The sequence below is a fragment of the Streptomyces sp. NPDC048751 genome, from assembly GCF_043198595.1.
Taxonomy (GTDB): Bacteria; Actinomycetota; Actinomycetes; order Streptomycetales; family Streptomycetaceae; genus Streptomyces.
The window spans coordinates 395,897-452,669 of record NZ_JBICUX010000001.1 but is presented as its reverse complement, the minus strand read 5'-3'; the positions used below and the strand labels follow the sequence as shown (position 1 = coordinate 452,669).

Here is a 56,773-nt window from a genome sequence, read left to right as displayed (position 1 = left end):
TCGGAGATCGAACCATGTCGCAGGCCGACAACGACCGCCACGAGATCCGGCGGCTCACCGAGAACTGGGCGCTGTGGCGCGACGCCGGAGACTGGGACCGCTTCGCCACCCTCTGGCATCCGCGCGACGGCTGGATGAACGCCACCTGGTTCCAGGGCAGCGCCACCGACTTCATCAAAGCCAGCCGCGAAGGCTTCGAGAACGGCGTCAGCATCCTCCACTTCCTCGGTGGCCACACCGCGGACATCGTCGGCGACCGGGCCATCGCCCAGACGAAGATGACCATCAACCAGCGCGCGAACGTCGACGGCGTCGACGTCGATGTCGTCTGCACCGGCCGCTTCTACGACTTCCTCTCCCGTTACGAGGGGCGCTGGACCCTCGTGCGCCGGCAGCCGATCTACGAGAAGGACCGGCTCGACGTCGTGGATCCCGCTGCCTCACTGACGTTGGATCCCGAGCTCCTCAACCGGTTCCCGACCGGCTACCGGCACTTGGCATACCTGCAGACCAAGGCGGGTTTCACGGTGAAGGACGGGCTTCCCGGTCTCACCGGCACAGCCGTCGAGCAGCTCTACGGCGAAGGCAAGCAATGGCTGGCGGAGGCCTGATGAAGTTCACCCACCAAACCCTTCCCCAGCGGGTGGTGTTCGCGGCAGGGGACTCGCCCGCCGCCGTGGCGGCGGAGGTCGAGGCACTCGGCGGTTCCAAGGTCATGCTGATCGCGTCGGACCGCGAGAAGGAGCTGGCCGACCCGATCGCCAAGGAGATCCCGGTCGTGCTGCGTCACGAGGAAGTCGTGATGCACGTACCGGTCGAGGTCGCGGCGCGAGCCCTCCGGGCGACGGCCGACGCGGGCGCGGACATCCTGGTCAGCGTCGGCGGCGGCTCGACCACGGGTCTGGCCAAGGCGGTGGCGTTGACCACCGGGCTGCCGATCGTCGCGGTACCCACCACCTACGCGGGCTCCGAGGCGACCAACGTGTGGGGTCTGACCGAGGGTGAGACCAAGACCACCGGCGTGGACGACAGGGTGCTGCCCGCGTCGGTCGTCTACGACGCCGCTCTGCTGACCACGCTGCCCGGCGAGATGACGGTGGCCAGCGGCCTGAACGCGATGGCGCACTGCGTGGACTCGATGTGGGGCCCGCGTGCCGACCCGATCGACCGGGCGCTGGCGCAGGAGGGCATCCGCGCGCTGGCGACCGGCCTGCCCGCGGTGGCCAACGACTCGACCAGCGTCGAGGGCATCGAGCAGACGCTGTACGGCGCCTACCTCGCCGCTGTCGCGTTCGCCTCGGCCGGCTCCGGGATGCATCACAAGATCTGCCATGTCCTCGGCGGCATGTTCAACCTCCCGCACGCACAGACCCACGCGGTCGTGCTGCCCTACGTGCTGGACTTCAACGCCCCGCACGCCCCCGAGGCGGAGGCACGTGTCGCCCAGGCCTTCGGCTCACGGACGGCGAGCGACGGCCTGGCCGCCCTGCGCGAGGTGCTGGACGCGCCGAGGGCGTTGCGCGACTACGGCATGCCTCAGGACGGCATCGCCAAGGCGCTGGGGCCGGTCATGAAGGCGATCCCGGCCAACAATCCCACCCCCGTCACCTATGCGAACCTGACCCTGCTGCTGGAGGCGGCGTGGGCCGGCGAACCGATCAACTGAAGGAAGAGGCCGTCATGGCTACCTACGTCAACCCCGGTTCGGCCCAGACCGGTACCCACGGCGCGATCTACCGCGAGGTGTCGCCGGAGCAGCAGGCGGTCGAGCAGCAGCTCGTCGACAACGTCGTGGCCTCCTTCGACCTCTGCGAGGACCCGCGGCTGCAGGAACTGATGACCTCCCTGGTCAGGCATGTGCACTCCTTCATCCGAGAGGTCCGGCTGACCGAGGAGGAGTGGGGGACGGCAATCGACTTCCTCACCAAGGCCGGGCACATCACCGACGAGGTCCGCCAGGAGTTCATCCTGCTGTCCGACACCCTCGGCGCGAGCATGCAGACCATCAACGTCAACAACCAGGCCTACAAGGGCGCCACCGAGGCGACCGTCTTCGGGCCGTTCTTCGTCGAGGACTCCCCCGCGATCGATCTCGGCGGTGACCTCGCCTTCGGTGCCCCCGGCGAGCCCTGCTGGGTCGAGGGCACCGTCACCGACACCGACGGCACCCCGCTCGCCGGCGCGCTGATCGAGGTCTGGGAGGCCGACGAGGACGGGCTGTACGACGTCCAGTACGAGGCCGGCAAACGCGCCGGCCGGGCGCACCTCTTCTCCGCTGCCGACGGCGGCTACCGCTTCTGGGGCCTCACCCCGACGCCGTACCCCATCCCGAACGACGGACCCGTCGGCAAGATGCTCGACGCGGTCGGCCGCTCACCCCTGCGCGCCGCCCACCTGCACTTCATGGTGTCCCACGAAGGCGGGCGCACGCTGGTGACCCACATCTTCCCCGAGGGCGACCCCATCGGCCGCAAGGACACCGTCTTCGGCGTGAAGGACTCACTGATCAAGCGGTTCGAGCGGCAGCCCGCCGGTACGCCGACGCCCGACGGCCGCGTCATCGACGGCACGTGGAGCCGGGTGCGCTTCGACATCGTCCTCGCCCCTACGGGCGTATGACACATCGTCCTCGCCCCTACGGGTGTCCGCCAGGGCCTGCCTTCCCGACCGGGAAGGCAGGCCCTGGCGCCTTCTCACACTGACGACCGGTGCTTCGCGTCGCCCGGGGCCAGCAGGCCGTCCACCACCAGTCTCGCCAGGGCCTCCGCCCTGGCGAGACGTTCCGTCTGTGACAGCTGCTCGGGGCGGCCCAGGCGCCGGGCGAATGGCTCCTGCACCAGTCCTGCCACGGGAGCGATGATGGCGAAGAACAGGACGTCCATCGGGACCCGTGCCATGCTCCCGGATGCCATCAGCCTCTCGATACTGGGCACAACGAGGGCCAGCGTCGGCTCGATGTAACGCTGGTAGAGATAGTCCAACCGCTCGGTGTCCCGTGCGAGTTCATCCGCCAGCAGCAAGGCCAGGTACGGTTCGCCGATGTTGACGCGGTAGAACTCCGTGACGAACTGCCGCACCACGTCCCCGTCATCGCTCCCGGGCTGGGCCGGCGCCATGCGCGTCAGCTGATCCCCGAGCGCGGCGTCCACCACCGCACGCCAGAAGGCCGCCTTGGACCCGTAGCGGTCGTTGATGAAGGTGTGGCTGACCCCGAGACGGCGCGCGAGCTCCCGCGCCGAGGCACGGTCGTAGCCCAACTCCGAGAACGCCTCCAGGCCCCGCAGCAGGACGTCCCGCTCCGCGGGTACCGCGGCGGAATCCGCGCCGGGGCGCCCCGGGCGTCTAGTGGTGCTGCCTCCCACGTGTCCTCCTAAAGCCGGCCGTACGGGCGTGCACGCCGGTCTGACCAGCGTAGCTGCCCGGATCGACCCATCTGAGCACGGTTGACATCTGCCCGGCAGCAGATAAACTGACACCTGTCGGATATCGCAGGGGGCCGTCTCTACGGCACGCCCCTGGCCCGTCACCCACACCATCGGGCGGTCGCCCACCGATCACCCCACCTCCTCGCACAACAGGCTTCCTCCAGCACCTGATCACATCCATCGACAGTACGAAACAGTTTCGTTCACTCAAGGGTTCTGTGCATCCGTGCGGAACCTCCGCCCTAGGAGCCACCATGCGTAAGACCACTGTCGGCGCGGCCGCCATCGCCTCCGCGCTCATCGCCTCACTCACCCTTGCCTCAGGAGGACCGGCCACTGCGACGACGGCGGCCGACCCGACCGCAGCGCACCGCACCGCCTCCACGAAGGGGCTGACCCAGACCGGCCTCCCGGTCCTCATCGACCCCGCCGCAGACCTCAGCTACCACCCCGGCCAGTCCAACGAGTCCTGGTACGTGACCGCGCACGTGACCGCCGGAGGCCACCGGTACGGGTTCCTGGCCCACTACCTGAACTCCAGCTTCGGCGAGGGAGGCGCCATCACCAGGGTGTCGATCGTCAACGAGGACACCGGCTGGTACACGAAGTCGGAGCTCCCCCTGCCTGCGGGGACGGGCCTTTCCGACAAGCAGGGCGTGGACATCCACACCGACAACCTCACCTGGACCGGCGACGCCAAGGCGATGAAGCTGCACGCCAAGGTCCCCGAGGGGACCATCGACGTCACGCTGCGCCCCCGCGGAAGCACCCTTTACAACATGGGAACGGGATACTTCCCCATGTTCGGCGACGCTAAGTACGGGAACTACGAGTACGCCCTGCCCACCGTGGACACGTCCGGGACCCTGACCCTGGGCGGCCACACGGAGAAGGTCCGCGGGCAGTCCTGGGTGGACCGCCAGTGGGGCCCCCTCCCCAACCTCACCGCGGGCGAGCGCTCCTGGTCCTGGATGAACCTCAACCTGTCCAACGGCGACAAGATCAGCGTCTGGAACCAGAAGTACGACGGCAAGAAGATCGACTTCGCGACCATCCTGAAGCCCGACGGCACCCAGACCGTTGCCGAGGCGACCCTCACACCCGACGAGTCCACCCTCTGGACCAGCCCGGCCACCGGCAAGAAGTACCCCACCCGCTGGAAGGTCACCATCCCCGGCGAGGACGCCAAGCTGAAGGTCACCGTCTACGCCGAGGACCAGGAACTGACGGTCCCCGCACCTGGCTACGAAGGCAGCGCCGCCGTCACCGGCACCTACGACAACCGCCCGGTCACCGGCAACACCTACATCGAACTCACCAACGGACAGTAGCCCGCCAGGGCCTCTCAACATCGGCGAACGCTGTGGACGACCCCGGTCGTCCACAGCGTTCGCATGTGCTTCGCGGGAAGGCGCATCGCGTCGCGACCACGAGGCCGGTGACGGGCACCGGCCCCGTGGTCAGGCCGGCAGCAACTCCGCGAAGTCGCGCAGAGGCCGCGCCCCGTCCCAGTCGACTGATTCCCGCCAAAGGGAAATGAAGATCCCACGTGATCCCGTTGTCCTGGACGCGCTCGACCATCCCCGGGGCGTCTTCATCGGTGCCCAGGAAGAAGACCCCGCCCCGTGGGGCACGATCGTGAAAACGCACCGGCGCTCCGCTCGCCTCGCGACGTTCGACCTCTTCAGATCGATGGCCCGTCGTCGAGAATCTGGACGAGTTGGACCATCATGTTGCCCCGAGAAGGCGAGGCCGATGGTGAACTCAGCCCTCCCCGGCTCACCCGGTAGGCAGAATCCTCGCCGGCGCCCCTCCAGTTCACGCACCGGGGCGCAACGCCGGGTTCGTCGGTCCACCAACGCACCCCGGCGGCGAGGTCCGGGACCGCGTACGCGACCTGGATGAGGGCGTCGGTCGGTTGACCGAAGGGAGCCTCCGTGGTGGTCGTCCTCGCTCGGGTCCAGTGACGCGGGTGGTGAAATCGACAGTGGCCGTCTCCGCTACGTCGGCGGGCGGGTGAAGCCGGTGGCGCCGCCGTCCACCGGAAGCGTCGCGCCGGTGATGTAACCGGCTTCGGACGAGGCAAGGAAGAGCACGGCGTCGGCGAGCTCGTCCGGTTCGCCTTGTCGGAGCATGGGAGTGCTGGCCCTGACCCGTGCCCGGAAGGCCTCGGCTCCGCTGGGCGGAAGGCCCGTCGTGCGGTCGGCGATGTCGGTGTTCGTGCCGCCCGGAATGACCATGTTGACCCTGATTCCCTCGCCGATGACTTCGGCGGCGAGAATGCGTGTCAGGTGCTCCAGCGCGGCTTTGCCGGCTCCGTAGGCGGCGATTCCCGCTCCGGCCCTTCGGCCGGCTGCCGAGCTGCAGAAGACGACGGCCCCGCCGGGTGCGAGCAGGGGCCTCAGACCCTGCACGAGGAAGAACGAGCCCTTGACGTTGGTTTCGAACACCGCGTCCCAGGTCGCTTCGTCCATGTCATCGAGGGGCTTGACGCCCTCCTGCCCGGCGTTGAGGAAGGCGGCATCGACGTGATCGACCCGCGCGGCGACCTCCGTGACCGCGGCTTTGATGCCGGCCGACGATGAAAGATCGGCTGCCACGGCGATCGTGCCGTCGCCGATCAGATCGCTCGCGGCCTTCAGCTGCTCCGGGTCCCGCGCGATGATGATCACGTGTGCGCCCTCACGTGCGAACGCCCGTGCGGCTGCCAGACCCAGCCCCCCGCTGCCGCCGGTGACGAGGCAGGTCTTCCCGAGGAAACGCTGACGCCGGTCCTCGACGGCCAGGTCGTGGCTTCCGGCGTCAGTCGTGTCCTTCATGGCCTGCCTTCGTGGGGGTCAGGGACGGCTCACGCGTCGATCTCGATGCCGCCGAACGGAGCTCCGCCGTTCAGGACACGCTCCTCCGGCGGAATGGGCGCGAGGCTCACGCGTACGTCGATGCACGTCGGCCGGCGTGTGGCGAGGGCGGCCTCGATCGCCGGGCGGAGCTGGTCGAGCTCTGTGACGTCGACTCCGTCCGCACCGAGAGCTCGTGCCACCCCGCTGTAGGAGCCGTTCTCCAGGCGGTTGTTGGTGACGCGGTCCTGTCCGTAGAAGAACTGCTGGGTGTGCAGTGTGGCGCCCCATGCCTGGTTGTTGAGGACGATCACGACGACCGGGAGTCCCGCCCGGACGAGGGAGTCGAACTCGGCGAGGCTGTAGCCGACAGCACCGTCACCGGTGACCAGGATCGTCGCCTTGTCCTGGGCGGCGTACTGCGCTCCCAGGGCCACGCCGAGGTTGCTCCCCATCGAGCTGAGGTAGCCGTGCCCGAGGTAGTGGGCCAGCGGCGCGAGCGCGATCGTCTCAGAGAGCCACAGCTCGGTCAGGGCGCCGTCGACGAGCACGGTGGCCTGGTCGGGGACGCTCTCGGCGATCGTGCGGACCGCGAGGTACGGGTGGATCGCGTCGTCCTCGTGCTCCTCGGTCTCGGCGGCGAGTGCCGAGCGCCGAGCGGCCGAGATGTCCCGCAGGGTGGCCAGCCAGTCACCGCGCCCGGAGGGCACGGGGCTGTCGCCCAGGCGCTCGTTCAGCAGGCCGAGCGTGCCGATCGGATCGGCCTGGATGCCGAGTTCCACATCCTGCAGACGGCCCAGTTCACGACCGTCGGGGTCGATCTGGAAGATCCGCGCGCTCTTCGGGAGCAGGCGGCCGGTGCCGAACTGTGTCGTCATCCCGAAGCGCAGCCCAAGCAAAAGGACCAGGTCGGGCCGCTCGTCCTCGGGGACGGTGGCCAGGGTCTGGACGAGACCGACGTGCTGCTCGGAGCCAACGATCGCGCCGAGCCCCTCCCAGTCGGAGAAGAGGGGCACTCCGGTACGGGCGGCGAACTCGTGCAACTGCGCCCGTGCGTCGGCGGTGACGAAGGACTTGCCGACCAGCGCGATCGGCCGCTGGGCGGCGCCGATCGCCTCGATGATCCGGTCGACACCGCCGGCGGGAGCGATGCCGGTGCCGTCGATCTCGACGCGGTAGTCCTCGAACTCGTCGATGTCGACCGTCTGACGCAGGACGTCCCAGGGGATATCGAGGAGCACTGGACCCTTGGGCTCCGACTGCGCGGTGCGGATCGCCTGGGCGACCAGGCGGGGGATCAGCTCGGTACGGGTGACGCGGTGCGCGAACTTGGTCACCGGGGCGGCCATGGCGACCTGGTTGAATCCGGCCTGCTGGTCGTTGACCTCGTCCGTCTCGAGGGGACCGGATCCTGCGATGTAGAGCACGGGGGTCCGGTCCAGATACGCGTTGGCGATCGAGGTCAGCACATTGGTGAAACCGCCCCCTGCCGTGACGACGGCGACACCCAGGTCCCCGGTGACCCGTGCATAGCCCTCGGCCGCGTGACCGGCGTTCATCTCGTGGCGCACGTCGACGACCCGCAGCTTGGCGTCCTTGGCCTCCTGGAGAACGGGGTCGATGTGTGCTCCGGGCAGGCCGAAGGCGACGTTGACTCCGGCTCGCTGCAAAGTTCGCACGACGAGCCCACTACCGGTTGCGGGTGCCATTCGATGATCCGCCCTTCGGGACGTACTTAGGTTTCGACAGAAGTCGCTGAGGACACAGCCCGCATCTCGGGCCGTCCGCGCCGCATTCTCGGATGTGGCCAGGGTGACGACAACGGCTGTGTTCGTTGGATGGCCAATGCCTTGTTCGGTTTCGAAGAAGACATGGGCCATTAGGGCTGCTCACAGAAGCGATGTCAGGTTTCCGGCGTCCTGAGCACGGCGGACTGGAGCCGGACGCCTCAGCCGAGCGCCGTGTACTGCTCGTCGATATGTCGTTCCAGGCAGTGGCAGCTCAGCCGGTCGCACAGTCCGCCTGGCGACCGGCCAGTACTGGGACACTGCCGCGAGGACGGTGTGATGCGGCGGCTTCAGCCCTTCCGCGGCGATCGCCTCGTTTCGACCAGACACCGGCCACGCGTCGCTACCCGTCCAGCCGGCCAGCACGTCCGCCAGGCCGAAATCGAGACGACGGCGGCCCGCCTTGTCGGCTGTCCTGCCGACCGCCACGCCCGTGCGGCACCGAGGACGCCGACACGGCTGACAGCCATGGCAGGGGCACCCGGTCATCAACCGGTCCGCGAGCTACGTCTCGCGCTCGACGATCCGGCATTGAACCTCGGCAAAGATTTCGCCCAAAACCTCCAGTTGCTGTGGGGTGAGGGCATCGATCACCAATTGGCGGACCAGGCGGACGTGACCGGGTGCCGCGCGGCCCATGACCTCCATGCCGAGCGGAGTGATGGTGGCGATCACTCCGCGGTCGTCAGTGGAGCTGGCTCTGCGACTGACCAGGCCCTCCTTCTCCAGCTGCACGATCTGGTAGGTCAGGCCGCTCTTGGTGAGCCCCAACGCTTCCGCGAGCGCCAGCATCCGCATCGACCCGTCGGGGATGTCGGCGAGGCGGGTCAAGATGCCGTACTGCACGTGGGATAGCCCGGCATCGGTGCGCAACTGCTGGTCGAGCACACGGTTGAGCAGGGTGCTGGCGGTGATGAACGTGCGCCACGCCTGATGCTCGCGCTGGTTCAGCCACTTGGATTCGTTCATAGGTCCAACTTACCACTTGTTCAAGTTGGAACTACCTGCTAACTTCCGCCTGTAGTTCAAGTTCGAACGTCTTGTTTCCAGCGCCGCGCCATTGTGGATTCGAAGCCGCGGCGAGTTCGAGACGGCGTTACTTCAAGGAGGAATCACATGATCGATCGTCGTGCTGTGCTCCGCGGCAGCGGAGCTGTCGCCGCGGGCGCCCTTGCCATCACCGCAGTGGAAAGCGGCAGCGACCCGGCGTTCGCATCGGTCCTGCCCGCACTGATGGGCAACCCGGCCGAGACCGGGGAGTCGCTGGGCTACCCCAAGCACCTGACCCGCGAGGAGCGGCGCAATCTGGAGACCTTCGACGAGCTGGACTTCGTCGTCTACTCCGGCCAGCAGTGGGACCGGGTCCGCGAAAGCCACTCGGAGAACGTCCGCGCGCACTGGCCCGACGGACACTACACCGACGGCCTGGCCAGGCACATCGAGGACATGAAGTTCAATTTCATCTTCGCCCCCGACTCCCGCACCAAACAGCATCCGATCCGAGTGGCCAAGGACAATTTCACCGCCGTGACCGGAGTCTCCACCGGCACGTTCACCCGGCCCATGCCCGACGGCAATGGCGGCTTCATCCCGCCCACCGGCAAGAAATACGCCATCAACATGGTCACCGTCGGCATCTGGAACAGGCGCGGTGTGATGGACGAGGAATTCATCATCTACGACCAGCTGACCTTCATGCGGCAAATCGGACTCGCCTGAATTCCTCGTTACGTAACCGCGTCGGCAGGCACCGATCGGTATCCCTCACGCGCCGGACCACCGCCGGTGTAGCCGCCATCGCCTCCGATGCCCCATACCGCGATCGGCTGTCCGGCCCCGGGAGGCACATGTGCCTCCCGGGGCTGGTTCACACCGAGGCCGAGACGGCGACCTCGGGGTCGTACTCGTAGATCCAGCCGTTCGCCCTGAGCGGGTCGGCCTGCGAGTACGCCAGGTCGCGGGCCTCCTGCTCAGGGCCATCCGGAAGGTGGTTGATGTGGGACCTTCCGTGCGACACCTCCTGCAGGCGAGCCGTGCGGCGTCGACGGAGCTCTTCGTAGCGCCCCAGCGCCGCCAACGGGTTGTCCGGGTCCTCCGCGAGACAGAGGGCCAGGACGGCGCCGTCCTCGATCGCCTGGGCAGCACCCTGGGCGAAGAACGGGAACATCGGGTGGGCCGCGTCGCCCAGCAGGGTCGCGTTGCCGCGGTTCCAGTGGTCGAGGGGCTCGCGGTCGAGCAACGCCCAGCGCCCCGGCGTGTCGGCCGACCGGATCAGCTCCACCAGACGCGGATCCCAGCCATCGAACTCATCAAGCAGTTCCTCGAGCGTCGCGGTGGCCGTCCACGACTCGACACTGCTCGCCCCGGCCGGTGCGAAGGCGACGAGGTTGACGTACTCCTCGCCGGAGACCGGGTAGTGCACGAGGTGGTGGTCGGGGCCGATCCAGAGGGTCTGGGCGCGCCGCCTGGCGAACTCTGGTGCCTTCTGCGCCGGTACGAGGGCACGAAAGGCGCAGATGCCCGACTCCCTGGCCTGAGTCGGCCCGACGATGGCGCCACGCACGCGTGAGTGGACGCCGTCGGCACCGATGAGGATGTCCGGGCGAACCGTTTCGCCGTCCTCGAACCGCAGCACCGCCTGGTCGCCTTCGAACTCGACCGAGACGCAGCGCCTGCCGAGATGGAGCGAGTGCTCGGGGACAGCCGACCTCAGGGCGGCCAGCAGGTCGGCGCGATGGGCGGCGTAGGTGTGCTCGCCGTACAGGCGTTTGCACCCGTCCTGAAGGTTCTCCGCGGAGAGGACGGCGCCGTTCTCCCAGCGCCGGAACTCCCAGCCGATCTCCATCTGCACCGCGCGCTCGATGAACCGGTCCAGCACGCCGAGACGCCGGAGCAGGCGGGCGGCGTTGGGGGCGATCACCAGGCCGGCACCGACCTCGGTCAGGGCGGCGGCCTGCTCGTAGACGTCACTGTGGAAGCCCTTGTCGCGGAGGAAGGCCGCGGCAGCGAGGCCTCCGATGCCGCCACCGAGGATCGCGATCCTGGGGCCTGCTTCCGTACTCATCATGCTCTTTCACTCCCGTGGGCCTCTGGCGAGGGGTAACTGGCTGCCTGCAAGAGTTCGGCAAAGTACGCACTGAAAGAACTGCTTCGTCCATCCAACGAACATAGAAGGTAGAGTGGTCGGGGCCGTACATGATGAAGGAGAGGCTCATGCCTCGCGCGAACGAGCCAGGACGCACCGTCAGCTCCCGACTCTGGGATCTGCTGTTCGCCTTTGACCCCGACAACACCGAGCTGACCCTCGCCGACCTGGTCAGGCGCACCGGCATGCCGCACGCCACCGCCAGGCGCCTCGCCCTCGAACTCGTGGAGGCAGGCGCTCTGGAGCGCACCAGCGACAATCGCTTCGCGATCGGTCTTGCGCTGTGGCGCCTCGGGACCCTCGCCCCACGCACCGAGACGCTGCGCAGCGCCGCCCAGCCGTTCGTGGAGGACCTGTACACGGCACTTCGCCAACATGTGCAGTTGGCTGTTCTCCAAGGCGACCAGGCCGTGATCATCGAGCGGCTCTCGGCGGTCAACGCAGTCGGTCTGACCTCGCAGGTCGGCGGCCTTCTGCCCTTGCACTGCTCAGGTGTGGGCAAGGTGCTTCTGAGCCACAGCAGTCCGGCCTTCATCGATGAGGTGCTGGCGGGCAGGCTGCGGCGCTTCACTCCAAAGACGATCGTGGACCCGGCCGAACTCCGTGACGAACTGGCGTCCTGTCGCTCGACCGGAATGGTGGTCGTCAAGGAAGAGCTGAGCGAAGGGGCCGAGTCGGTCGCGACGCGCATCGTCGACGGCCGCGGAAAGGTCGTCGCGGCTCTCTCCGTCGTGGTGGCCGCGGGCTCGATCAAGCTGCAAGCGGCCGTTCCGTCGCTGGTCGCGAGCGGACTGGGATTGTCAAGGAGTCTCGGCTGGAGGCCGGGCATCCCTATTCGCACCTCGTGACTTCTCGCACGGCGAGGAAAGCGGCACGTCATGCCGACGTCTGCCGCCGGGAGAGCTGCATGTGGCCGAGTCGCCAGCCTTCGTCGGTCGAGAATCACACCCTGATGGCCGCGGCCTTCACCGGGAACGGCGGCAGGTCGGGCAGGCGCCGGATGTGCATCTTCTGGAATCACGTCATGATGGCCCGTCCGCCTCGCTCCGGACAGGTCACCTCGCTGGTCTCCGCCTGGACCATGGCTTCCATGGACACCTTGTAGCCGAGGAAACGCTCCCGTTCATGGACACTCCCGACCGGGCCGCGAACGATCACGCAGTCGGGGAGCATTGGTTCACGCCTTTCCTCGTCGCCGTTCGTGATCGCGACGAGCCACGCGGTCTCCGCCTCGGCGACCGTGGCCGGTATGTGAATGTCGTTCCCGCTCGTCTCCGGGTATGTCGCGGTCACTGTTCGACTCCTGTCCGAGCGTGTGTGTTGATCCTTGTCTCCTGTACGCCGTGGCCCGCCGCAACAGCTCCTTGTGAGGTGTCGCGGCGGGCGCTCCAGCTGTCCTGACCGGCCCGTCCGTTCCCGCGCCGACGCGTTCGTCAGTGGTCAGCCGTCGAGGGTGTGCGGGTCGTCGTCGAGATGAACCTGGTCCACGCCGCCGTGCCCGCCCACGAGGGTGAGTGCGGCCGCCACCAGAGCGGCCACGCCACCGAGCACGAACGCCAGGGAGTAGCTGCTGCTGAGGGCGTGGAAAGCGACGTCCTTGAGTGGGTTGAAGGGGATGACGTGACCGTCCGGCGAAGTAATGCTGCCCGGCACCGAGTTGGCGCCGAGCGGGCCCGAGCCCACGGCGTGCACCGCCGCCTCCAACTGCGGCTTCTGATCCGCGGGAGCATGGGCCGGAGCGGCCTGGAAAGCCGCGTAGGCCTTGCTCAGGGTCGGATTGTCGGCCAGGTTGCGGGAGATCTCCTTGGCGGCCTGGCTCAGTGCGACAGCGCCCATGATCGCGGGGCCGAGCGCGAACCCGAGGTCCCGGAACGTGCTCGTGGCACCGCTTGCCATGCCGGCGAGGTGGTTGGGCAACGTGTTGACCGCGACCGCGCTGATGGCGGCGAAGGCCAATGCCGAGCCGACACCGGCGAGGATAAGCGGCCCGAAGATGGAGGACAGTGCCCGGTTGCTGGTCGGAATGGCGGCGAACCACAGCCCACTGGCGCCGATGAGGGTCAGGCCAGTGAAGAGCACCCACCGGGGGTTGTACCGCTCGAGCAGCTTGGAGGTGAGGGGCAGCTGCACGAGGCCGATGCCTCCGAAGAAGAGGTAGGCGACGGAGGCCTTCAGCGGGCTGATTCCCTGGATGATGGTGAGGCGGATACTGGTCGAGTACATGATCGCGAGGAAGCCGAACATCCCGATCACGGTGACCACCGAGTTCACGGCGAACGCCCGGTTCTTGAACACGCTCAGGAGAAGGAGCGGAGCGTCCGCGCGGTTCTCCACGAAGACGAACAACCCGAGAAGCACGGCCGCGGCGAGGAAAGCGATCACGATCTGCGGGCTCCCCCAGCCGCTCTCGGAGCCCTGGATCACGGCGTACAGCAGAGCGAACAGACCGAGCGCGGAAGTGATCTGCCCCGGCCAGTCGAGGGATCGGCCCTCGGGCGAGGAGGAGTTGCGGGCGACGGCCAGCGACAGGAGCGCGCTCACCGCGGCGATGACGAGGACACCGACGTAGGCCCAGCGCCAGTTCGCGTTCCCGGCCCAGCCGCTGTGGATCTTGGTGGAGAGGCCTGCCAGCAGCGGCCCGAGGAAGCCGCCGATCGACAGTGCGGCGGCCCAGATCGCCACGCCACGCGCGCGGGTGGCGGTGGTGTGCGTGCCGGCCGCCACCATGGCGAGGCTCGTCGGGAAGATGGCCGCGGCCCCGATGCCGCTGAGGAGTTGGGCAACAATCAGCAACGTCACCCGGGTGTCGCTCGTGTATCCCGAACCCGGCACCAGGACTGCGAGGGTCGAGCCGAGCGCGATGAGCGCGGCGCCCCCCACGAGCAGACGCTTACGGCCGAACAGGTCACCGAACACGCCGAAGCCCAGCTCCAGTGCCGCCACGGGAAGCATGAAGGCGTCGGTGATCCACGTCAGTTGGGCCGAGGAGGGCGCGAGATCCTGCTGGATCAGCCCGTTGATGAGTGATGGGACGGCGAGGGCCATCTGCGCGAGGCAGACGGCGAGAACCACCGCGACCAGGGTGCCCGAGGTCAGGGTGTATCTGCCACCCTCTCCCTCTGCCGCCTTGGGCGACTCGATCTGAACCATGGACGACTCCTTGGCGCAAAGCGCTGCTGTCGGAACCGGCGTCCGCTGCCGGAACCTTTATGGGTGCTTTTGTCGCGGTCATCCCGGCAACACCGCTGCCGTGCCGCCCCTGAGCCTTGCGGACTACCTCCGCGCCGCCCTTCCACCTGACCTGATTCAGGACGCTCGGCGCGGTGGCCGACCGTCGAGCAGCGTCAAGGTAGGAATGACCCCCGCCCAGCTCAACGGTCATGTCCATTAGACGAACAATCCGCCACTGATCCGCCGTCTCGAAGCGCACCATCCCTGGAGGACGGCCTTGTCGCGGCCGCCCGGAAGCACCGGAAGGAGCAGTGACCCATGGCTGGGAAGCTGACGGGCAGGACCGCCGTCGTGACCGGGGGCAGTACGGGCATCGGGCAGGAGATCGCCCGCAGGCTCGCGGCGGAGGGAGCGGACATCGCGGTCGCGGACATCGATCCGGCCGACGAGACGCGGGACCTCGTCGCGGAGACCGGTCGGCGATTCTTCAGCGACAAGGTCGACGTCTCGGACGAGGACGCGATCCACGGGTTCGCCGCCCGGGTCCGACGTGAGCTCGGCGCCGCCGACATCCTGGTGAACAACGCGGCGGTCGTTCTGCTGGCCGATTTCGACCACGTGACCTTCGACGAATGGCGTCGCACCTTCGCCGTCAACGTGGACGGACCCTTCCTGGCCTCCAGGGCGTTCCTGCCCGACCTGAAGGAGTCCGGGTCGGGACGGATCATCAACATCACGTCCTCGAGCTACTGGACTCCGCCGCCTCCGTTCGTCTCCTATGTCTCCGCCAAGGGCGCGCTGAACGGGTTCACCTCTGTCCTGGCCGCCAACCTCGCCGCTCACGACATCACCGTCAACGGCGTCGCGGCGAGCCTGGTCCGCACGGCCACGGCCGCGGAGAAGACGAGCGAGTTCTTCTTCGAGCAGACCGTGCAGATGCAGAACATCAAGCGTGTGCAGATGCCGGCCGACGTCTCGGGCGTCGTGGCGTTTCTCGCCTCCGACGACGCCGCGTTCATCACGGGGCAGATCGTCGTCGCGGACGGTGGAGGCACGCGCCGCTGAGGGGGCTCGTCGATGTGGGAGCTCTCTCAGCGGCCTCCTGGCTGAGTCCGGCGGCGAGATGGCCGTCGACCTGCGCTCCCTCACCGGAGCCGCGCGGTAGAGCTGGGGGATCACTCGATCGTGAGTTCTTCAGCGGTCGGCCCGGCCGCCGAAGGCGCCGACCGACGAGGCTCCGGAGCGCCGGCAGGACAGACAGCCGGACTTTCCTCCCTGATCTGGGGCAACGTATGGATGATCAGGTGGCTGCCAGGAGCCGGTCCGACCGTCACGGGAAATTAGTATTTTGACATAGGTTTCTTGTCATAGGTAACTTGGAGTCGTGACCGGAATCAGTGAGGCTCCTCCGAGCCAGGGCGTCGACCAGGTGGCCGCAGGCCTCGTGGCGTGCCTGCCCGCGCTGAACCGGTACGTCAAACAGAGCATCGACCGGCGACTGCCCTACCCCAAGCTCCCCGAGCGGCAGCTGGCCCTGCTCCAGTACGTCGCCGAGCACGACGGCGCGACCGTCCACAAGGCCGCCGACGCGCTGCGGATGATGCCGAACAACGTCAGCGCCCTGGTCACCCGCCTCACCGACGCGGGCCTGCTGGAACGGCACCAGGACGACACCGACAAGCGCGTAGCGCACCTGCGTGTCACCGCCGAGGCGCGTCACCGCATCCGCCAGGCCGAGGACGTCGCGGCGCGACAGCTCGCCGCCGCGCTGCGGACTCTCACCGACGGCGACCGCGACGCCCTCGGCTCGGCGCTCGGCGCCCTCGAGGCTCTCACCCGGCGCCTGCGCGACCACTCCGCCGCCTGACCGTTCGGTCCGGCTCCCGTACGCCTACTGCCCCTGCCGCTGCTGCGGCAGGGCTGGGTGTGCTGCCCCCTGCCGAGCCCTCACACAGCTCGCCCCACATGTCCACGCGCCCCAGCCGCGCGCCGCACGTCCCGAGGACAGCTCACACATGTCTGTCACCGCTGTTTCCACAGCGCCCCCTCCCGTGTCCGACCCCCACCCCCGCGGTCTTCGCGCCAACCCCTGGCTGACGCTGATCGCTGTCGGGCTCGGCCTGTTCATGGTCGGCCTCGACGGCTCCGTCGTCTCGATCGCCAACGCCGAGATCGCCCGCGACCTGAGCGCCACCACCGCCGAACTGCAGTGGGTCACCAACTCCTACCTGCTCGCCCTCGCCGCCGCCCTCATCCTCGGCGGCAAGCTCGGCGACCGCTTCGGGCGCCGCACCCTCTACCTCGTAGGTGTCGTCGGATTCACCCTCGCGTCCGTCGCGATCGGCCTCGCCGGCTCGGTCGAGGGTGTCATCGCCTTCCGGGCCCTGCAAGGCCTCTTCGGCGCGATGCTCATGCCCAACACCCTGGCGTTGCTGCGCGCGGTGTTCCCGCCGAAGAAGTTCGGCATGGCGGTCGGCATCTGGGCGATGATCTCGTCCGTCGCCACCGCGCTCGGCCCGATCGTCGGCGGACTGCTCGTCCAGCATGTCAACTGGGAGTCCGTCTTCTACATCAACGCCCCCATCGGGGTGATCGCCCTGGTCTTCGGTCTCGTGGTGCTGCCGCAGTCCAGGAACGAGGCGGCGGCGAGCGAGAAGTTCGACGTCCCCGGCGTCGTGCTGCTCGCGCTCGGACTGCTTGCCGTCGTCTTCGGCGTCGTCAAGGGCGAGACGTGGGGCTGGACTTCGGCCGACACGCTCGGCGCGATCGTCGGCGGTGTCGTCGTCCTGGTCCTCTTCGGCTGGTACGAGACCCGCGTCGCCCACCCCCTGCTCCCCATGCGGCTGTTCCGCAACCCAGCCCTGACCATCGGTACGGTCGTCACCGCGCTGAACTTCTTCGTCCTGCTCGGCGTGATCTTCTTCGTGATGCTGTACCTGCAGAACGTGCACGGCTTCACGCCCGTCGAGTCCGGTGTGCGCACCCTGCCGCTCAGCCTCGCCTCGATGCTGGCCTCGCCGCTCGGCGCGAAGCTCACCGAGAAGTTCGGCCCTCGCCTGACCATGCCGCTGGGGATGGTGCTCCAGGCCGGTGCCGCGTTCATGATGCTCGCGTGGAGCGCCGACTCCTCGTACGCCGCCATGTGGCCGCCGTTCGTCGCGCTCGGTCTCGGCGTCGGCATCGTGATGGCCGCGTCCTCCGACGCGATCGTCGGCAACGCCCCCGTCAAGGACGGCGGCATCGCGGGTGGCCTGCAGGCCACCTCGCTCCAGGTCGGGGGCGCGCTCGGCACCTCGGTGCTGGTCTCCCTCATCAGCAGCCGCGTCGGCTCCACGCTCACCGACTCCCTGACCGACGCCGGCGTGCCCCACTCGGCGGCCGCTCGCTTCGAGGAGGCGAAGGACGCGGTCGCGATGGGCGTCGCCCCGGTCTCCGACGCGATGCCGGCCCAGCTCCGGGCGGCGGTGGTGGAGGGCAGCCACACCGCGTTCATGAACGGCGTCCACACCGCCGTCCTGGTCACCGGCATCCTCGCCCTCGTGGGCGCCGCCCTGGCCGCATTCGGCCTCCGAGGCCGGGAGGAAGGGACCCACGAGCACGAGAGCGGGACCCACGAGCACACCGAGAACGACACGAAGGTACCGAGCCCGGTCGCCGTCCGGTCCTCCGCCGGTGTCCCGGTCAGCGGGCACGTCATCGGCGCCGAGTCGGCACCCGTGCCGCGGGCGGTCATCACCCTGATCTCGCTGGGCGGGCGGCAGGTGGGCCGCATGGCGGCCCACTCGGACGGTGCGTACGCGGTGGACGCGCCCGGCGCGGGGAGCTACGTGCTCATCGCCTCCGCCGAGGGCTACCAGCCGCAGGCGTCCACGGTCGTGGTCGGCGACGAACCGGTCTCGTACGACATCCTGCTCTCCGGCACCAGCGGCCTGGTAGGCACGGTCAGGTCGGCCGATGACAGGACGCCGGTCGCCGGAGCCATGGTGGTCGCGGCCGACGTGCGCGGCGATGTGCTCGCCGCCGGGCCGACCGATGCGGACGGCACCTTCGGCTTCGCCGAGCTGGTGCCCGGTCAGCTGACCCTCGCGGTGACCGCGGCCGGCTACCGGCCGATCGCGCTGCCCGTCGAGATCGCCGCGCAGGGCGTCACCGGGACCGAGCTCGAACTCTCCCCCGGCCTGCACGTGCGGGGCTTGGTCCAAGCCGCGGGCCGGCCGCTGAACGACGCGCGGGTCACGCTCATCGACACGGCCGGCAACGTGGTGGCCACCGCGACCACCGGCGAGGACGGCGGCTATGCCTTCACCGACCTCGACGGCGGCGAGTACACGGTCACGGCGGCCGGCTACCCGCCGAAGGCCACCCATCTGACCGTGCACGGCTCGGGGGTGGAAAGCCACGACATCGAGCTCTCCCACCCGGGCGACTGACACTCGCCGGGCCGGACACGCCCTTCCGTTCAGGCGTGTCCGGCCCGGCGGTGAACAACCCCGGACCCGGTGAAGCCGGGACCGGTGGCGATGGCCTGCCGCCACCCGTCCCGGCTTCACCACGAAAGTCCCTCCGGCTCGGACCCGGCCTCGGCGAGGTCGGGTACCTGAGCGTCCGGGACACTCTGGGAGACGGTTCGGTCCCTCAGGACCAGTACAGGCGAAGCGGCAGGGACTGCAGATGCCTGACGCTGAGGATGCGCTGGTAGTCGAGCCGCTCCGGTGGGACCGCCAACTCGAAGCGTCGCACCGTGCCCAGCAGCACCTCCAGGGCGACGCGCACCTCAAGGCGGGCGAGGGCGTGTCCCAGGCACGTGTGCGCTCCCCGGCCGAACGCGAAGTGCGAGTGCGGCGAGACACGATCGAGGTCCAGCTCGTCGGGCCGTTCTACCAGCTTCGGGTCACGGTTGCCGGCTCCGAAACCCACCAGGAGGCGGGCGCCGGCCGGAATCGGGCTGCCGCCGATCTCGGTGTCACGGGTCGCGGTCCGGAACAGCCCCTGAACGGGCGATTCCAGGCGCAGTGACTCCTCGACGAACGGCACCAGCAGCGACGGCTCCCGCCGCAACCGGTCGGCCAGCCGCTCATCCTCGGCCAGCAGCCTGGTGCTGCTGCTGATGGCATCGGCGGTCGTCACGTTGCCGGCGAACAGCAACTCGATGACGAACCGCATGGCGTCCTCCGCGCCGAGCCCGGAGGCTGCGATCGTGTGCAGGATGGTGGTCTCCTGCTCCACGCCGGCCGCGGCCTCCAACGCCGGCGCCAGGAGCGCACCGAACTCCTCACAGGCCCGCGCGAAGCCGACCGGGTCGGGCGCGTCTCCGAGGACGGAAAGCACCTTCTCCGACAGCCGCCGCATCGCAGCGGTGTCCGCTTCCTCGACGCCCAGCACCGTGGCGATGGCAGCGATGGGCAGCTTCACGGCGAAGTCGGCCACGAAGTCGACCTCGTCCCGCCCCCGCAGGCCCTCGATCAGCTCCACGCACATCGCCCGGATCTGCGGCTCAAAAGGAGCGACCCGGCCGGACGTGAACGCCCTGGCCGCCAACCGCCTGCGCCGGCTGTGTTCCGGCGCATCCGTGTCGACCAGATAGAACCCTGGCCCCGTCGGCTCACTCCCCGGCTCGGTCGGCGTGAGGCCGATGGCGTCGCGCGACGAGAACGTCTCGACGTCACGCAGCACCGTGTCGACGTCCTCGGCCCGAGTGACCATGAAGGCGCCCGCCTCCTCGACGAAGGTCACGCCTCGCTCTCGCAGTTCGGTGTACAGCGGGTAAGGGCAGTACGAGGCCTCGGGCTCGACCTGGATATTCCTGTCATGGCTGGACATGGCTCGCTCCCTGTCCGTTCAGCGGCTCACTGACCTGGGGAAGACCTGACCGGCCATGCTGCATGGACTCCGCTCGCGTCGACAGAGCGGCACCGTTGAATGAACAACGCCTGTGCCGCCCGACATCGACTTCCGGCCACCCAAGCCCACTTCGTCGCCCGTCATCCGACACATCAGCCACCGCGTGAGCGTCATCCACCGGGGCGACATCGTCGAGACCGGACCGGCGGGCGATGTCACCTCGGTCCCTCAACATCCGTACCCCCAGAAGCTGTTGCTCGCCACTCCGGTCGCGGACCCGGCCGAACAGCGTCGACGACGCGCGGCCCGGCAACACCTTTGACCCGCTCGCCGTACCGCCCAGCCGAGTCCGGTAAGCCCGGACAGGAGTCACGGAAGGGTGTCAGCGTACTCCAGGCGCGCTACCGCGCGCCGTCGGGTCCCGGGCCCAAGACCCGCTGGTGACCAGGTCCGAGGCTGCGCGGTCCCGGATGCGACCGCCTCGGAAAGGGTGCGCTACCGACCGGTCTCGGGAACCTGGCTGACGGGGACGACGATGGTTCCTTGCGGCGCCCCCTGACGGGTGTGGTCGTGGAATCCGCGGCCGGTCTTCTTGCCGAGCAGCCCGGCGTCGACCATGCGGAGCAGAAGCGGAGGCGGGGAGTGCAGGGGCTCCTTGAACTCCCCGCACATGGAGTCGGCGATGGCCTTGAGCGTGTCGAGGCCGATCAGGTCGGCCAGCCGCAGCGGCCCCATCGGGTGGGCGCAGCCGAGCACCATGCCGTTGTCGATGTCGTCGGCGGAGGCGAAGCCCGACTCGAGCATCCGGATCGCGGAGAGCAGGTACGGCACGAGGAGGGCGTTGACGACGAAGCCGGCCCGGTCCTGGGAGCCGATGACCTGTTTGCCGAGCATGCCGACGACGAAGTTCTCGGCTCGGCGCCGGGTCTGGCTGCTGGTCAGGAGCGAGGGAACCAGTTCGACGAGCTCCAGCACCGGCACCGGGTTGAAGAAGTGGATGCCGATGACCTGGTCCGGCCTGCTCGTGACCATCGCGAGCTTCATGATCGGGATGGAGGAGGTGTTGGTCGCCAGAATCGCGCTCGGGCGGGTCACCACCTTGTCGAGGGCGGTGAACACGTCGGTCTTCACCTGCTCGTCTTCCGCGACCGCCTCAATGACCGCGTCGCGATCTGCCATGTCCGCCAGATCCGTGGTGAACCGAATCCGGTGAAGTGCGGTGTCGCGGTCGGCCTCGGTGAGCCTGCCGCGGCGCACGCCCCGGTCGAGGGACGCGGTGACTCTCCGCTGTCCGGCGGCGGCCCTGCTGTGCCCGGTCTCGCGGACGACCACGTCCAGCCCCGCGCGGGCGCACACCTCCGCGATGCCGCTGCCCATCAGTCCCGCGCCGACGACGCCCACCCGGCGGACGTCGTCACGAGCATCGTCGAGCGAGGCGACGGAGGCTGCGGGGGATGCCGAACGAACCATGAGTTCTCGCTCCCTGACGGGACGGTACGGAATGGAACAGGAGCGCTGTGGAATCCGGTTCCGGACGCGGGAGGCCGCTCCCCGCGTCCGGAACCGGGGCGTGGGACCGTTCAGCGGTAGGCCGCGTGGCCGGTGAGCGCCTGGCCGACGACCAGCGTGTGCATCTCGCTCGTGCCTTCGTAGGTGAGGACGGACTCCAGGTTGTTGGCGTGGCGCAGCGGCGAGTACTCCAGCGAGACGCCGTTGGCGCCGAGGACGGTGCGGCACTCCCGGGCGATGGCGATCGCCTCCCGGACGTTGTTGAGCTTGCCGACGCTGATCTGTTCGGGCCGGATCCGGCCCTGGTCCTTCAGACGGCCGAGGTGGACGGCGAGCAGTGCCGCCGTGCCCAGTGACACGCTCATGTCGGCGAGCTTCTTCTGGGTGAGCTGGAAGGCGCTGATCGGCTTGTCGAACTGCACGCGCGAGTCGGCGTACTCGATCGCCGCCTGGAGCGAGTCACGGGCCGCGCCGACCGCGCCGAACAGGATGCCGAAGCGCGCCTCGTTCAGACAGGACAACGGTCCGCGCAGGCCCTCCGCGAGCGGCAGGCGCGCGGCGTCGGGCAGCCGTACGTTGTCGAAGTACAGCTCCGAGGTGATCGAGGCGCGCAGCGACATCTTCTGCTTTATGTCCTGGGTGGTGAAGCCAGGGGTGCCGCGCGGCACGAGGAAGCCGCGCACCCCTTCCTCGGTCTGCGCCCAGACGGTGGCCACGTCGGCGATGCCGCCGTTGGTGATCCACATCTTGGAACCGTTGAGAACCCAGTCGCCCCCGTCCCTGACGGCCTTGGTGCGCATCCCCGACGGGTTGCTGCCGAAGTCGGGCTCGGTCAGCCCGAAGCAGCCGATCGCCTCACCGGCGGCGAGCCGGGGCAGCCACTCCTGCTTCTGCTCCTCCGAGCCCCACTTCCAGATGGAGAACATCGACAGTGAACCCTGCACGGAGACGAAGCTGCGGAAGCCGGAGTCCGCCGCCTCCAACTCCAGGCAGGCCAGCCCGTACGAGACCGCGTTCGTCCCGGCACAGCCGTAGCCCTCCAGGTGCATGCCGAGCACACCCAACTTGCCCAGCTCCGGCGCGAGTTCGCGGGCGAAGTGGGCGTTCTCGAACCACTCGCCGATGTGCGGGCGCACCCGGTCGGCGAGGAACTTGGCGACCGTGGCCTGGATCTCCCGCTCTTCCTCAGTGAGGACGGAGGCGAGGTCGATCAGGTCGAGGGGGTCCTTCATCGGCTTGGCGCCGCTCATCGTGTGCTCCATGGGTGAGTAAGGGTCAGGAGTCCAGCCAGTCCGCGAGTTCGCCGGTGTGCTCGCCAAGCCGGGGCGGGCGGCGGGCACAGCGGGGCGGGGTACGGGACAGGGAAATCGGATTTGCGACGAGGTCCATGACAGATCCGTCGTTGTCGGGGATCGTGACCCGGGGCGCGAGGCCGAGGCGTTCGGCGAGGTCGAACGCCTGGGCGAGGTCGTTGACCGGGCCGCAGGGCACGCCCAGGGGCGTGAGGTGCTCGAACCATTCGGCCGCCGTTCGGGTGGCGAGCAACTCGCCCACTTTCTCGGCCAGTTCGTCGACATGGGCGACCCGGTCGGGGTTGGTGGCGAAGCGCGGGTCGACGGCGAGGTCCGGTGCGCCCAGGCCCTGGCACAGGGCGGTGAACTGGCGGTCGTTGCCGACGGCGATGACCAGCGGCCGGTCCTTGGCCTGGTAGACCTCGTAGGGCGCGATGGAGGGGTGGCGGTTGCCGAGGATGCCCGGTACCTGACCGGCGAGGGTGTATCCGGCGGCCTGGTTGACCAGGCTCGACAGCAGGGTGGAGAGCAGGTTGACCTCGATGTGCTGTCCCTCGCCGGTGGCGTCGCGGTGGCGCAGTGCGGCGAGCACGCCGATCGCGGCGTGCAGGCCGGTCAGAACGTCGACGAGGGCGACGCCGGTCTTCACGGGCTGCCCGGGGGCGGGGCCGGTGACGCTCATCAGCCCGCCGACGGCCTGGATCAGCAGGTCGTAGCCGGGAAGACCCGCCCCCGGTCCGGCGCCGAACCCGGTGATCGAGCAGTAGAGGAGCCCCGGATTGCCGGAGCGGACCTGCTCGTAGCCGAGCCCGTGCCTCTCCATGGTGCCGGGCCTGAAGTTCTCGAAGAGCACGTCGGCGCGGCGCACCAGTTCGCTCGCGCGCCGGCGGTCCCGTTCGTCGCGCAGGTCGAGGGCGAGGGAGCGTTTGTTGCGGTTGACGGAGAGGTAGTAGGTGGCCTCGCCGTGGGCGTGGGGCGGGCCCCAGCCCCGGGTGTCGTCGCCGGTGGCGGGGTGCTCCACCTTGATGACGTCGGCGCCGAGGTCGGCGAGGAGCATGGTGGCGTAGGGCGCGGCGAGGACCCGGCCGAAGTCGGCGACGAGTACACCGCTCAGCGGCGGCTCCGCATGTGTCGTCACGGCGTCGGCCCTCCGGAGCTGCGCAGGTACACCGTCTTGGTGCGGGTGAAGAAGTCGCGCGCCGCCCGGCCCTGCTCCTTCGGCCCGTACGCGCTCTGCTTGACGCCTCCGAACGGCACGTGCGGATCGGCGCCCGCAGTCTCGGAGTTGATGTGCAGCACCCCGACGTCCACCTGGTCCATCGCGGCGGTGACGGCCCGCAGGTCGTCGGTGAAGAGGGCGGCGGAAAGGCCGAAGTCGCTGTCGTCGGCGAGGGCGAGGGCTTCCGTGACATCAACGGCGCGGCGGACGGCGAGGACGGGGCCGAAGAGTTCCTCGCGCCAGAGCGGGTCGTCGCCGGTCAGTTCGACGACGGTGGGCCGGACGAAGGCTCCGCCCATGCGGTCGTCGTCGTAGGGGCGGCCGCCGGTGAGGACGCCGACGCCGGAGCGGGCGGCCGCGGCATCCACGGCCTGCTGGATGTCGTCCCGCGCCTGGGTCGAGGCGACGGGCCCCATGTCGGTGGTCTCGTCCAGGGGGTCGCCCACCTTCAGGGCGGCGGCGCGCTTGGTGAGCCGGTCGAGGAACTCGTCGGCGACGGGCTCCTGCACGATGAGCCGGGAGGTCGCGGTGCACTTCTGCCCCGCGGATCGGAACGCGCCGGCCAGCACTTCCTGTACGGCGAGGTCGAGGTCGGCGTCGGCGAGCACGACGGCCGCGTTCTTGCCGCCCATCTCGGTCTGGACGGGCCGGGCCAGTCGCCCACAGGTGGCGATCAGGCCGCGTCCCACCGAGGTCGAGCCGGTGAAGGTGACCGCGTCGACACCCGGATGCTCGACGAGCCGGCCGCCGAGGCTCCCGTCTCCGATGAGCAGGGCGAGAACGCCGTCCGGCAGCCCGGCCTCGACCAGCGCCTCGGCCAGGCGCGTGGCGAGCAGCGGCACCAGACCGGCGGGCTTCCACACGACGGTGTTGCCGTAGGCGAGCGCCGGGGCGATCTTCCAGCCCGGAATCGCGATGGGGAAGTTGAACGGCGTCACGACCGCCACGACGCCGACGGGCCGGTGGACCACGTGGATCTGCTCGCCGGGTCGGGGCGAAGCGAAGACCTCGCCGGTCGGGCGGGAGCCCTCACCGGCGTAGTAGTGGAAGATCTCCGCGGCCCGGCGCACCTCGCCGATGCCCTCGGCCCGGGTCTTGCCCTCCTCCCAGGCCAGTTCCTCACCCCACTGCTCGGCGTGCGCGTCGATGACCTCGGCGGCGCGGTCGAGGATGCGGCCGCGGGCATGAGGCGGGGTGGCGGCCCAGCGGGGGAAGGCGTCCCGTGCGGCCGCGACGGCCTGGCCGAGGTCGATCTCCGTGGCCGACTGTCCTGTGGCCACGGTTTCATGGGGGCGTGCCGGATTGAGGTCGACGACCTCGCCGCCGTCGCCGGTCCGCCACTCCCCAGCGACGAGGTGGCGCAGAGTACGGGCTTGCCGGACCGTTCCGACCCGCTCTGTGCTGCTGCCTGCGGTGGATCGCATCGGCACTCCTTCCCGGATGTCCCGGCACGCCTCTGGGTCTCCTGGGCGCGGCGGACTGGTGAGGCCGTCATTCTGTTGGGGCAGCGTCCCCGGCGCACTGGACGAAATGGCACGTCCAAGGCTGTCCCGGCACGCCGATCCGTCGATGGTGCGGCGTCCGCCGCGGCGACAGGCTCGCCGTCCTCGGGCATCGCACACGCGCCGGGGCGATCCAGAGGATCCGGTCGCGCTGATGATCGTCGGCACAGCGGGGGCGAACAAGGCCGCCCACCCCCTGTATGCCATCCCGCTGACCTTGGTCTTCCTCCCCGTACTCGGGCCTCGGCGGAGCCGACTTCGCCATGTCCACCATCCGGTCGCCCGAGGCATCCCACCCGGAGCGCGCACCCTGGCGCCTCACCACCATCCGATCTCGCTCGGTGGCCGCCGCCGGCACCTTCCTCATCGGCTTCGGCATCTCCTCCACCGGTTTCCCAGCCCTCCCCTCAACCCCACAACCGTCGTCCGCGACCCGGCACGCGGCGGGGCCGACGATTCCGGCCGGGCCCCCGGTGAGGCCGGTCAGAAGGAAGACGCCGGAGGTGAGAGCGAGCGGTACGCGCCACAGGTCGACTCGGTCGGAGCCGTACCGGCCGGCCCCGCGTCCGGCCGAGGGCCCCAGGAACATGCTGGCCGCGCCGATCAGCGCGAGCAGGCCTACGGCCTGGGTTCCCTTGCCGTGGCGAGGGCCCGTGATCAGCAGGGCCACCGCGGTGCGGGCCACGCTGCACACCCCGAAGACGGTGACCTGGAAAGAGAAGCGGTCAAACGAACCAGTTCGCTCTCACGACGACTACGTGGCACTGGACGAGATGTCCCGCCCCGCACGCCAGGCACACGCCCTTGCGTCCATGGCCTCCGCCTCCCGTCCGTGTTTGGCTCGGCGCTCCCAACCCCCGCACATCCGGAGGATGTTTCATGCCCGTTGTTTCCCGGCCGGTCGGCGGCCCCGACCTCGCTCAGGTCCGGCGGATCGTGAGCGAGATCCCTGGCCCGCGTTCCCGTGAACTCCTGGCCCGTCAGCGGAACCTGGTACCGGCCGGTGTCGGCGCCGTCCTCCCCGTCTTCGTGGAGGCCGCGGGAGGCGGCGTGATCGTCGACGTGGACGGCAACTCGTTCATCGACTTCGGCAGCGGCATCGCGGTGACCACGGTGGGCAACTCCGCCGAGGCGGTGGCCGAGCGTGCGGCCGCGCAGCTGCGCCGGTTCACCCACACCTGTTTCCTGGTCAACCCGTACGAGTCCTACCTGGACGTGTGCGAGAAGCTCAACGAACTGGCCCCGGTCCCGGGCGAGAAGCGCACGATCTTGGTGAACTCCGGCGCCGAGGCCGTGGAGAACGCCGTCAAGATCGCCCGTGCCGCGACCGGCCGCCCCGGCATCGTCGTCTTCGACCACGCCTTCCACGGCCGCACGCTGCTCACGATGAGCCTCACCGCCAAGAACAGGCCCTACAAGCAGGGCTTCGGTCCCTTCGCGCCGGAGGTCCACCGCGCTCCCATGGCGTATCCCTACCGCTGGCCCACCGGTCCCGTCCGGTGCGCCGAGGAGGCGGCGTACGCGCTTGCGGATCTGCTCGACCGTCAGGTGGGCGCGGAGAACGTGGCCGCCGTACTGGTCGAGCCGATCCAGGGCGAGGGTGGCTTCGTCGTCCCTGCTCCCGGATTCCTGAGCAGCGTCGCCAATATCTGCCGGGCCCGGGGCATCCTGCTGATCGTCGACGAGATCCAGGCCGGCATCGCCCGTACCGGGCACATGTTCGCCTGCGAACACGAGGGCATCCAGCCCGATCTGATCACGACCGCCAAGGGACTCGCCGGCGGACTGCCGCTGGGTGCGGTGACCGGCCGCGCCGAACTGATGGACGCGGTCCCGGCGGGAGGCCTCGGCGGGACGTTCAGCGGCAACCCGGTAGCCTGCGAGGCGGCGCTCGGTGTCTTCGAAGAGATCGAGGCCCACGGCCTGATGGAACGGGCCCGGAAGATCGGCGAGACCATGCTGGAACATCTGGGCGAGCTCGCCGACGCGCATGACGTGATCGGTGACGTCCGGGGCCGGGGCGCCATGATCGCCGTCGAGCTGGTGGAACCGGAGGGCGACAGGGTGCCCGCCCCCGACCTCGCCGCCCGGGTGGCCAGGCGATGCCACGCGGACGGGCTGCTGGTCCTGACGGCCGGGAGCTACAGCAATGTGCTGCGGTTCCTGCCGCCCCTGTCCATCTCCGACGCTCTGCTGAAGGAGGGGTTGACCGTCCTGGGAGAGGCCATCGCCATGGAGCTGGCCTCGGCTGCGTGACCCTCCGTCAGCCTGCCCGGTCGCTGCCGCCGGGCTCCTGCCAGGCGGACAACGCCAGCAGGAGCTCGGCGCGCACGTGCGCCGAGTCGAGGTCCGCCGCGCCGAGCAGGCCGCGCACCCGCTCCATACGGCTGCGCAGGGTGTGCCGGTGCACGCCGAGCGCTGCCGAGGCCGCCTCCCACCCGCCGTTGTGCTCCAGGAAGGCGCGCAGCGAGACGAGCAGGTCGGTGCCGTGTGCGGCGTCGTGCGCGGCGAGCGGAGCCAGCTGCGTCTCGGCCAGCGTCACGAGGATCTTCCTCGTCTCCGGGGTGACGGCGAGGAGTTGGCCGGCCAGGGACTCGAAGGGCACCACGGCCAGGCTGCCGCGAGCCTCGGCGACCGACGCGGCGTTCAGAGCTTCGGTCAGCGCGGCGGGTCCGTCGGCCAGGTCGTGGACGGCGCTCAGGCCGGCCCAGGTGCGCGACCTCAGGCGAGCCCGCGCGCCGTCGGTGACCGTCTGTGCCGTGACCACGTGACCGGCCGGCAACAGCACCGCCGCGCATCCGCCGTGCCCGCGGCCGAACAGAGGCAGGCCGCGCTCGGCCAGCTCCGTCCCCACCGCCTGAAGGGCCCGGCGGGGGCCGCCGCCTCGCAGGACCAGGACGCGGATGCCGTCACGGACGGGAAAGCCCGCATCGGTGAGATGGTCCAGGGCGGCGGATGCGGTGATGGAGCCGCCCAGCAGCATCCGCAGGAACAGCCCGTTGACGCGGTTCTGCTCGTCGCGCAGCCGAAGGGGCTTCTCGGCCTCAAGAGCGACCAGCGAGGCCGCGTGCCCGAGCAGGAGATGGTCGACCGGCGTGAGCGTCCGGTCGGCGGCCAGGACCAGGCGGCCATGGGCGCGCGGTCCCACACGGACCTGCTGCACGGCCACCACGCCGTCCTGACCGGCGCTCACTGCGGCCGCCGCATGCTCCCGGGAAGGCGGACCGGCGCGCAGCGCGGCCTCGGGGGCTGCGGCGTCGGGCGGATGAGCCGCGCGCACCTTGCCGTCGTGGTCCAGGAGGACGACGGAGGTGGCGGTGGAGACGGCCAGCTCCCGCACCACCGCCTGGGCCCCGCCGTGCAGCGCGGCCCGGGTCATTCGCGGCTGGATGCGTGAGGCGCGTACGACACCCTCGTACTGCTGCTGCGCCAGACGCTCCATGACCGCCTTGGCGACGGCCACGAACGGTGTGGGCAGCGGCACCTCCAGCAGCGGCAGCCCCGCCTCCTCGGCCGCGGCGACAAGCGTCTCGGGTACCCGCTCGTGCGACAGGCCGATCCCGAAACCGACGGCGGCCACTCCGGCTTTCACCAGGCGGCCGACGTACTGCTCGCAGGCACCCGAGTCCGCGGTCAGACGGAGCCCGGTGGTGAGCAGCAGCTCACCACCGGTCAACCATGGTGCGGGGTCGGCCAGTTCGATGCTGTGCGCCCAGATCACGTCCCGGTCCAGGCCACCACTGTCCGCCAGCACCCGCAGACGCAGATCCTGGCGCCGTATCAGCCAGGCAAGCGGTACGCCCACCGCGCTCACCACCCATGACATTCAGAAGTAGAGGTATGGCGTTGCCGGAATCATCCCGGTCAGCGCTCCACCTCGAACGTGAAGTCGTAGGCGCTGCCCTTGGCGTCGCGGGCGTGCAGGTGCATCTGCCCGCGCGCCGTGCGCCACTTACCCGTTCCGCCTGTGATCGCGAGCGTGGAGTCCGCCACGTCGTAGAAGGGGCCCTGGACGACGATCGATCCGCCGCTCAGGGTCGTCGTCCAGGTGCACTCCCAGGCCGTGCCGGCCTTGGTGCGCACGCAGGAACCCTGGTCGCTGCCGACCTTGTGTCCGGCCGGGTCATAGACGGGGTTTGCGAAGGCCAGCGTGTCCCCGAGGCTGTCACCGCGCGGGCCGAGGTCGACGACCGTGTCGGTGTCGGCGTGCTCGATCAGCGTGAAGACGGCGGGACCGGCGCGGTGCCCCGCTGTCCTGTCGTCTGCCTGCGCCACGGAGACACCCGCGACGAGGGCCCCGCAGGCGGTGGCCGCGAGAACGGCCGCGAGACGGGACTTCCTCATGGTCACCAGCCCCCTTCGGCACGGCGGTCGTTGCGCACTTCGCTGTCTCCGAGGTCGAAGACGAGCAGCTTGGACTCGGTGAAGGTGTCGAGGAACCAGCCGGAGAGCTCGCGGCCGACGCCGCTCTTGCCGGTGCCGCCGAAGGGGGCGAGCTGGTCCCAGTAGTTGCTGGTCTCGTTGATGTTGACCGTGCCGTGCTGCAGGGCCTCCCCCACCCGCCAGGCCGTGGCGAGGTCGCGCGTCCACAGGGACGCGATCAGGCCGAGGTCGCTGGAGTTGGCGATCTCCACGGCCTCCTGCACCGAGGAGACCTTGATGACGGGCGCAACCGGGCCGAAGGTCTCCTCCTGGGCGATGCGCATCTCGGTCGTGACGCCGGTGAGGATCGTGGCCGGGAAGAAGAGGCCCTCCTCCTTGCCGAACTGCACGACGTCGGCGCCCTTTTCGCGGGCGTCCGCGACGTGCTCGGCGATGCGCCGCAGGGTGGCCTCGTTGCGTACGGGGCCCATGTCGGTGTCTTCCGACGCCGGGTCGCCGACGCGAAGTCGAGTGGCGCGGGCGGTCAGCTTGGTGACGAACTCGTCGTGCACGTCCTCGTGGACCAGAAGCCGTTCGGCCGAGGTGCAGACCTGTCCCGCGAAGTAGAAGCAGCCGTTGACCGCCGCCTCGACGGCGGCGTCGATGTCCGCGTCGGGCAGGATGATGAAGGGGCCGTCGCCGCCGAGTTCGAGCAGGTGCGGGCGCAGGGCCGCGGCCCGGGCGATGCGCTCGCCGGTGGCGGTGGAACCGGTGAAGAACAGGCCGTCGACGCCCGGGTGTTCGACGAGGGCCGCTCCGACGTCGCCGAAGCCATGCACGACGTTGATCACGCCGTCGGGCAGGCCGGCCTCGGTGAAGATCTCCGCGACGAGGTTGCAGCTGATCGGGGCGTACTCGGAGGGCTTCCAGACGGCCGTGTTGCCGGCGGCGACGATGTGCGCGAGCGCGATCGAGGAGATGTCGGTGGGGAAGTTGTACGGGGTCACGACGCCGACGACGCCCAGCGGGCGGTAGTTCATGACCAGCCGCTTGTTGTTCGTCTGCTCTTGCGTGGAGGGGAACGACAGGCCCCTGTGCCGCAGCACCTCCTCACCGGCCTTCTGCCAGGCGGGAGCCGCGTACTCGATGACCTCCTCGCGAGCCTCCGCGACGGTCTTGCCGATCTCCAGGGTCAGCACCCGGGCGACGTCCTCGGCGCGCTCGGCGAACAGCGCGTGCACCCGGCGCAGGATCTTGACCCGTTCGATGAGAGGCGTGGCGGCCCAGCTCGGCTGGGCCCGGCGGGCGGCGGCCACGGCGCGCTCGACGTCCTGGGCGTCACAGCGGGCCACCTCCGCGATCAGCTCGCCGGACTGCGGGGAGTGGACCGGGAAGCTGCCGGCACCGCCGTCCAGCCACGATCCGTCGACGAGGGCCTTCGTGGGCAGGGTTGTGGACATGGTTGTCTCCGCCTTCGGGGATTCGGTGTTGCGTGCGTGGGACGGGCGTACGGGGAACGGGGGTGCCGACGCGCCTCAGACGGCGGCGGTCGAGGAGGAAGCCGCGTGGGGGGCCGATGGGGCCAGCGCGTCTCCGGCCGGGGCGTCGCCCCGCTCGTGCGGTTTGGCGACTGCCATGTACAGGGCACCCACGCCCACCACGACGGCGCCGCTGACCAGCACGATGTAGTTGTCGTACCACGGCGTGCCCGGCGTGCGCGGCCAGCTGATGTTGACGAGCGCGACGACGCCGTAGACGAGGGCGCCGATCGTGACCGGAAGTCCCCACCGCTCCAGCCGGTACTCCCCGGACGGACGCCAGCCGCGCAGCCGCGCCCGCAGGGAGGCGAGGACGACCATCTGGAAGGCCACGTAGATGCCGAGGGTGGAGAAGGAGATGATCTTCACCAGGGCGTCGGCGGAGTACGCGGAACCCACGATGATCAGGCCGGGGAGGACGGCCGCGAGCAGCAGGGCGTTGGGCGGCACCCGCAGCCGCTCGGAGAACGCCGACAGCACCCGGCTGCCGGCGATCATCCGGTCGCGGGCGAAGGAGTAGGTCAGCCGGCTGGCGGCGGCCTGCAGACTCATCGCGCAGGAGACGAAGGAGAGCAGGACGATGACCAGGACGGCCCTGGCGCCGCCGCTGCCGAACGCGTCGGTGAGCACGCTCGTCACCGGGTCGGCGTCCTTGCCCGAGATCACCGCGCCGAAGTCGCTGACGGAGAGGATGAGCGCGAGGCACACCGCCGTCGCGGCGGCGCCGCCGATGTAGATGGTGCGCCGCATCGAGGTCGGGATGCGCCGTCCGGGGTTGGGCACCTCCTCGGCCACGTCGCCGCAGGCCTCGAAGCCGTAGTACTGGAAGACGCCGATGAGTGAGGCGGCCGCGAAGGCGTAGAAGTACGAGTGGCTGCCCTGGGATCCGAAGCCGTCGAACAGCACACCCAGCCCGTGGTGCCGGTTGGCGATCAGCAGCCAGGCGCCCACCACGACGGCTCCGACGATCTCAGCCACGAACCCGAACACGGCGACGGACGAGAGCACCTTCGTGCCGCCGAAGTTGATGACCGTGGCGAGCAGGAGAAGTCCCAGGGCGCACAGGATCGTCGTCGTGGTGCTGGAGGCGAAGCCGAACACCGCGGCCACGTACGGTCCGGCGCCGTAGGCGACCGCCGAAATGGTGGACAGCAGCGCGAGGAGGTAGATCCAGCCCGTCATCCACCCCCACTTACGGCCCCACAGCCTGCGGGCCCACGGGTACACCCCGCCGGCCACGGGGAACTCGGCGACGACCTCGCTGAAGACCAGTGCGACCAGCAACTGCCCGACGCCCGCGATCACAAAGGCCCAGATCATCGGCGGGCCGCCCGCCATCAGGGACGCCGCGAACAGGGTGTACACGCCCACGACAGGCGAGAGGTAGGTGAACCCCAGCGAGAAGTTCGCCCACAGGCTCATGTCCCGCTTGAACTCGGACTCGTAACCGAGAGCGGCGAGTCGCTGGGCGTCGGCGTCTGCTTCTGCGAGGGATGGCGGGGACTGCGTGGCGTCGTTCATCGACGGGCTCCTTGAGGGAAACACGCTCTGGCGGGATGGCGGCGGTGCAGGGGCCGTGGGGGAGGCCGACGAGGACCGGTGGTGTCCGGCGGGTCGAGTGCGCGAAAACCTACTACATTGAAGTTAAAAGGACAACGGTTTGACTGATAGCCTTGGGACGATCTCTCGTTTACGGATCTGGGACGTCTGAGGAGGGGCCGTGGTGGCAGTGGACGGCCGCTCACCGGTGATGAGCGCCGCCTTCGCGCCCCTGGGCGACTCCGGCCGGGCGGACATGGTGGTCCGCCGGATCGCCGAAGCGGTCACCATCGGGCTGATGGCCGACGGAGAGCAGCTCCCCAGTGAGAGCGACCTCGCCTGCCAGCTCGGTGTCGCCAACGGCACCGTCCGCGAGGCCCTGGCCATCCTGCGGGAGCAGGGACTCGTGGAGACCCGGCGCGGACGCAACGGCGGAAGCTTCATCCGCAGCCCGGAGGCGGGCCTGACCAGGATCCACCAGGCCCGCCTGAGGGAACTGGGCATCTCGGAGCTGCGCGATCTCGGCGACGAGCAGTTCGCCGTCTCGGGCACTGCGGCCCGTTTCGCCGCCGAACGTGCCCCCTCGGACCTGGCGAAGAGCCTGGACCGCCTGGTCACGGCCCTGCGCAAGGCTGAGTCCCCCGCCGAACGGCGCAAGGCCGACGCCCGCTTCCACATCGAGGTGGCCGTCGCCGCGCAGTCCGTCCGGCTGACGCGGCTGGAGGTCCGGCTGCAGGCGGAGCTCGGGCCGCTGTTGTGGCTACCGGGGGGCGACGGGCCCGACGCGTCGGCCTTCGCCGACCAGCATCACGAGATCCTGGTGGCCATCATCGCCGGAGACGCGACCGAGGCGCGCCGTCTCGCCGAGGAACATACCGTCGCCGGCGCTCGCCATCTGGTACGTACACACCTGCGGTTGACCGATGCCTGACCCCGTGGTGCACCCCACGCCACCCTCCTTGACGGAGCACAGTGATGACCAGCACCCCAGCCACCGGCATCGTCCAGTGCAGTGATTCCATCCAGGACGCGGTGGAATCCGTCTTCTCGGCGCTGACCGTCCTGGAGACCGAAGCGCGCGAACGTCTGAGCGCGGTCGGCCGCAAGCGCACGAATCCCGGGACGAGCGACCTCGCCGCCCTGCGGCCCACGATCCAGGACCTGCTGCGCGAGCAGGGCGACAGGTTCAACGGAACGGGTGTCGTCATGGCGCCCGACGCGCTCGCCGACGCCGCCTTCCATCTCGAGTGGTGGCAGCGGACCGCGGACCAGGGCTCCCGGCCCCTGCGGCTGAACCTGGATCCGCGGAGCGAAACTTTCTACGACTACACCCTCAAGCCGTGGTTCGTGATCCCCCGCGAGGAGGGTCACGGCACGGTCATGGGGCCTTACGTCGACCTGCACTGCGCCGGCCTCTACATCCTGACGTTCACCCGGCCGTTGACGGTGCATGGGGAGTTCGTCGGCGTCGTCGGGGCCGACGTCCCGGTGGCCGCCTTCGAGCAGCTCGTCATCCCCTCGCTCAAGCATCTGGGCGGCGAAGCCGTGGTGATCACCGGCGAGGGACAGGTCCTGGCCGCCAACACACCCACGTGGGCCGTCGGAGAAATGGCACGCGAACTACTGAGCCATGGGACCCGAGCGGAGCGGGCAGCGGTGCGGGCACCGGAGGTCGACTGGAGCGTGATCCGCGTGAAGTCCCCGGCTGCCGACTGAGCGGTGGCTGGCATCGCCACGAAGTCGGGCTGACCGACCCGGGCTCGGAAACCGCGGACGGCGACGCGACCACACTGCGAGGCCCTGGCGCGCGCCCGCGCGGCACAGTCTGCCTTCGCGACTACGCGTGGCGGGAGCGGCGTCAGACCACCGGCCGGGCGGCCGGGACGGCCGGGTTCAGCCCTGCGTGCCGTCCGGCTCGCGCATCATGGGGCGCATGCTCCACGGCCCGAGGTCCCTCACTCGGCCGGTTCGGGAATGCATCACAAGATCTTCGGCGAGTTGGGCGCGCTCGTTCGGCGTCCCCAAACTGCGCAGAGCGGGCACGTGGTGGGGAGCCGGGGTTTTGTCCGCGGACTAACAGAAGCGGGGTGACCGTACGCAGCACCTTGTGTGACAGGGTCCGGTGGCTGATCTCACCGCCTCGACATGAGCCGGACAGACGCGCCGAATGACGCTACTTGGAGAGCACCGGACCTCGCCGACGAAGTCGCCCCCGGCTGCCTGCGGGATGCCACCGCCCTGCTGAACGCATGGGGTACTCGGCTCCCCGAGACGACCACCCGCATGGTCCCTGCCGCTCGCCCGGTGGCCGGATCCGCGGCTCAATTTCATTCGGGACACTTTGTTGGTACGTCCTGACATACCTGTTGACATCCCTGCGGAGCGGCTCCATAGTCTCTCCAACTAGAGCGCGCTACTAAAGCGCTCCAGTTGCTGAACAGGTGGTCACACCTACGACCGCCGCAGAAGAACGCGTCGCCACGCGCGACACATTCGCGCCATCCGCGCACCACGTCGCCTCTCGGTGATCAGGCATCGACCGCCGACGTCGGCCGCGCTTCTACTCATCACAGACTCCACCCCGACAAGCACAGCGAGGTGCCAGGGACATGCACAGAAACCACCGAGCCGCCGTTCTCACCGCTACCGTCCTCGCCGGAACCCTGCTAGCCGCCGGCTGTTCCAGCAGCTCGGGCGGAAAGAAGTCCGAGGAAGGCAACGCGGCCGCCTCGGCGGGCAAGGCCACTACCCCGCGCATGACGGTGGCCATGGTCACCCACGCCTCCCCCGGCGACACCTTCTGGGACCTGGTCCGCAAGGGCGCCCAGGCCGCGGCCGCCAAGGACAACGTCAAGCTCGTCTACTCCAGCGACCCCAACGCGGGCAACCAGGCCAACCTGGTGCAGAACGCCATCGACCAGAAGGTCGACGGCATCGCCCTGACCGCCGCCAAGCCCACCGCGATGAAGGACGTCGTGGCCAAGGCCAAGGCCGCCGGCATCCCCGTCGTCGGCTTCAACTCCGGCGTCGGCGACTGGCAGAAACTCGGCATGCTCGAATACTTCGGCCAGGACGAGAACATCGCCGGCCAGGCCTTCGGCCAACGCCTGAACCAGCTCGGCGCCAAGCACGCCCTGTGCGTCATCCAGGAGCAGGGGCAGGTCGCCCTGGAGGCCCGCTGCGCCGGCCTGAAGAAGGGCTTCAGCGGCAAGACCGACATCCTCTACGTCAACGGCACCGACATGCCGTCCGTGAAGTCGACGATCACCGCCAAGCTCAAGCAGGACTCCTCCATCGACCAGGTGGTCACCCTCGGCGCCCCGATCGCGCTGACGGCGATCCAGTCGTTGTCCGACGCCGGCAGCAAGGCCAAGCTCGCCACCTTCGACCTCAACAAGGACCTGGTGAAGGCCGTCCAGGACGGCAAGGTCGAGTTCGCCGTGGACCAGCAGCCGTATCTGCAGGGCTACCTCGCGGTCGACTCACTGTGGCTCTACAAGACCAACGGCAACTTCAGCGGCGGCAGCACCGCGCCCGTCCTCACCGGCCCGGCCTTCATTGACAAGACCAACGTCGACACCGTCGCCAAGTTCGCCGCGAACGGGACACGGTGATGAGCATGGCCCAGCATGCCGAGCCGGCGGTGAACACACCGCCGGCCCCCGGCCCGAAGGAAACCGACGGCCGGACCGTGCAACGTACCCTGCCGCTGAGGGCGCTGGCCCGGCCCGATGTGGGCGTCTTCCTCGGCGCCGCCGCCGTCTACGTGTTCTTCCTGATCTCGGCGCCGCCGGTGCGCGACGCCGGATCGATGGCGAACATCCTCTACCAGTCCTCGACCCTCGGCATCGTGACCGTCCCGGTCGCGCTGCTGATGATCGGCGGCGAGTTCGACCTGTCGGCCGGCGTCGCCGTGATCACCTCCGCCCTCACCGCGAGCATGCTCAGCTACCAGCTGACCATGAACGTCTGGGTCGGCGTGATCGCCGCCCTGGTCGTCTCCCTGGGCATCGGCTTCCTCAACGGCTGGCTCGTGGTCAAGACCGGGCTGCCCAGCTTCCTGGTCACCCTCGGATCCTTCCTGATCCTGCAGGGCGTGAACCTCGCGGTGACCAAGCTGGTCACCGGCAACGTCGCCACCGACGACATCAGCACCATGGACGGCTTCAACAGCGCCAAGAAGGTCTTCGCCTCCAGCTTCGACATCGGCGGCGTCCAGGTGAAGATCACCATCTTCTGGTGGCTGCTGTTCGCCGCGATCGCCACCTGGGTGCTCTTGCGCACCAAGTACGGCAACTGGACCTTCGCCGTCGGCGGCAACAAGGACTCCGCCCGCGCCGTCGGTGTCCCCGTGGCCTTCACCAAGATCTCCCTGTTCATGCTGGTCGGCTTCGGCGCCTGGTTCATCGGCATGCACCAGCTGTTCTCCTTCAACACCGTCCAGTCCGGCGAGGGCGTCGGCCAGGAACTGATCTACATCTCCGCCGCGGTCATCGGCGGCTGCCTGCTCACCGGCGGTGCCGGCTCGGCGATCGGCCCGGTCTTCGGCGCGTTCATGTTCGGCATGGTCCAGCAGGGCATCGTCTACGCCGGCTGGAACCCCGACTGGTTCAAGGCCTTCCTCGGCGTCATGCTGCTCGGCGCCGTCCTGATCAATCAGTGGGTCCAGCGCACAGCGACCCGAAGGTGACCCCTATGACGAACAACGCAAGCGGCACCCACGGTGCCGTCCTCACCGACACCGTCCCCGACGACGCCGACCGCCTGATCGTCCAACTGCGTAACGCCGGCAAGGCCTACGGCAACATCCGCGCCCTGCACGGCGTCGACCTCGCCGTGCGCCCCAGCCAGGTCACCTGCGTCCTGGGCGACAACGGCGCCGGCAAGTCCACCCTCATCAAAATCATCTCCGGCCTGCACCAGCACACCGAGGGCGAGTTCCTCGTCGACGGCGAACCGGTGCACTTCACCACCCCGCGCCAGGCCCTCGACCGCGGCATCGCCACCGTCTACCAGGACCTGGCCACGGTCCCGCTGATGCCGGTGTGGCGCAACTTCTTCCTCGGCTCCGAGATGACCAAGGGACCCTGGCCGATCCGCCGTCTCGACATCGAGAAGATGAAGAAGACCGCCGACCACGAGCTGCGCGAGATGGGCATCGTCCTGGACGACCTGGAACAGCCCATCGGCACGCTCTCCGGCGGCCAGCGCCAGTGCGTCGCGATCGCCCGCGCGGTCTACTTCGGCGCCCGCGTCCTGATCCTGGACGAGCCGACCGCCGCCCTGGGCGTCAAGCAGTCCGGTGTCGTGCTCAAGTACGTCGCCGCCGCCCGCGAGCGCGGCCTGGGCGTCATCTTCATCACCCACAACCCGCACCACGCCTACATGGTCGGCGACCACTTCAGCGTGTTGCGCCTGGGCACCATGGAACTGTCCGCCGAGCGCAGCCAGATCACGCTCGAGGAGCTGACCAACCACATGGCCGGCGGCACCGAACTCGCCGCCCTCAAACACGAGTTGTCCCAGGTACGCGGCGTCGAGGTCGAAGAACTCCCCGAGGAAGCAGACCTCACCGCACCCGTGGCGGCCACGGGCGAGGCGGCCGCGTCCTGACAACGGCGTACACGTCAACCGTCCACCCATGCCCGGTGGGCGTCCACGGTCCGGCCACAAGGCCGCCGCTCCCAGGACGCCTGGCCGAAGGCGCCCACCGACATCCAAGCGAACACGGGGAAAGCCCCGCATGAGCACCGTACGCATCGGAGTGATCGGCGCCGGCAACATGGGCGCCGATCATGTGAACACCCTGCACCGTCATGTCTCCGGGGCCGTGGTCACCATGGTCGCCGACATCGACGAGGAACGGGCCGCCACCGTCACGGACGCCGTACCCGGGGCGCGTGCGACCGATGACCCCTATGCCCTGATAGGCGATCCGGAGGTCGACGCCGTCGTCATCGCCTCGCACGACACCACCCACGCCGATCTGACCGTCGCGGCCGTACGGGCCGGAAAACCCGTGCTGTGCGAGAAGCCCCTCGCCCCCACACCGGCCGAATGTGTCCGTGTCGTACGAGAGGAGCGGCAGACGGGCGGGCGGCTGATCTCGCTGGGCTTCATGCGCCGCTTCGACCCCGCGTACACGGAGCTCAGGGATGCGATCGCGGACCGTGTCTGCGGGGCGCCGCTGCTGTTGCACTGTGTCAGCCGCGGGGTCTTCTCAGCTCCCGGTGCCACCGACGAACTCAGCATCACCGGGTCGGCCGTCCACGAGTTCGACACTGTGCCCTGGCTGCTCGACTCGGAAATCGACGAGGTGAGTTGGCACGCCACCCGCTCCACGAGCACGGCCACTGGCCTGCGCGACCCGCAACTGATGCTGCTGCGCACCGCCGACGGCGCGCTGACCACCGTCGAGGTGTTCCTCAACGCCGGTTACGGCTACGACATCCGCTGCGAGGTGGTGGGCGAGCGCGGCACCTTGGCCCTGGCTCACCCCGCGCGCGTCGTCACCGACTTCGCCCGCGCCCGTTCCCTCGGCTACCCGGCCGACTGGCGCCCCCGGTTCGCCGACGCCTACCGCCTCGAACTCCAGGCCTGGGCCGACGCGGTCGCCTCCGGCACGCCCTCTCCACTCGCGACCGCGGACGACGGGCTGGTGGCGGGCGCGGTGGCCGAGGCCGTCATCACGTCCATGAAGAACGGGGGCCGCAGCGTCGCCGTCCGGGTACCGGAGGTCTGAGCATGCCCGCCTTTCCCACCGCCCTTCCCGCCCCGCGCACTCCGGCCTCGATGGAAGCGCCCGTACTGCGCTGGGGTGTTCTGGGCACCGGCTGGATCGCCGAGCGCTTCATCGCCTCCGTGCAGCGCCACACCCGGCAGAGTTTCACGGCCGTCGCGTCGCGTGACGGCACCCGCGCAAAGGAGTTCGCGGGCCGCCACGGCATCCCGCACGCGTACGGCTCCTACGAGGAGCTGGCAGCTGCGGCGGACGTCGACGTCGTCTACGTTGCCACCGAGCACACCGCCCACCTCGACTGCGCCCGGATCTCCCTCACGGCCGGCAAGCACACGCTCGTGGAGAAGCCGCTCGCGCTCAACGCCCCCCAGGCCGCGGAGATCGCCCGACTGGCCACGGAGCGCGGCCTGTTCTGCGCCGAGGCGTTGTGGACCTTCTTCCTGCCCAGATTCGACGTCGTACGGCAGATCCTCGACGCCGGCGTCCTCGGTGGCATCCGCACCGTGCTGGCCGACCACGGCGAGCACTTCACGGGCGGCCACCGCATTCTCCGCCCTAACCTGGCCGGCGGCCCCCTCCTCGACCTGGGCACGTACCCGCTCTCCTTCGCCGTGTCGGTCCTCGGCGAGCCGGTGGAGCTACAGGCCTTCGCCCAGCCCCACCCCGCGGGCGTCAACGGCCAGACCGCCGCCCTCCTCCGCAACGCCGACGGCGGCCAGGGCATCGTCCACACCACGCTGTTCAGCGACACGCCCACCACGGCCACGGTCGCCGGAACCCACGCCACCCTGAGCCTGTCGGGCCCCTTCTACCAACCCGGCGAGGTGCTCCTCACCCCGGCGGGCGGCGGGAAACCGCTGTCGTACGGCGAAGCGCGCACCGCACACGACGCCCTGCACTTCGAGGCCGCGGAGGTGGCCCGATGCATCGGCGCCGGACGGCTCCAGACGCCGCTCCGGCCGCTGGACGACTCCGTGTCCACGCTCCGGGTGATGGACGAGATCCGCCGCCTGTGCGGCCTCACCTGGCCCGACGAGGACTCAGGAACGGTCTGGGCAGAGGCGGCACCCCGGCCTCGTACGACAGCCTGACCACTGCTGGGCATCAGCGCCTCGGCGGCGGCCCGCTGGTCCCCCGTACTACCAGCTTCGGCTCCACCACGGCCTCCCGCGGCTCGCGTTGAGGATCCTCCAGCCGTTCCACCGCGAACCGGACGGCATGCTCGGCCATGAGTCCCGCGTCCTGGCGGACGGTGGTCAGCCCGATCGGCATCAGGTGGGAGAGATGGCTGTCGTCATAACCGACCACGGACATGTCGCGCGGAACCTCGACGCCGGCGCGGGTCAGGGGCATCAACAGACCCATCGCGCTGCGGTCGTTGCCCGCGAGGACCGCCGTCGGCAGCGGCCGCCCCTCCTCGCGCTCCGTCAACAGCAGACGCCCGGTCTCGATGCCGGACTGCTCGGTGTGCTCGCCGGGGATGACGCGTTCCTCGGCCTCCAGGCCATGGCGGCGCATCGCTGCCCGGTAGGCGCGCCGGCGTTCGGCCGAGCCGGGGCCGCGGCCGCCGTCGATGTGCACGATCCTGCGGTGTCCCAGCTCCACGAGGTGGTCCATCGCCTGGCGCACCCCCTTGGCCTCGGCGGAATGCACAAAGTCCACGTGTGCGTGCGGGACCCTGCGGCTGACGGAGACGGCGACCGTGCGGCGTCCCAGCTCGTCCAGGAAGTCGGGTTCGGCGAAGGAGCCGAGCAGGATCACCGCCTCGCAGCGGTGGCTGAGCAGCGCCTCGACGGTCTTCTCCTCGCTGCGGCCCGCAGTGGCGCCGGAGAGCAGGACCTCGTAGCCGAGGCGCTCGGCCTCGGGGTAGATCCCTTCGATGAGGTTGGTGTGGAAGGTCTGTTGGACGGTGAACATCACGCCGAGCGTGCGGCTGCGGCCACGCGCCAGCAGCCGGGCCGCGCTGTCGGGCCGGTAGCCGATCTCGTCGGCGACCCGCAGCACCCGCTGCCGGGTCTCCTCGCTCGCGCCCGGCTGATTGCGGAACACGATCGAGACGAGCGCCCGCGAGACGCCCGCCTTCTCGGCGACGTCCGCCATCGTGGGCCGCTGCTTGCCCGATGCATCCACCGTGAATCCGCCCTCCGACGCCGCCCACCCTAGCGGTGATCAAGAAATCTTCTGGCAACAACCTATTGACATGACATTTGGACTGGGGTCATCGTACTCGCACTAGAGCGCGCTAGTAGAGCGCGGCAGGAATTCTTCCGCGACAGCTCCCCGGAGTCCTCACCGGCGTCTCCGGAACGAAGGGAAACCAGCGTTATGCCGTTCGAAGTGCTGACCATGGGCCGCGTGGGAGTGGATGTGTATCCGCTCCAGACGGGCGTGGGGCTGGCCGAGGTCACCTCGTTCGGCAAGTACCTGGGCGGCAGCCCCACCAATGTCGCGGTGGCCGCGGCGCGATACGGCCGGACGGCCGCGGTGATCACGAAGACCGGGCGGGACCCGTTCGGCGACTTCGTGCGCACCGCACTGGCCGGCTACGGCGTCGACAGCAGCTTCGTCGGTACGTCGGACATCGCGCCCACGCCGGTGACGTTCTGCGAGATCTTCCCGCCGGACGACTTCCCGCTGTACTTCTACCGCCTGCCCAAGGCGCCCGACCTGGACATCGCCGCCGGTGAGCTGGACCTGGGCGCGGTACGGGACGCGGCGGTCTTCTGGATGACGGGGACCGGCCTGAGCGAGGAGCCCAGCCGCTCGGCCACCCTGGCCGCGCTGGAGCACCGGGCGAAGGCGGGCACGACCGTGTTCGACCTGGACTGGCGGCCGATGTTCTGGGCCGACCCTGCCCGGGCGCGGACGTACTACGCCGAGGCGCTGCGGCACAGCACGGTGGCAGTCGGCAACCTCGACGAGTGCGAGGTCGCCACCGGCGAGCGCGAACCCTCGGCGGCGGCGAAGGCGCTGCTGGCCGCCGGTGTGGAGTTGGCAGTGGTCAAGCAGGGCCCGAAGGGCGTACTCGCCGTGGACCGGAGCGGCGCGGTCGCCGAGATCCCCCCGGTGCCGGTCGACGTGGTCAACGGCCTCGGCGCCGGTGACGCGTTCGGCGGGGCCCTGTGCCACGGCCTGCTCTCCGGCTGGGACACCCGCCGCACGGTGTCCTTCGCCAACGCCGCCGGCGCCATCGTCGCCGGCCGACTGTCCTGCTCGGACGCCATGCCGACCGAGGCCGAAGTCAACACCAAGCTCGATGAGGTGACCCGTGCAGTCTGAGAAGCTGAGCCGGATCGTGTCCGCCCGCGTGGGCGACCCCGGCGCCATCGCGGCCGCCGCCGCCCGCCGCATGCCGGCCACCTCGCTGCTGGGCAAGCACGGCAGGGCGATGATCATCGCGGCCGACCATCCGGCACGGGGCGCCAACGGCGTCGGCTCCGACCCGACCGCCATGGCCGACCGCTTCGAGCTCCTCGACCGGCTGTGTGTCGCCCTGGAACGCCCGGGTGTGACGGGCGTGTTGGCCACCGCCGACATTCTCGAGGACCTTCTGCTGCTCGGCGTTCTCGACGGCAAGAGCGTCTTCGGTTCCATGAACCGGGCCGGGCTCGCGGGTTCGGTGTTCGAGATCGACGACCGGTTCACCGGCTACGACGCCGAGACCATCGCCGCGATGGGCTTCGACGGCGGCAAGATGCTCACCCGCATCGCCCTCGACGACCCGGCCACCCCGGCCGCCCTGTCCGAGACCGCGCGTGCGGTCAATGAGCTCAATGACCGTCGGCTCATCGCGATGGTCGAGCCGTTCATGTCGGCATGGCAGGACGGCAGGATCCGCAACGACCTGTCGACGGACGCCGTCGTCAAGTCCGTCACGATCGCGTCCGGGCTGGGCCGACGTACCGCCTACACCTGGCTCAAGCTCCCGGTCGTCGCCGACATGGAGCGCGTCCTGGCCTCCTCGACCCTCCCGGCGCTGCTGCTGGGTGGTGAGGTGACCGACCCGGAGGCGGCGTTCGCGTCCTGGGGCAGGGCGCTCAAGCAGCCCACCGCGCAGGGTCTGGTCGTGGGCCGTTCCCTGCTCTATCCGGCCGGCGGCGACGTGGCCGGAGCCGTCGACAAGGCGGTGAGCCTGCTGTGAGCAACAAGTACCACCTGCCCAGGGGCACTTCGGCCGACGGGCCCTACGACGTCCTGGTCACGCCCGAGTCGGCGGGCTGGGGATACTCCGGCCTCCGGATCCTGCCTCAGAAGCCGGGCGAGGCACACGCCCTGTCCACCGGAGACTCCGAGTTCCTGGTCCTGCCGCTGACCGGCTCCTGCACCGTCACCACGGACGCCAGGACCTTCGAACTCGAAGGCAGGACCGGCGTGTTCGCCTCGGTCACCGACTTCGCCTATCTGCCTCCCGAGTCGGAGGCCCTGATCAGCAGCGCGCAGGGAGGTCTGTTCGCGCTGCCCTCCGCCCGTACCGAGCGGAGCTCACTCTCCGCTCGGTACGGGCCCAAGGAGGACGTCCCTGTCGAGCTGCGCGGCGCGGGCGCCTGCTCACGGCAGGTCAACAACTACTGCCTGCCCGGCACCTTCGAGGCCGACCAGCTGCTGGTGTGCGAGGTCCTCACACCCGGCGGCAACTGGTCGTCGTATCCGCCGCACAAGCACGACGAGGCGCGGCCGGGCGTGGAGTCGGAGCTGGAGGAGATCTACTACTTCGAGGTCGCGGGCGACGGGAACGGCTTCGGCTACCAGCGGGTGTACGGCACCGCCGAGCGGCCCATCGACGTGCTCGCCGAGGTCCGATCCGGCGACACCGTCCTCATCCCCCACGGCTGGCACGGCCCGTCCATCGCCGCTCCCGGCTACGACCTCTACTACCTCAACGTCATGGCCGGCCCCGGCCAGGACCGCGCCTGGCTGATCTGCGACGACCCCGCCCACGGCTGGGTCCGCACCACCTGGGAGTCCCAGGACATCGACGACCGGCTCCCCTTCGAAGGACTCACGCAGCGATGAACACCGTCCGACTCACCACCGCGCAGGCCCTGGTGCGTTTCCTGGCGGCCCAGTACAGCGAGCGCGACGGCCAGGAGCAGCGGCTCATCCCCGGGGTGTGGGGCATCTTCGGGCACGGCAACGTCGCCGGCATCGGCCAGGCCCTCCTGCAGGCCGCCACCACCGGCGAGGCCGACATGCCCTACTACCTGGCCCGCAACGAACAGGGCATGGTGCACGCCTCGGTCGCCTACGCCAAGATGCGCGACCGGCTGGCGACCTTCGCCTGCACCGCGTCGACCGGCCCGGGCTCGACGAACATGATCACGGGTGCGGCGCTGGCCACCACCAACCGGCTGCCGGTGCTGCTGCTGCCCTCGGACATGTTCGCCACCCGCGCCGCCGACCCGGTGCTGCAACAGCTGGAGGACACCCGCGGCGGCGACGTCACCGTCAACGACGCCTTCCGCGCAGTGTCGAAGTACTTCGACCGCGTCTCGCGCCCCGAGCAGCTGATCCCGGCCGCGCTGGCCGCGATGCGGGTTTTCACCGACCCGGTCGAGACCGGGGCCGTCACCCTCGCGCTGCCGCAGGACGTACAGGCCGAGGCCCACGACTGGCCCCTCTCCTTCTTCCGGCGGCGGGTGTGGCACGTGGGCCGCCCGGTCCCGGAGCCGGCCGCCGTCGAGCGGGCCGCCCGCCTGCTGCGCGGCGCCCGCAAGCCGCTCATCGTGGCCGGTGGCGGTGCCGTGTACTCCGGCGCGGAGACCGCCCTGCGGGCGTTCGCCGGGGCCACTGGCATCCCCGTCGCCGACACCCACGCCGGCAAGGGCGCCGTCCCCTGGGACCACCCCTACGCCGTCGGCGGCATCGGCTCAACGGGGTCGTACGCCGCGGATGAGCTCGCGAAGGAAGCCGACGTCGTCCTCGGCATCGGCACCCGCTACTCCGACTTCACCACCGCCAGCCACACCGTCTTCGCCAACCCGGACGTCACCTTCGTCAATCTCAACGTCGCACGCCTGGACGCCGTCAAGCACTCCGCCGAGCCGCTGGTCGCCGACGCCCGCCTCGGCATCCAGGCCCTCGCCGCAGCACTGGACGACTGGCAAGTCGAGGATTCCTACCGCCGCCATACGCGCCAACTCATAGCCCGCACCCGGGAGATCGAGGAGGAATGCTTCGCGCCCGACCGCAACACCGGCGAACTGCCCGCACAGACCCAGATCCTTGGCGCCCTCAACGACGTCCTGGACGACCGCGCCGTGGTCATCAACGCGGCCGGCTCCATGCCCGGCGACCTGCAACAGCTGTGGCGGGCCCGGGACCCCAAGGCCTACCACGTCGAATACGCCTACTCCTGCATGGGCTACGAGGTCGCCGCCGGCGTCGGCGCCAAGATGGCCGACCCCACCCGCGAGGTCGTCGTCCTGATCGGCGACGGCTCGTACCTGATGATGGCTCAGGAGATCGTGACCATGGTCTCCGAAGGCCTGAAGGTCATCATCGTCCTCGTCCAGAACCACGGCTTCGCCTCCATCGGCGCCCTGTCCGAGTCGCTCGGATCACAGCGGTTCGGCACCAAGTACCGCTACCGCGACGGCGATTCAGGACAGCTCGACGGCGACGTGCTCCCCGTCGACCTCGCCGCCAACGCCGCATCGCTCGGCGCCGACGTCCTCCACGCCGCCACCCTCGAGGAGTTCCGCACCGCGATGGAGAAGGCCAAGGCGTCGAGCCGCACCACCCTCGTCCACGTCGAGACCGACCTCTACGGGCCCAACCCGCCCGGCCACGGCTGGTGGGACGTCCCGGTCAGCGAGGTCTCCGCCCTCGACACCACCCAGGCCGCCTACGAGACCTACGCCGCCCACAAGCAGACCCAGCGCCACTACCTGTAAGACCCCGTCCCCGCAAAGGAAACCCGCACCGTGAAGACCATCGAGCACTGGATCAACGGCTCCCTCACCCCGGGCTCCGCCTCCGACACCCAGCCGGTGTTCAACCCGGCCACCGGACTGGAGCAGGCCCAGGTCGTCCTCGGCGGCGCCACCGACGTCGACACGGCGGTCCAGGCAGCCTCCCGCGCCTTCGAGACCTGGTCGGAGTCCTCCCTCACCCAGCGCACCCAGGTCATGTTCAACTTCCGCCAGCTCCTCGTCGACCACGAGGAAGAACTCGGCCGGATCATCTCCGCCGAACACGGCAAGACCATCGACGACGCCCGCGGCGAGATCACCCGCGGCCGTGAGGTCGTGGAGTTCGCCTGCGGCCTCGGCGACGTCCTCAAGGGCAGCTTCTCCGACCAGGTGTCGCGTGGCGTGGACGTGCACAACTTCCGCCAGCCGCTGGGTGTGGTGGCGGGCATCACCCCCTTCAACTTCCCGGCCATGGTGCCGCTGTGGATGCACCCCGTCGCCATCGCCACCGGCAACACCTTCATCCTCAAGCCCTCCGAACGCGACCCCTCGGCCGCGATCTTCGTCGCCGAGCTGTACAAGAGGGCAGGTCTCCCGGACGGCGCCTTCAACGTCGTGCACGGCGGCAAGGACGCGGTCGACGCCATCCTCACCCACCCCGGCATCGAGGCCGTCTCCTTCGTCGGATCGACACCGATCGCCAAGTACGTCCACGAGCAGGCCACTTCGCACGGCAAGCGGGTCCAGGCCCTCGGCGGCGCCAAGAACCACGCCGTCGTCCTCCCGGACGCGGACCTGGAGTTCGCCGCGAACCACATCACGGCCGGCGCCTACGGCTCCGCCGGCGAACGCTGCATGGCCGTCTCCGTGGCCGTCGCCGTCGGCGACGCCGCGGACGGGCTGGTCGAGGTCCTGGAGCGCAAGGCCCGCGAGGTCAAGGTCGGCCCCGGCGACCGGCCCGGCACGGAGATGGGCCCGCTGGTCACCAAGGCCGCACAGGAACGTGTCGAGAACGCCGTCGGCACCGCCGCCGTACAGGGCGCCACGGTCGTCGTCGACGGACGCGGGCTGAAGGTCGACGGCCACGAGGAGGGCTTCTTCACCGGCCCGTCCCTGCTCGACCACGTCACCGCCGAGATGGACGCCTACAAGGAGGAGCTGTTCGGGCCGGTCCTGGCCATCGTGCGCGCCAAGTCCCTCGACGAAGCGATCGCGCTGATCAACGCCAACCCCTACGGCAACGGCACCGCCCTGTTCACCGCCTCCGGCGAGGCCGCCCGCCGATTCCAGCGCAACATCCACGTCGGCATGATCGGCATCAACGTCCCCGTGCCCGTCCCGATGTCCTACTACTCCTTCGGTGGCTGGAAGGACTCCCTCATCGGCGACTCCCCCATCCACGGCCCCGAAGGCATCCGCTTCTACACCCGCCCCAAGGTCGTCACCACCCGCTGGCCCCAGCAAACCCAACACGTCGCCGCCGGCTTCAACTTCCCCACCTCCAACTGACCCCCGTCCCTCTCCCCAAAGGACACGCCATGGCAACGGCGCCATCCCCGCTCCGCACCACCGCCGGCAACCTGTGCCTGGGCTCCGCCCCCGACTCCTGGGGCATCTGGTTCCCCGAGGACGAGCACCAGGTGTTGTACACCCGCTTCCTCGACGAGCTGGCCGCGGCCGGGTACCAGTGGCTGGAGCTCGGACCGTACGGCTATCTCCCCACCGACCCGCAGCGGTTGAAGGCCGAACTGGATGCCCGGGGGCTCCAGGTCTCCGGCGGCACCGCCTTCGGCGCACTGCACCGGCCGGAAGCCTGGGACGACATGCTCGCCCACGTCCGCCAGGTCGCCACGCTGACGGCTGCCGCGGGCGCCCACCATCTGGTCCTGATCCCGCCGATGTACCGGGACGAGAAGAGCGGCGCGTTCACGGAGTCGCCGGAGCTGACCGCCGAGCAGTGGGCCGGCTTCGGCAAGGCCGCCGACCGGCTCGGCAAGCTGCTCCTCGACGAGTACGACGTACGCCTCGTCATCCACCCGCACGCCGACAGCCACATCCAGACCCAGCCGGAGATCGAGCGGCTGCTGAACGAGTCGGACTCGCGCTACACCAACCTCTGCCTGGACACCGGGCACGTGGCCTACGGCGGCGGTGACAACCTCGATCTGATCCGCCGCTTCGGCGAGCGCGTCGGCTACGTGCACATCAAGCAGATGGATCCCGAGGTGCTGGCCCAAGTGGCTGCCGAGGACCTGTCGTTCGGCGAGGCCGTCAAGCGCGGAGTATGTGTGTCGCCCCCGGCCGGTGTGCCGAACCCGGCCGATGTGGTGGCCGAACTGGCCAAGCTGGACGCCGAGTTGTTCGTGATCGTCGAGCAGGACCTGTACCCGTGCGCTCCCGAGGTGCCACTGCCCATCGCGGTCAACACGCGTGAGCACCTGGCCGGCCTCGGCCTCACCGGAACCGCTCGCCCGAACCTGGACCGATAGGAGGCGGCCATGGACGTCAGGGACGACACGACCACGGCTCCGGTCACCTCGGTCACGGACCACGCCCCTGCGGCGGTCTCCCGCCGGCTCCGGCTCATCACCGTCATCGCCACCTTCGGCGGGCTGCTCTTCGGCTACGACACCGGCGTCATCAACGGCGCCCTGCCCTACATGACCGACGACCTCGGCCTGACCGCGGTCACCGAGGGCATGGTCACCAGCTCGCTGCTCCTCGGCGCGGCGCTGGGCGCGATCACCGGCGGCCGACTGTCGGACGCGCGCGGACGGCGCCGTACGATCCTCACCCTCGCCGTGATCTTCTTCGTCGGTGCGCTGGGCTGCACGCTCGCGCCGAACGTCGCGGTCATGGTGGTGGCCCGGTTCGTGCTCGGCCTCGCGGTCGGCGGCGCCTCGGTGACCGTGCCCGTCTACCTCGCGGAGGTCTCTCCCGCCGAGCGGCGCGGCGCACTGGTCACCCGTAACGAACTGATGATCGTCAGCGGGCAGTTGCTGGCCTTCACCTCCAACGCGATCATCGCCCAGGTCGGCGGCGAGTCCGGCGGGGTATGGCGCTGGATGCTCGTGCTCGCCACGATCCCGGCCGTGGTGCTGTGGTTCGGCATGCTGGTCATGCCCGAGAGCCCGCGCTGGCTGGCCTCCCAGACCCGCTTCACCGAGGCTCTCGACGTGCTCAAGCAGGTGCGCTCCCAGCAGCGGGCCGAGGCCGAGCTCGCCGAGGTCTCCGCGCTCGCGGTCAAGGAGGAGCAGGAGAAGCTCGGCGGCTGGCAGGACATGAGGTCCACGCCGTGGCTGCGCAAGCTGATGTTCATCGGCTTCGGCATCGCCATCGTGCAGCAGATCACCGGCGTCAACACGATCATGTACTACGGCACCCAGATCCTCACCGACGCCGGGTTCACGGCTGACAGCGCGCTGACCGCGAACATCGCCAACGGTGTCATTTCGGTGCTGGCCACCTTCGTCGGTATCTGGCTGCTGGGTCGCGTGGCCCGCCGACCGATGTTGATGAGCGGTCAGATCGGTACGACCGCAGCCCTTTTGCTGATCGGCGTGTTCTCGCTGGCGCTGCCGTCCGGCGACGGCCGTGCGTATGCCGTGCTCGCGATGACGGTCACCTTCCTCGCCTTCCAGCAGGGCGCGATCTCCCCGGTGACCTGGCTGATGCTCTCGGAGATCTTCCCGATGCGCATGCGCGGCTTCGGGATGGGCGTCGCGGCCGTGGTGCTGTGGCTGACCAACTTCGTCATCGGCCTGGTCTTCCCGTCCCTGGTCTCCGGGATCGGGATCTCCAACACATTCTTCCTGTTCGTGGTGGCGGGGATCTTCTCACTCACCTTCGTCAAGCTCTACGTCCCCGAGACCAAGGGCCGCACCCTCGAAACCCTGGAAGCCGAACTCCGGGCGCGCTTCTCCTAGTTCTCCCTTTGAAGGAATGACCATGACTGTACGTGTAGGAGTCATCGGAGCCGGCTGGATCGGCCACGAGCACATCCGACGCCTCACCGAGACCATCACCGGCGCCCGTGTCACCGCCGTCACCGATATCGACTCCGCCCGCGCCGCGGAGGCGGCGGCGCCGGTCGGCGCCCGGGTGCTGCCCGACGGCGCGGCCGTGGTCGCGGCCGACGACGTCGACGCGGTTCTCGTGACCTCCTGGGGCCCGACCCACGCCGAGCACGTCCTGAACGCCATCGCCGCCGGCAAGCCGGTCTTCTGCGAGAAGCCGCTCGCCACCACCGCAGAGGACTGTCTGAAGATCATCGAGGCCGAGACGGCACACGGCCGCCGCCTGGTCCAGGTCGGTTTCATGCGCCGCTACGACGCCGGCTACCGGCAGATGAAGCAGGTCATCGGCTCCGGCCGCATCGGCGAGCCGCTGATCGTGCACTGCGCCCACCGCAACCCGACGGTCCCGGAGTCGTACACCTCGGCGATGGCCGCCCTGGACACGGCGGTGCACGAGGTGGACGTGCTGCGCTGGCTGCTCGACGACGAGATCATCTCCACCCAGGTGATCACCCCGCGCGCCACCAGCAAGCGGTTCGCCCACCTCAAGGACCCGCAGATCATGCTCTTCGAGACCGCCAAGGGCGTCCGGATCGACCTGGAGGTCTTCGTCAACTGCCAGTACGGCTACGACATCCAGTGCGAGGCCGTCGGCGAGGAGGGGCTGGTCCGGCTGCCCGACCCGGCCACAGTCGGCCTGCGCAGCGCCGGCCAGCACAGCACGGAGGTGCTGACGGACTGGGTGGGGCGCTTCGCGGACGCCTTCGACACGGAGTTCCGCGAGTGGATCGCCAACCTGGCGGCCGGCAACGAGCCCACAGGCCCGTCGGCCTGGGACGGCTACGCCGCCACCGTCATCACCGCCGCGACGGTCGAGGCCCTGGAGTCAGGCCACGTCGTCGCCACCGACCTCAAGCCCCGCCCCGCACTCTACGGAGGTGCCGCATGAAGATCGCCCTCGACCCGTACATGTTCCGCGCCCTGCCCATCGACGCCATGGTGCGCACGGTCGCCGAACTCGGCTACGAATACATCGAGTTGTCGCCCCGCGACGACTTCATGCCGTTCTTCCTGCACCCGCGTGCGGACGACGAGCGCATCGCCGAGCTGAAGAACTCCCTGCGCACGCACGGCGTCATACTCTCCTCCGTGCTGCCCCTGTACAAGTGGTCCTCGCCCGACGAGACCGAGCGGCAGGCCGCAGTCCGCTACTGGAAGCGGATGATCGAGATCACCGCGGATCTCGAATGTCCGCTGATGAACTCGGAGTTCAACGGTCGCCCCGAGCGTGCCGCCGAGAGCGAGGCCGCGTTCTGGAACTCGCTGGAGGAGCTGCTGCCACTGTTCGAACGCGAGGGCATCGCGCTCAACCTGGAGGCCCACCCCGACGACTTCTGCGAGGAGAACACCCCGGCCGTCGACCTCGTCCGCGCCATCAACAAACCGTGGGTGAACTACCTCTACTGCGCACCGCACTCCTTCCACCTCTCCGGGGCGGACCCCACGGCGGACATCGCGGCGATGATGCGCTACGCCGGGGACAAGCTGCAGCATGTGCACATCGCGGACTCCTTCAACCACAAGGGCTCCAGCGGCCTGCGCTACATCCTCAATCCGCCCGGCACCCCGGCCCGTATCCACCAACATCTCGACATCGGCCAGGGCGAGGTCGACTGGGACGCCTTTTTCGGCACGCTGCGCGAACTGAACTTCGACGGCGTCGCCACGGCCTGCGTCTTCGCCTGGGAGGAACGCGCCAAGGAGTCCTCGGCCTTCATGCTCGACCGCATCACCAAAGAACTCGCGGCCTACCGGTAGTTCGTTCAATCCGGCGGTGGTGCGCGTTGACGACGGGGCGGGCTGGTCGTAGGCCGGTGGTAAAAGTCAACTGCTCCGCTGCGGGCTGGAGATGACCGCTAGCTGTTGTGGGTCAGGACGTTGGTGACGGCGCATAGTGGTGGGCAAGGTTGGTGGCGAGGTCGCGGAGGTGAGCCCTGGCTTCGATGGGGCCGTGCACAGTGATGGCGCTCCCGAACGGCAGTAGTGCTCGCACGTCGTCCAGACGCAGGAAGCCGATCGTTACCTTGTGGCCGGTGGCGGATTCTTCATGGTCGTCCGGGACGAGTCGTTGGCCAAAGATCCGTTGCGCTCGCTCGATCTGGGTCTGGTCGAGGGTGGCGCTGACCTCTATCGCGTGCTCGTGTTCCCACTGATCAATGAGCGCTGCAGCGACGGTGGCCAGGGTCTGGTTCTCGCGGATCCGTCGTGGCTGGTCGACTTCTTTCCACGTCGTGATCCGTTCGCGTCGGTACATCCGTGGCGCTCGGGCACAGTCGGCGACGAGGTACCAGATGCCGGCCTTGGCCAACAGCCCGTAGGGATCCACGATCAGGTCGCGCGGGCATGACTCGCGTGGGCTGTCGTACTCGATCCGTAGGCGGCGACCTCGCCGCACTGGGCCGATCAGCGAAGCCGGAGTCGTGCCGGAAGCTCGTGCCTGACGCCAGGGGCGGCTGTCCACGTGCACTACGTCGGTGAGCGGCAGGAGATACGGCTTCTGAGCGCCACTCAAGGGGCCTCGCGGACCCATGAACTCGTCGAGGTACCAAAATTTTCCAGTTCGGCGTTGGTGACGGCGAGCCGACCGAGGGTGTGCTGATGTCGGCGCCGAGGAATGGCAGTTCTGGTGGTGTACCGGATGTTGCGAGAGCGCCGGCTGCCGCGCGAGGCGGCGGGGCCTCTGCCACATGGCCCGACCACCGCGCGGCTCCTGGACGGCCCCTGAAACGCTCGGCAGGTCGGTTTCGGCCAGGAACCATCAATCCCGGGCCGTCACACATCAGAGCCGTCCCGCCCGAAGACATTTCCGCAGGACGTGATCACGAAAGGCGACCGCCGCCAGCAGCGAAGAATCCGCTGGTCAGCCCCCGCCCCTGGCAGCCGACCACCGCCACTCAGTGCCTCTTCAGCGGCTCATCGGCCCGACTGCTCGCCGCGCCACCCCCATCCGCAAGGCGAACCAGCACGCGACCTCACACCACCCTGACCAGCGGCAACACGCTCAACAGCCTGAAAGGGTGCGGATTCGACCCGGATTCGCCCCGAGGGCCCCAGGCTCCCAAACGAACAGTAGTTGACCTGCAGTGATGCTGATTCTTGCCGCTGTACCGAGCATCCGTCGACAGAGGAGTATCACAATTGAAACTAAGTGGACATTATTGGGCGATTAACGCCACGCCGTGAGTAGTCGCACTCGCCGTCGCCGCATGCGGCTCCCCCGAGCGCGAACCGAATGGGCGCACCACGCGGCACTCCACTCTGGCGACCAGGGGCTGACAGAACAAGGCTCCGACCAGCCTCTTTACAGAAGTCCTTCCGCCTGGCAGAAGCCGTCTTGCCGAGCCGATGCAAGCCTCACGACCCTGATTCCAACCACGGCACGCGGGGCGAGGACGCCTCGCCGACAGGGACGGGAACTGCCATGCCGCACATCACCGCTTTTGCCAGGAACCAGTGGTACGTCGCCGCCTACAGCCACGAGGTCGGGCGCGAGGAACTGCTCGGACGGACCATCCTCGGTGAGCCGCTCGTCTTCTACCGGACCGAGGAGGACGGGACGCCCGTCGCCCTGCACGACCGCTGTGTGCACCGCCGGTTCCCGCTGCACGAGAAGCCCAGCCGGCTGGACGGCGACCGGCTCGTGTGCGGCTACCACGGCTTCACGTACGACACGACCGGGACGTGCGTGTACGTGCCGGGGCAGAAACGCGTCCCGCGCACCGCCCGTGTCGCCTCCTACCCGGTCGTCGAGCAGGACTCCCTGGTGTGGGTGTGGATCGGCGACCCGGCGCTCGCCGACCCGCAGGCCATCCCGCGCGCCCGCCACCTCGATGCCCCGGGCTGGACCACCGTGCGGGGCATGGAGCCGATCGACGCCGACTACGGGCTCCTCGTGGACAACCTCCTCGACCTGTCCCACGAGACGTACCTGCACGGCGGCTACATCGGCACGCCCGAGGTCGCCGAGACGCCGATCACCACCGAGGTGGACGAGGGCGCGGGGATCGTGCGGGTGAGCCGGCACATGGACGACGCCGAGTGCCCGCCGTTCTACGCCCGTTCGACCGGCATCGAGGGCCGGATCACGCGCTGGCAGGACATCGAGTACCACGCGCCGTGCCTGTATCTGCTGCACAGCCGGATCGCCCCGGTGGGCGTGCTGCCCGAGGCGGACGGCAGTGACCCGAACGGCTTCCACACCGAGATCACGTACGCGATCACGCCGTCCGCGGACGGCAAGGTGTACGACTTCTGGATGGTCTCCCGGGACTGGGCGACGGACGACGACGAGGTCACGGAGTTCCTGCGGGGCAACAACCACACCGTCGTCATGCAGGACGTCGACGCGCTCAACCTGCTGCAGAAGACGCTCGGCACCGAGCGCACCGGCTACCAGGAGCTGAGCATCAACATCGACACCGGTGGCCTCGCCGCCCGCCGTATCCTCGCCCGTCTGGTCGAGGAGGGCGACAAGCCCGTGGAGAAGGTCCTGTGACCAGCCCGACCGGCGAGATCTACCGCATCGACTGGCTGCCGGGCACGGACGTCCTGCACGGCACCTGTCACTGCGGCCGCGAGCACACCTCGCAGGACCCGATCGAGATGTGGGAGTGGATGCTCGCCCACCCCCAGGGACACGAGCCGCAGGGAACCAGCTCATGAGCGTGTACGAAGCCGAACTCGTCGTCGACGGCAAGGAGTTCGCGGCCGAGGGCGTGCTCGCCCTCACCCTGCGCCACCCGCTGGGTGAGCCGCTCCCGGCCTGGGAGCCGGGCGCCCACATCGATGTCGTCCTCGGGCCTGACCTGGAGCGGCAGTACTCGCTGTGCGGCGACCCGGCGGACCGCGACGCCTGGCGGATCGCCGTGCTGCGGGAGCCGGAGGGGCGCGGCGGATCGGCGTACGTACACGGGCAGTTGGGGCAGGGCGACAAGGTGCGGGTGCGCGGTCCGCGCAACCACTTCGCCCTGCGGCCCGCGTCCCGCTACCGCTTCGTGGCGGGCGGCATCGGCATCACCCCGATCCTGCCGATGCTGGCGGCCGCGGAGGCGGCGGGCGCCGAGTGGACCCTCCTCTACGGCGGCCGTACCCGTGAATCCATGGCGTTCGTCGAGGAATTGGAGCGCTACGGGGACCGGGTCACCGTCGCCCCGCAGGACGAGACCGGTCTGCTGGACCTCCCCTCCGTGCTGGACGCGCTGCCCGACGGCACCCTCGTCTACTGCTGCGGGCCGGGCGCCCTGCTCGACGCGGTGGAGGAGCGGTGCCCGGCCGGGGCCCTGCACATCGAACGGTTCCAGCCCAAGGAGCAACAGAGCGGCGAGGACACCGAGTTCGAGGTCGAGCTCGCACAGAGCGGCCGCACACTCACCGTACAGCCCGGCGTCTCCGTACTGGACACCGTGCGCGAGGCCGGCGTCGAGGTGCTGTTCTCCTGCACCGAGGGCACCTGCGGCACCTGTGAGACGGACGTCCTCGACGGCACCCCGGACCACCGGGACTCCGTGCTGACGGACGAGGAACGGGAAGCCGGCGAGACCATGATGATCTGCGTGTCCCGGTGCCGGGGGAAGCGGCTCGTGCTCGATCTGTGAACCGCCGAGGCGGGTCACCACAGGGCACATGGCTTCCCGCTGAGTACCGGTGAGCACTACTGTGCGAGATGCGCACAGCCTGTCGGAACGTCGTTGTCTGCACAGGGGGAGCCATGCGTCGTCTGTTCACCGGTCTCACGGCCGGCTTCTTAATTACTGGGTACGGCGGCCTGCGGCTCGTCCGACGGCTCCGGCACGTCGGACGCGGGCGCGTCGGGCGGCACCACCACCCTCAAGGTCGGCGTCATCCCCATCCTGGATGTCGCACCCGTCTACCTGGGCCAGA

48 protein-coding genes and 3 pseudogenes (1 of these 51 only partly in view) are annotated in these 56,773 nt (G+C 69.4%); 32 read left to right on the top strand and 19 right to left on the bottom strand.

The genetic code is table 11. The features are described from left to right. Positions 1-14 precede the first annotated feature (14 nt). From ACGFNV_RS01990 to ACGFNV_RS01980, 3 genes are read left to right on the top strand one after another with little or no spacing between them, the layout of a single operon-like run. Positions 15-611 carry a nuclear transport factor 2 family protein gene (locus tag ACGFNV_RS01990; RefSeq protein WP_393618599.1) on the top strand — a complete coding sequence of 199 codons (597 nt, stop codon included), beginning with the start codon at positions 15-17 and terminating at the stop codon, positions 609-611. After that, positions 611-1,666 carry a maleylacetate reductase gene (locus ACGFNV_RS01985; protein WP_393618598.1) on the top strand — a complete coding sequence of 352 codons (1,056 nt, stop codon included), beginning with the start codon at positions 611-613 and terminating at the stop codon, positions 1,664-1,666. Before ACGFNV_RS01990 ends, ACGFNV_RS01985 begins: the two co-directional genes overlap by 1 nt. 14 nt (positions 1,667-1,680) lie before the next feature. Then, a complete protein-coding gene (locus ACGFNV_RS01980) occupies positions 1,681-2,619 on the top strand; it encodes a dioxygenase (protein WP_393618597.1) in 939 nt (312 codons plus the stop codon). A gap of 74 nt (positions 2,620-2,693) precedes the next feature. Here the strand turns inward: ACGFNV_RS01980 and ACGFNV_RS01975 are convergent, their stop codons facing one another. Next, on the bottom strand, positions 2,694-3,362 hold the full coding sequence (locus ACGFNV_RS01975; RefSeq protein ID WP_393618595.1) for a TetR/AcrR family transcriptional regulator: 669 nt from the start codon (positions 3,360-3,362) through the stop codon (positions 2,694-2,696). Between the two features lie 317 nt (positions 3,363-3,679). On the opposite strand from ACGFNV_RS01975, the gene ACGFNV_RS01970 reads away from it, so the two are divergent. Next, the gene (locus tag ACGFNV_RS01970; protein WP_393618594.1) at positions 3,680-4,756 is read left to right on the top strand and encodes a lipocalin family protein; all 1,077 of its coding nucleotides are present in this window, start codon (positions 3,680-3,682) and stop codon (positions 4,754-4,756) included. A gap of 669 nt (positions 4,757-5,425) precedes the next feature. On the opposite strand, the gene ACGFNV_RS01965 is transcribed toward ACGFNV_RS01970, so the two are convergent. The 3 genes from ACGFNV_RS01965 to ACGFNV_RS01955 all read right to left on the bottom strand — a co-directional run bounded on the left by ACGFNV_RS01965 (position 5,426) and on the right by ACGFNV_RS01955 (position 9,018). Then, positions 5,426-6,244, bottom strand: coding sequence for an SDR family NAD(P)-dependent oxidoreductase (locus tag ACGFNV_RS01965; protein ID WP_393618593.1), 819 nt, complete (start codon positions 6,242-6,244; stop codon positions 5,426-5,428). Between the two features lie 29 nt (positions 6,245-6,273). Continuing rightward, positions 6,274-7,971, bottom strand: coding sequence for a thiamine pyrophosphate-binding protein (locus ACGFNV_RS01960; RefSeq protein ID WP_393618591.1), 1,698 nt, complete (start codon positions 7,969-7,971; stop codon positions 6,274-6,276). Between the two features lie 582 nt (positions 7,972-8,553). Then, positions 8,554-9,018: a MarR family winged helix-turn-helix transcriptional regulator gene (locus ACGFNV_RS01955; protein ID WP_393618590.1), complete on the bottom strand. Its 465-nt coding sequence runs from the start codon at positions 9,016-9,018 to the stop codon at positions 8,554-8,556. Between the two features lie 147 nt (positions 9,019-9,165). Here ACGFNV_RS01955 and ACGFNV_RS01950 point away from each other — a divergent pair, with 147 nt between their 5' ends. Then, positions 9,166-9,768: an ester cyclase gene (locus ACGFNV_RS01950; protein ID WP_393618589.1), complete on the top strand. Its 603-nt coding sequence runs from the start codon at positions 9,166-9,168 to the stop codon at positions 9,766-9,768. Positions 9,769-9,916: 148 nt separating this feature from the next. Here ACGFNV_RS01950 and ACGFNV_RS01945 read toward each other — a convergent pair whose 3' ends face one another. Beyond that, complete coding sequence (locus ACGFNV_RS01945) at positions 9,917-11,116, bottom strand: FAD-dependent monooxygenase (RefSeq protein ID WP_393618588.1); 1,200 nt, start codon at positions 11,114-11,116, stop codon at positions 9,917-9,919. Between the two features lie 146 nt (positions 11,117-11,262). On the opposite strand from ACGFNV_RS01945, the gene ACGFNV_RS01940 reads away from it, so the two are divergent. Next, complete coding sequence (locus ACGFNV_RS01940; protein ID WP_393618587.1) at positions 11,263-12,042, top strand: IclR family transcriptional regulator; 780 nt, start codon at positions 11,263-11,265, stop codon at positions 12,040-12,042. A gap of 169 nt (positions 12,043-12,211) precedes the next feature. Here ACGFNV_RS01940 and ACGFNV_RS01935 read toward each other — a convergent pair whose 3' ends face one another. Together ACGFNV_RS01935 and ACGFNV_RS01930 are read right to left on the bottom strand one after the other, a co-directional pair. Beyond that, on the bottom strand, positions 12,212-12,487 hold the full coding sequence (locus ACGFNV_RS01935) for a hypothetical protein (protein ID WP_393618586.1): 276 nt from the start codon (positions 12,485-12,487) through the stop codon (positions 12,212-12,214). Between the two features lie 147 nt (positions 12,488-12,634). Beyond that, a complete protein-coding gene (locus tag ACGFNV_RS01930) occupies positions 12,635-14,344 on the bottom strand; it encodes an MFS transporter (protein ID WP_393618585.1) in 1,710 nt (569 codons plus the stop codon). 339 nt (positions 14,345-14,683) lie between these two features. On the opposite strand from ACGFNV_RS01930, the gene ACGFNV_RS01925 reads away from it, so the two are divergent. From ACGFNV_RS01925 to ACGFNV_RS01910, 4 genes and pseudogenes are all read left to right on the top strand, one after another. Continuing rightward, positions 14,684-15,430: an SDR family NAD(P)-dependent oxidoreductase gene (locus tag ACGFNV_RS01925; RefSeq protein WP_393618584.1), complete on the top strand. Its 747-nt coding sequence runs from the start codon at positions 14,684-14,686 to the stop codon at positions 15,428-15,430. A 319-nt stretch (positions 15,431-15,749) separates the two neighbouring features. Continuing rightward, positions 15,750-16,232: a MarR family winged helix-turn-helix transcriptional regulator gene (locus ACGFNV_RS01920; protein WP_393618583.1), complete on the top strand. Its 483-nt coding sequence runs from the start codon at positions 15,750-15,752 to the stop codon at positions 16,230-16,232. 148 nt (positions 16,233-16,380) lie between these two features. After that, positions 16,381-17,937, top strand: a pseudogene (locus ACGFNV_RS01915) (MFS transporter); the annotation flags it as partial. Further along, on the top strand, positions 17,917-18,795 hold the full coding sequence (locus ACGFNV_RS01910; protein WP_393619973.1) for a collagen binding domain-containing protein: 879 nt from the start codon (positions 17,917-17,919) through the stop codon (positions 18,793-18,795). The pseudogene ACGFNV_RS01915 and the gene ACGFNV_RS01910, both read left to right, overlap by 21 nt. Positions 18,796-19,000: 205 nt before the next feature. On the opposite strand, the gene ACGFNV_RS01905 is transcribed toward ACGFNV_RS01910, so the two are convergent. Continuing rightward, the gene (locus ACGFNV_RS01905; RefSeq protein WP_393618582.1) at positions 19,001-20,185 is read right to left on the bottom strand and encodes a cytochrome P450; all 1,185 of its coding nucleotides are present in this window, start codon (positions 20,183-20,185) and stop codon (positions 19,001-19,003) included. A 160-nt stretch (positions 20,186-20,345) separates the two neighbouring features. Between ACGFNV_RS01905 and ACGFNV_RS01900 the strand changes: the two are divergent. Next, positions 20,346-20,528: pseudogene (locus ACGFNV_RS01900) on the top strand (peptide ABC transporter ATP-binding protein); the annotation flags it as partial. 173 nt (positions 20,529-20,701) lie between these two features. Here ACGFNV_RS01900 and ACGFNV_RS01895 read toward each other — a convergent pair. From ACGFNV_RS01895 to ACGFNV_RS01875, 5 genes are all read right to left on the bottom strand, one after another. Then, positions 20,702-21,676 carry a 3-hydroxybutyryl-CoA dehydrogenase gene (locus ACGFNV_RS01895; RefSeq protein ID WP_393618580.1) on the bottom strand — a complete coding sequence of 325 codons (975 nt, stop codon included), beginning with the start codon at positions 21,674-21,676 and terminating at the stop codon, positions 20,702-20,704. Positions 21,677-21,786: 110 nt separating this feature from the next. Beyond that, positions 21,787-22,965: an acyl-CoA dehydrogenase family protein gene (locus ACGFNV_RS01890; RefSeq protein ID WP_393618579.1), complete on the bottom strand. Its 1,179-nt coding sequence runs from the start codon at positions 22,963-22,965 to the stop codon at positions 21,787-21,789. A 25-nt stretch (positions 22,966-22,990) separates the two neighbouring features. After that, positions 22,991-24,145, bottom strand: a complete 1,155-nt coding sequence (locus tag ACGFNV_RS01885; RefSeq protein ID WP_393618578.1) for a CaiB/BaiF CoA transferase family protein — start codon at positions 24,143-24,145, stop codon at positions 22,991-22,993. Continuing rightward, positions 24,142-25,650 (bottom strand): aldehyde dehydrogenase family protein, encoded by a 1,509-nt coding sequence (locus ACGFNV_RS01880; RefSeq protein ID WP_393618577.1) that lies wholly within the window; start codon positions 25,648-25,650, stop codon positions 24,142-24,144. The genes ACGFNV_RS01885 and ACGFNV_RS01880 overlap by 4 nt, the downstream gene beginning before the upstream one ends. A 67-nt stretch (positions 25,651-25,717) precedes the next feature. Beyond that, positions 25,718-26,413 (bottom strand): hypothetical protein, encoded by a 696-nt coding sequence (locus ACGFNV_RS01875; protein ID WP_393618575.1) that lies wholly within the window; start codon positions 26,411-26,413, stop codon positions 25,718-25,720. A 194-nt stretch (positions 26,414-26,607) separates the two neighbouring features. On the opposite strand from ACGFNV_RS01875, the gene gabT reads away from it, so the two are divergent. Further along, a complete protein-coding gene (gene gabT / locus ACGFNV_RS01870; protein ID WP_393618574.1) occupies positions 26,608-27,984 on the top strand; it encodes a 4-aminobutyrate--2-oxoglutarate transaminase in 1,377 nt (458 codons plus the stop codon). A gap of 7 nt (positions 27,985-27,991) precedes the next feature. Here the strand turns inward: gabT and ACGFNV_RS01865 are convergent, their stop codons facing one another. From ACGFNV_RS01865 to ACGFNV_RS01850, 4 genes are all read right to left on the bottom strand, one after another. Next, positions 27,992-29,533 (bottom strand): PucR family transcriptional regulator, encoded by a 1,542-nt coding sequence (locus ACGFNV_RS01865; protein WP_393618573.1) that lies wholly within the window; start codon positions 29,531-29,533, stop codon positions 27,992-27,994. A gap of 59 nt (positions 29,534-29,592) precedes the next feature. Beyond that, positions 29,593-30,072, bottom strand: a complete 480-nt coding sequence (locus ACGFNV_RS01860; RefSeq protein ID WP_393618572.1) for a dirigent protein — start codon at positions 30,070-30,072, stop codon at positions 29,593-29,595. A 2-nt stretch (positions 30,073-30,074) separates the two neighbouring features. Beyond that, a complete protein-coding gene (locus tag ACGFNV_RS01855) occupies positions 30,075-31,550 on the bottom strand; it encodes an aldehyde dehydrogenase family protein (protein ID WP_393618571.1) in 1,476 nt (491 codons plus the stop codon). Positions 31,551-31,625: 75 nt separating this feature from the next. Beyond that, the gene (locus tag ACGFNV_RS01850; RefSeq protein ID WP_393618570.1) at positions 31,626-33,149 is read right to left on the bottom strand and encodes an APC family permease; all 1,524 of its coding nucleotides are present in this window, start codon (positions 33,147-33,149) and stop codon (positions 31,626-31,628) included. A gap of 199 nt (positions 33,150-33,348) precedes the next feature. Between ACGFNV_RS01850 and ACGFNV_RS01845 the strand changes: the two genes are divergently transcribed. From ACGFNV_RS01845 to ACGFNV_RS01815, 7 genes are all read left to right on the top strand, one after another. After that, a complete protein-coding gene (locus tag ACGFNV_RS01845; RefSeq protein WP_393618569.1) occupies positions 33,349-34,098 on the top strand; it encodes a FadR/GntR family transcriptional regulator in 750 nt (249 codons plus the stop codon). 44 nt (positions 34,099-34,142) lie between these two features. Continuing rightward, positions 34,143-34,883: a cache domain-containing protein gene (locus ACGFNV_RS01840; protein ID WP_393618568.1), complete on the top strand. Its 741-nt coding sequence runs from the start codon at positions 34,143-34,145 to the stop codon at positions 34,881-34,883. A gap of 893 nt (positions 34,884-35,776) precedes the next feature. Beyond that, a complete protein-coding gene (locus ACGFNV_RS01835; RefSeq protein WP_393618567.1) occupies positions 35,777-36,781 on the top strand; it encodes a sugar ABC transporter substrate-binding protein in 1,005 nt (334 codons plus the stop codon). Next, positions 36,781-37,857 (top strand): ABC transporter permease, encoded by a 1,077-nt coding sequence (locus ACGFNV_RS01830; protein WP_393618566.1) that lies wholly within the window; start codon positions 36,781-36,783, stop codon positions 37,855-37,857. The genes ACGFNV_RS01835 and ACGFNV_RS01830 overlap by 1 nt, the downstream gene beginning before the upstream one ends. Before the next feature lie 5 nt (positions 37,858-37,862). Next, positions 37,863-38,780 carry an ATP-binding cassette domain-containing protein gene (locus ACGFNV_RS01825; protein ID WP_393618565.1) on the top strand — a complete coding sequence of 306 codons (918 nt, stop codon included), beginning with the start codon at positions 37,863-37,865 and terminating at the stop codon, positions 38,778-38,780. A gap of 130 nt (positions 38,781-38,910) precedes the next feature. Further along, on the top strand, positions 38,911-39,909 hold the full coding sequence (locus ACGFNV_RS01820; protein WP_393618564.1) for a Gfo/Idh/MocA family oxidoreductase: 999 nt from the start codon (positions 38,911-38,913) through the stop codon (positions 39,907-39,909). Positions 39,910-39,911: 2 nt separating this feature from the next. Beyond that, positions 39,912-40,997 (top strand): Gfo/Idh/MocA family protein, encoded by a 1,086-nt coding sequence (locus tag ACGFNV_RS01815; RefSeq protein WP_393618562.1) that lies wholly within the window; start codon positions 39,912-39,914, stop codon positions 40,995-40,997. 13 nt (positions 40,998-41,010) lie between these two features. Here ACGFNV_RS01815 and ACGFNV_RS01810 read toward each other — a convergent pair whose 3' ends face one another. Continuing rightward, positions 41,011-42,006, bottom strand: coding sequence for a LacI family DNA-binding transcriptional regulator (locus ACGFNV_RS01810; RefSeq protein WP_393619971.1), 996 nt, complete (start codon positions 42,004-42,006; stop codon positions 41,011-41,013). A gap of 225 nt (positions 42,007-42,231) precedes the next feature. Here ACGFNV_RS01810 and iolC point away from each other — a divergent pair, with 225 nt between their 5' ends. The 9 genes from iolC (at position 42,232) to ACGFNV_RS01765 (ending at position 52,651) form a co-directional block, all read left to right on the top strand. Then, on the top strand, positions 42,232-43,185 hold the full coding sequence (iolC, locus tag ACGFNV_RS01805; RefSeq protein ID WP_393618560.1) for a 5-dehydro-2-deoxygluconokinase: 954 nt from the start codon (positions 42,232-42,234) through the stop codon (positions 43,183-43,185). Positions 43,186-43,255: 70 nt separating this feature from the next. Then, positions 43,256-44,047 (top strand): aldolase, encoded by a 792-nt coding sequence (locus ACGFNV_RS01800; protein ID WP_393619969.1) that lies wholly within the window; start codon positions 43,256-43,258, stop codon positions 44,045-44,047. Beyond that, positions 44,044-44,919 carry a 5-deoxy-glucuronate isomerase gene (gene iolB / locus ACGFNV_RS01795; RefSeq protein WP_393618558.1) on the top strand — a complete coding sequence of 292 codons (876 nt, stop codon included), beginning with the start codon at positions 44,044-44,046 and terminating at the stop codon, positions 44,917-44,919. The genes ACGFNV_RS01800 and iolB overlap by 4 nt, the downstream gene beginning before the upstream one ends. After that, positions 44,916-46,799, top strand: coding sequence for a 3D-(3,5/4)-trihydroxycyclohexane-1,2-dione acylhydrolase (decyclizing) (gene iolD / locus ACGFNV_RS01790; protein ID WP_393618556.1), 1,884 nt, complete (start codon positions 44,916-44,918; stop codon positions 46,797-46,799). Before iolB ends, iolD begins: the two co-directional genes overlap by 4 nt. Positions 46,800-46,829: 30 nt before the next feature. Next, positions 46,830-48,326: a CoA-acylating methylmalonate-semialdehyde dehydrogenase gene (locus ACGFNV_RS01785; RefSeq protein ID WP_393618554.1), complete on the top strand. Its 1,497-nt coding sequence runs from the start codon at positions 46,830-46,832 to the stop codon at positions 48,324-48,326. A 29-nt stretch (positions 48,327-48,355) separates the two neighbouring features. After that, positions 48,356-49,306, top strand: a complete 951-nt coding sequence (locus ACGFNV_RS01780) for a TIM barrel protein (protein ID WP_393618552.1) — start codon at positions 48,356-48,358, stop codon at positions 49,304-49,306. 9 nt (positions 49,307-49,315) lie between these two features. Continuing rightward, positions 49,316-50,743 (top strand): sugar porter family MFS transporter, encoded by a 1,428-nt coding sequence (locus tag ACGFNV_RS01775; RefSeq protein ID WP_393618550.1) that lies wholly within the window; start codon positions 49,316-49,318, stop codon positions 50,741-50,743. 22 nt (positions 50,744-50,765) lie between these two features. Then, positions 50,766-51,782 carry a Gfo/Idh/MocA family oxidoreductase gene (locus tag ACGFNV_RS01770; RefSeq protein WP_393618548.1) on the top strand — a complete coding sequence of 339 codons (1,017 nt, stop codon included), beginning with the start codon at positions 50,766-50,768 and terminating at the stop codon, positions 51,780-51,782. Then, positions 51,779-52,651: a sugar phosphate isomerase/epimerase family protein gene (locus ACGFNV_RS01765; protein ID WP_393618546.1), complete on the top strand. Its 873-nt coding sequence runs from the start codon at positions 51,779-51,781 to the stop codon at positions 52,649-52,651. The genes ACGFNV_RS01770 and ACGFNV_RS01765 overlap by 4 nt, the downstream gene beginning before the upstream one ends. Before the next feature lie 112 nt (positions 52,652-52,763). Here the strand turns inward: ACGFNV_RS01765 and ACGFNV_RS01760 are convergent, their stop codons facing one another. Next, positions 52,764-53,354: a helix-turn-helix transcriptional regulator gene (locus ACGFNV_RS01760; RefSeq protein ID WP_393618545.1), complete on the bottom strand. Its 591-nt coding sequence runs from the start codon at positions 53,352-53,354 to the stop codon at positions 52,764-52,766. A 960-nt stretch (positions 53,355-54,314) separates the two neighbouring features. Between ACGFNV_RS01760 and ACGFNV_RS01755 the strand changes: the two genes are divergently transcribed. The 4 genes and pseudogenes from ACGFNV_RS01755 to ACGFNV_RS01740 all read left to right on the top strand — a co-directional run. Then, positions 54,315-55,388 carry a Rieske 2Fe-2S domain-containing protein gene (locus ACGFNV_RS01755; RefSeq protein ID WP_393618543.1) on the top strand — a complete coding sequence of 358 codons (1,074 nt, stop codon included), beginning with the start codon at positions 54,315-54,317 and terminating at the stop codon, positions 55,386-55,388. After that, positions 55,385-55,555 (top strand): hypothetical protein, encoded by a 171-nt coding sequence (locus ACGFNV_RS01750; protein WP_393618541.1) that lies wholly within the window; start codon positions 55,385-55,387, stop codon positions 55,553-55,555. The genes ACGFNV_RS01755 and ACGFNV_RS01750 overlap by 4 nt, the downstream gene beginning before the upstream one ends. Further along, the gene (locus ACGFNV_RS01745) at positions 55,552-56,487 is read left to right on the top strand and encodes a PDR/VanB family oxidoreductase (RefSeq protein WP_393618539.1); all 936 of its coding nucleotides are present in this window, start codon (positions 55,552-55,554) and stop codon (positions 56,485-56,487) included. Before ACGFNV_RS01750 ends, ACGFNV_RS01745 begins: the two co-directional genes overlap by 4 nt. 113 nt (positions 56,488-56,600) lie before the next feature. Beyond that, positions 56,601-56,773 (top strand): annotated as a pseudogene (locus ACGFNV_RS01740) (ABC transporter substrate-binding protein) (it continues 797 nt past the right edge of the window).

Excerpts from the sequence above, each read along its gene's own strand:
- ACGFNV_RS01990 (WP_393618599.1), top strand. The coding sequence starts at position 15 with ATGTCGCAGGCCGACAACGACCGCCACGAGATCCGGCGGCTCACCGAG.
- ACGFNV_RS01985 (WP_393618598.1), top strand. The coding sequence starts at position 611 with ATGAAGTTCACCCACCAAACCCTTCCCCAGCGGGTGGTGTTCGCGGCA.
- ACGFNV_RS01980 (WP_393618597.1), top strand. The coding sequence starts at position 1,681 with ATGGCTACCTACGTCAACCCCGGTTCGGCCCAGACCGGTACCCACGGC.
- ACGFNV_RS01970 (WP_393618594.1), top strand. The coding sequence starts at position 3,680 with ATGCGTAAGACCACTGTCGGCGCGGCCGCCATCGCCTCCGCGCTCATC.
- ACGFNV_RS01965 (WP_393618593.1), bottom strand. The coding sequence starts at position 6,244 with ATGAAGGACACGACTGACGCCGGAAGCCACGACCTGGCCGTCGAGGAC.
- ACGFNV_RS01960 (WP_393618591.1), bottom strand. The coding sequence starts at position 7,971 with ATGGCACCCGCAACCGGTAGTGGGCTCGTCGTGCGAACTTTGCAGCGA.
- ACGFNV_RS01955 (WP_393618590.1), bottom strand. The coding sequence starts at position 9,018 with ATGAACGAATCCAAGTGGCTGAACCAGCGCGAGCATCAGGCGTGGCGC.
- ACGFNV_RS01950 (WP_393618589.1), top strand. The coding sequence starts at position 9,166 with ATGATCGATCGTCGTGCTGTGCTCCGCGGCAGCGGAGCTGTCGCCGCG.
- ACGFNV_RS01945 (WP_393618588.1), bottom strand. The coding sequence starts at position 11,116 with ATGATGAGTACGGAAGCAGGCCCCAGGATCGCGATCCTCGGTGGCGGC.
- ACGFNV_RS01940 (WP_393618587.1), top strand. The coding sequence starts at position 11,263 with ATGCCTCGCGCGAACGAGCCAGGACGCACCGTCAGCTCCCGACTCTGG.
- ACGFNV_RS01930 (WP_393618585.1), bottom strand. The coding sequence starts at position 14,344 with ATGGTTCAGATCGAGTCGCCCAAGGCGGCAGAGGGAGAGGGTGGCAGA.
- ACGFNV_RS01925 (WP_393618584.1), top strand. The coding sequence starts at position 14,684 with ATGGCTGGGAAGCTGACGGGCAGGACCGCCGTCGTGACCGGGGGCAGT.
- ACGFNV_RS01905 (WP_393618582.1), bottom strand. The coding sequence starts at position 20,185 with ATGTCCAGCCATGACAGGAATATCCAGGTCGAGCCCGAGGCCTCGTAC.
- ACGFNV_RS01895 (WP_393618580.1), bottom strand. The coding sequence starts at position 21,676 with ATGGTTCGTTCGGCATCCCCCGCAGCCTCCGTCGCCTCGCTCGACGAT.
- ACGFNV_RS01890 (WP_393618579.1), bottom strand. The coding sequence starts at position 22,965 with ATGAGCGGCGCCAAGCCGATGAAGGACCCCCTCGACCTGATCGACCTC.
- ACGFNV_RS01880 (WP_393618577.1), bottom strand. The coding sequence starts at position 25,650 with ATGCGATCCACCGCAGGCAGCAGCACAGAGCGGGTCGGAACGGTCCGG.
- gabT (WP_393618574.1), top strand. The coding sequence starts at position 26,608 with ATGCCCGTTGTTTCCCGGCCGGTCGGCGGCCCCGACCTCGCTCAGGTC.
- ACGFNV_RS01860 (WP_393618572.1), bottom strand. The coding sequence starts at position 30,072 with ATGAGGAAGTCCCGTCTCGCGGCCGTTCTCGCGGCCACCGCCTGCGGG.
- ACGFNV_RS01855 (WP_393618571.1), bottom strand. The coding sequence starts at position 31,550 with ATGTCCACAACCCTGCCCACGAAGGCCCTCGTCGACGGATCGTGGCTG.
- ACGFNV_RS01850 (WP_393618570.1), bottom strand. The coding sequence starts at position 33,149 with ATGAACGACGCCACGCAGTCCCCGCCATCCCTCGCAGAAGCAGACGCC.
- ACGFNV_RS01840 (WP_393618568.1), top strand. The coding sequence starts at position 34,143 with ATGACCAGCACCCCAGCCACCGGCATCGTCCAGTGCAGTGATTCCATC.
- ACGFNV_RS01835 (WP_393618567.1), top strand. The coding sequence starts at position 35,777 with ATGCACAGAAACCACCGAGCCGCCGTTCTCACCGCTACCGTCCTCGCC.
- ACGFNV_RS01830 (WP_393618566.1), top strand. The coding sequence starts at position 36,781 with ATGAGCATGGCCCAGCATGCCGAGCCGGCGGTGAACACACCGCCGGCC.
- ACGFNV_RS01825 (WP_393618565.1), top strand. The coding sequence starts at position 37,863 with ATGACGAACAACGCAAGCGGCACCCACGGTGCCGTCCTCACCGACACC.
- ACGFNV_RS01820 (WP_393618564.1), top strand. The coding sequence starts at position 38,911 with ATGAGCACCGTACGCATCGGAGTGATCGGCGCCGGCAACATGGGCGCC.
- ACGFNV_RS01815 (WP_393618562.1), top strand. The coding sequence starts at position 39,912 with ATGCCCGCCTTTCCCACCGCCCTTCCCGCCCCGCGCACTCCGGCCTCG.
- ACGFNV_RS01810 (WP_393619971.1), bottom strand. The coding sequence starts at position 42,006 with ATGGCGGACGTCGCCGAGAAGGCGGGCGTCTCGCGGGCGCTCGTCTCG.
- iolC (WP_393618560.1), top strand. The coding sequence starts at position 42,232 with ATGCCGTTCGAAGTGCTGACCATGGGCCGCGTGGGAGTGGATGTGTAT.
- ACGFNV_RS01800 (WP_393619969.1), top strand. The coding sequence starts at position 43,256 with ATGCCGGCCACCTCGCTGCTGGGCAAGCACGGCAGGGCGATGATCATC.
- iolD (WP_393618556.1), top strand. The coding sequence starts at position 44,916 with ATGAACACCGTCCGACTCACCACCGCGCAGGCCCTGGTGCGTTTCCTG.
- ACGFNV_RS01780 (WP_393618552.1), top strand. The coding sequence starts at position 48,356 with ATGGCAACGGCGCCATCCCCGCTCCGCACCACCGCCGGCAACCTGTGC.
- ACGFNV_RS01775 (WP_393618550.1), top strand. The coding sequence starts at position 49,316 with ATGGACGTCAGGGACGACACGACCACGGCTCCGGTCACCTCGGTCACG.
- ACGFNV_RS01770 (WP_393618548.1), top strand. The coding sequence starts at position 50,766 with ATGACTGTACGTGTAGGAGTCATCGGAGCCGGCTGGATCGGCCACGAG.
- ACGFNV_RS01765 (WP_393618546.1), top strand. The coding sequence starts at position 51,779 with ATGAAGATCGCCCTCGACCCGTACATGTTCCGCGCCCTGCCCATCGAC.
- ACGFNV_RS01755 (WP_393618543.1), top strand. The coding sequence starts at position 54,315 with ATGCCGCACATCACCGCTTTTGCCAGGAACCAGTGGTACGTCGCCGCC.
- ACGFNV_RS01745 (WP_393618539.1), top strand. The coding sequence starts at position 55,552 with ATGAGCGTGTACGAAGCCGAACTCGTCGTCGACGGCAAGGAGTTCGCG.